Genomic DNA, 57,671 nt, shown 5'->3' with positions numbered 1-57,671 from the left:
ATAAGCTGAAAAAGCCGTAGTTTTCTACATCAATGTAGAGAACTACGGCTTTTTGTTACCCATATATCCCTAAACCTAAACTCATCCGTTCATGGATTTAAGCGTTCGGCAAACTACCCAGCGCTATCCGTTGGTCTACCTGGTTGTTTGAGCTGCCCACTACCGATTTATTGTCCCGTACTCCGGTACTGCTCTGCCTTCTCACGCATCCCGGCGACGACGGCCTCCTCGGCATTCAGCCCCTTGTCAGCTGCATAAGCGCGAATGTCCTGCGTGATACGCATACTGCAAAATTTAGGACCACACATCGAGCAAAAGTGGGCTTCCTTAGCCCCCTCTGCCGGTAGCGTTTCATCATGGTAGGACAAGGCCCGCTCAGGGTCAAGCGAAAGATTGAACTGATCGCGCCAGCGAAATTCAAAACGCGCCTTGGACAAAGCATCGTCACGCTGCTGCGCCCGTGGATGACCCTTCGCCAAATCAGCAGCATGTGCGGCAATTTTGTAGGTAATGACTCCCTCGCGGACATCATCCTTGTTCGGCAGGCCTAAATGTTCCTTCGGCGTCACATAGCACAGCATGGACGTCCCGAACCAACCGATCATGGCCGCCCCGATAGCTGAGGTAATATGATCATATCCTGGTGCGATATCCGTCGTTAGCGGCCCTAAAGTATAAAAAGGGGCTTCCTTACAAATCTCCATTTGCAAATCCACATTTTCCTTGATTTTGTGCATAGGGACATGTCCCGGCCCTTCAATCATAACTTGGACATCATGTTTCCATGCGATCTGCGTTAGCTCGCCCAACGTTTCCAGCTCTGCAAACTGTGCTTCATCATTTGCATCATAGATACTCCCCGGACGCAGACCATCCCCGAGAGAAAAGGCCACATCATAGGTTTTCATAATTTCACAGATTTCTTCAAAATGCGTATACAAAAAGTTCTCCTGATGGTGTGCAAGGCACCAGGCTGCCATAATCGATCCACCTCGGGATACAATTCCGGTCATTCTATTCGCCGTCATCGGTATATATCGCAGCAATACACCCGCATGGATTGTAAAATAGTCGACTCCCTGCTCCGCCTGCTCAATCAGCGTGTCTCGATACAGTTCCCACGTCAGCTTCTCAGCTTCGCCGTTCACCTTTTCAAGTGCCTGATATAGCGGTACCGTTCCAATCGGTACGGGAGAATTCCTGATGATCCATTCGCGTGTCGTATGGATATTACGGCCTGTAGACAGGTCCATGACGGTGTCTGAGCCCCAACGAACAGCCCAGGTCATCTTTTCCACTTCCTCCTCGATGGAGGACGTAACCGCAGAATTCCCGATGTTCGCATTGATCTTTACGTGAAAATGGCGCCCAATGACCATGGGCTCACTTTCCGGGTGATTGATATTGGATGGCAAAATGGCGCGTCCAGCCGCCAACTCCTGCCGTACAAACTCGGGCTCCACCCCTTCGCGGATCGCTGCAAATTCCATTTCGGGCGTAATGATCCCTTGCCGTGCATAATGCATTTGCGTCACGGTGCGCCCTTGTGAAGCCCGCAGCGGACGGTTGGTCACGCCAGGAAATTCCACTGTCTCCCGTTTGGAACCGGGTTTCAGCCCATTATCCTCCGGCTTGACGGCGCGGCCCTCGTACGCCTCCACATCCCCCCGTTCCAGCGTCCAAGCTCGCCGTAATGGGGGTAAGCCCTGACGGATATCCACCTGATAGGCTTCGTCAGTCATCGGACCACTGGTATCATACACACGCAGTGGCTCATGATACTCCGTGCCCTGCGGCGTGTGTGTGGGATGCAGCGCGATTTCACGCTCCGGCACAGCAATATCTGGCCGAGAACCCTGAATATACACCTTGCGGCTCCCCGGGAAAGACTTAACGCTACTGGATTGCTCCACCCTTGTCTTCTCTACTCCTGCTGATTTCACTCCTGTTTCCTTCGTTCCTTCTGTTTCCATCGGTTTCATGGTCCATTCCTCCCATTTCGTTGAAATGACACACCGATCCGGAACCATTCCCAGGGTGGCGCTGATCTATGCAAAAAAGCCGGTTCCCCAGGGAACCGGCTAATTAAACGAGCCTGCTATCCAGACAGTACGCACATGGAATAAAACCTAATGCGTCATCGTAGACAGCAGCTGCGTATACATTTCAATGGCCGATTACTTCCCTACGCTGGTATGATCCAGATCAGGTGCAAAGGGTCCGGAATCTTGCCCGATTCCATCTCAGCCCGCATTACAGGCTCCCCCAGTAACTGTGATACTTTTTTATTCACATGTATTGGCGGCTATAACAGACAACCCGCCATCTCTATCAGACTACTTTAAATTTATATCTTTGGCAACCCTTGTATGCTGTCTATGGTATTCACTACTACCGTTACGGAAGCATAAGCCCCATTTCCTTGGCCGCTTCAATCAATATCGGAGCAAAATCATGCAACGTCTCGGGCGCAAGTCGACTGACCGGGCCCGAGACGGATAAGGCCGCCGCGACCTGTCCCTTTCGGTTCACAATAGGTGCGGCGACAGCTGCTGCCCCTGGCTCACGTTCTTCATAGCTGGTCGCATAGCCCTTCTCACGGATATCCTGCAATTGAGCTTTATAAGCCTCTGGATCTACCGAAGGCGGCCATTCTTCCCCGCCTAGCAGTACCTCCAACTCCTGTGGCGGCATAAAGGCCGCCAGCACCTTGCTGGAGGCTCCCACAGCCAGCGGCATACGCGCTCCTACAGGCGCAACCCTGCGGATCGCCTGGTTGCTCTGTACGGCTTGTATGCGAATACGCATGCTGCCATCCCGCAAATACAAGCTGACCGTTTCTCCTAAACGATCACGCAGTGCTTCCATTGCAGGTTGTAACAACACCGCCGGCTCATCGCTTTGGGACAGGTGCGTGGACAGCTCCCATATACGAAAGCCGAGCCTATATTTTTCCGTTTCGGCATTTCGAACGACAAATCCTCGATCCTCCAGCGTAGTCAAAAGACGATGAACGGTGCTTTTATGTAGACCAATTTGGGAGGCAATCTCCGTTAGACCAAGATCAGAATTTGCGGTAAAACACAGCAATATATCAAGTGCACGCTCTACAGCGCGGACGGTTAATTTACGGTCTTCCATCGTGAACCGCTCCTCTTGTATCCATATTCGTTTCACACTATGAAACATGGTTACATAAATTATATAGAATAGTCGCGGCTACTGTAAACCGATGTTTTTGTGACAACCATATTACAGAACAAGAACAAACATCGACAATTCTTTGCATCATTTTTACTTTTCCAGTGGAGGCGTTGACTTTGGATAATCCCCAGCATACGATAATAGGTATCTATACGGACATACCTTACTGATTTCAAGTGAGTTTATACCTATATTCCTGATTCGAAAATCAATTTTATATAAGGAGGCTCTTATATGATTTCGACATCCCAGCGCAACGCTCAGCTACAGACCGCTGTTCAGGAGCCATCCACCCCACTCTTTAATCCCCGTCTGCTGCGGTTCAAGCACGTTGTGATTGCTCTGCTGCTGTCGGTCGTATTTTTTCTGTTGTTTTGTTTTATTGCCTTGCACGCTTACATTGCTTGGGTGCTTACGAATCCCACGGTCGCACCGTTGTACTCTAATCCGATGCAGGCCAAAGGTATGCCTTATGAGGAAGTCAGCTTTCCGGCCAAGGACGGCAGCCGCATGGTGCAAGGCTGGTATATTCCAGCCAATCAATCGCGGAAAACCATTATTTTCAGTCATGGTTATGGGGCTAACCGTGAAGAAAGCTGGATTCCCATGTATGATCTGGCACATTATGCCCACCGTTTGAACTTTAATGTGGTCATGTTCGATTACGGATTCGCGTCACAAAACAGCAAGGCTGTCGCAACCGGTGGTAAAGCGGAATCCCAACAGCTTCTTGGGGCCATCCAGCTTGCGAAACAACGCGGCTCATCGGAAATTATCGTATGGGGCTTCTCTATGGGGGCAGGAACCGCTCTTCAGGCGGGCTTGCAAACCAAGGATGTGGACGCAATGATTTTGGACAGCACCTTCCTGCTGGAACCAGATACGCTATATCACAACATTCACAATCAAATTAATCTGCCGAGACATCCGTCTTTGGAAATACTGGAATTGCTGTTTCCCATCTTGAACGGCACCAGCTTGCATCAGATTCCATATCAGGAGGTTAAAAAGGAGGACTATCCGTTTCCAATCATGTTTGTGCATGGTACACAGGATGAAAAGGCTCCTTACCCCATTGCGGAAAAGCTCGCTGCCAATCAGACCAACCCGCTTTCCAGTGTATGGATTGTCAAAAACGGGATACATGAGCTTATTTTCAGAGAGCACCCTCGTGAATATTTACGGCGGGTATCGACATTTTTAAGCAATGTGCAGGAGTTGGAGGACAAAAAAACAGCTAAAGTTTCACAAGGGGGTCCACGAACATTTTAACGAAAAAACACGCCAAGGACATGGCGTGTTTTTTCGTTAAAGTGAACAGTGTGATCGTCTAGTAGGGGTGGTCCCATCGATGCTGACACCAAGTATAAGAAATTAAATGTAACAGTTTATAATTTGATCCGAATCAAGCGACCAGACTGATCAAATTGCCATTAGGGTCCTTTATGATTGCATAACGCTCGCCCCAAGGCGTATCGTTCGGCTCAAGATGCCCTGTATATCCCCGTTCTTTCAGTCGGCCATATGATTCATCCAGTGCTTCCTTGCTGTCAAACTGGAAAGCAAGCTCCATCCGATAACCGGCAGGCTCCTGCTGGTTGCCTAGAATAATCCCCGCCGTTTCCCACGTATCAAAAGCAAGGATAACATCATTGTATGCTACTTCGACATGTGGTTCTTCATTTGCGCTTTCCGGTATTTCCAAGCCCAAAATCCGATAGAAATCTAAGGACTTCTCCATTTCTTTTACGAAAATCGCTATTCTTTTTAACTTAACTGCCATACTTCACAGCTCCCATCAATGAATTGATTTTACACCTCCATTGTATCGATCATAAAGACTGTTCAAATAGGAAAAAACGGACTCTTTTATCTCTTTCTTATCAAGGCTTTAAAAGACTTTCCATAATAATGCCTAAAAGTATTGGTAAAATGCGACTCATCATAATAGCCATATTTGAGCGAAAGATCTACCAAACTGGAATAACCACCCTGATGAAACTCTTGTAGTGTGCTTTGAAACCGGACAATTCCCAGCATCTCCTTTGGACTTAAGCCGAGCTCCTGATTGAATACCCTTCTAAGCTGGCGTTCACTACAGTGAACTTGATTGGCCAAATTCGTTACAGATAGATTCCCTTTGCGGTCATAAATAATCTGCATGCTTTGATACACTAGTGGGGGAATTGCTATATCGCTATCTGCCAGCATCTGAACCAAATGATGCTCGGCAACCGTAAGAATGTCAGAGATCGTTTTGGCAGCTAAGATTTCTTCGACCCAATACATTCCTTTAAGGCCCAAGACATCTTCCAAATAGATACGTTCTCCCTTTAACGCCGAAGGGGGGATCTTTAGAATCGAACGAGCTGATTCCGAATATATCCGAATGCCAAATAATGAACGGGCTTCCGAGAACTGCAGTACTTCTGATTGAGTTGTAAGCCCCACCACATAGGCGGCCTTCCGACTGTAGGGAGAAAGAAGATTCACGACAATATCGACACAGCCATCCGGGATAACCCGATGCCCAAGTTTGTCCGGAACAGGACGGAAACCCATTGTCCAAAAAGAAGCCACATGCGATTCCAAGCGAGGACTAGGCGAATATTCCCGGCAGTTATACCATGGCTGTAGCAGTTCTGGCTCCAATTTGGGAGAATGAACGGGATGGAACGAATGAGTCATTCTCAATCCCTCCTTGACCAAGTTAAATTTGTTATATAATCCGTATTATACTGGCATTAAAACGTACTTGTCGAAAAACCACCGGGCGACGCAGTTTTTTCAACTAGTTTAGACATTATATTTAGAGCATATTAGCGGGAGCTTTTAAGGAAGTTCATAGACATATTCCCGATGAGACAGCGAATATACTGGGTACATATGCGTCTAGGACAGATTTGCTAGATCTGCCGGATAACCATAGCCGGATACGGGAGGTAAAAAACGATGCTGAGTACTTATGGGTCTTTCCTGCCCTTACGTGTACTGGAGGAAATTCGTCATTGGAAGCAGCAGGAAAGTTGGCATGTAGAAGTGATTAAGTCCGCTACTGAAGGGCTAGAACCTGCCTATGTGCGGCTGCTGGATGATTGGCGTACCGTATTTGAACAAACGGAACGGGCCGCCATAGAGCTGCTTGAAGAGCAACGGAGCGCGCTTGACCCGGTAGAACAAGCATGGCAACATCAGGGGAAAAAAGTGTCGTCTGCTCCCCAAGCTCATACACACCAGCTAGCTAAACCATCAGCACATTCAAGGAGATCAGACACATCAGCAGCTGGAGAGAAGCCGTCGTCCGAATTACCCCTGAATTCACAGCCTGCCTCACAGGAACTAAATCGTCGCCTGGACGATTTGCTGCAAACTGCCAACCGTCAGTCACAAGAATATGTACGGCAGCTAGGTCTGCTGACCGAGCACAGTCAAGCATTGCGTCACCAGCCCAAATCCACTGGGGTTGTAATACACGCAGCACATGAAAGTCAATATTTCCTGATCTCGACAACCCCCTTTCAGGAACCCGGCTCGATTGCCCGAGCCGCTGGTTTGTATCATGTAGCAGCAGAGGGTGAGAATTACCCGGAGGAAGCGTTTCGAGAACGGCAGGCGGGCTTGAGAGGAGAAGGCTCAGAACCGGCTACTAAAGGCGTACAGTCCAGCCAGGCGCAACCTTCGGCAGCGGACAAATCCTTAACCAGTCGCCCGGTTCCTATTGGGGGACATCGACTTCCGCCGCTTCCTTACCCCTATAATGCGCTTGAACCCTACATTGATGAAAAAACGATGCGTATTCACCATGATAAGCATCATTTGAGCTATGTGAATGATCTGAATAAAGCGGAAAAGAAGCTGGAAGAAGCCCGAAAAACAGGTGATTTTGACCTTGTAAAGCATTGGGAGCGTGAACTGGCGTTTAACGGTGCAGGTCATTATCTGCATACTCTTTTTTGGACGATCATGAGTCCTCAAGGCGGTGGAAAACCAAGTGGACCGCTGGCTGAACAAATTAAAAAGGATTTTGGCAGCTACGATGCCTTCAAAAAGCATTTTAGTTCGGCAGCCGAAAAGGTCGAGGGCGGCGGCTGGGCCATTCTGGTGTGGAGTCCGCGCGCTGGACGGCTTGAAATTTTACAGGCCGAAAAGCACCAGAACCTGACTCAATGGGAGTCTATTCCGCTGCTGGCGATCGATGTGTGGGAACACGCATATTACTTAAAGCATCAGAACGAACGCAATAAATACATCGAAGATTGGTGGCATGTCGTCAACTGGCCTGAGGTGGAAGCGCGCTACGCGCAAGCCTCCAAGCTGAGATGGCAACCATTCTAAGCAAAAAACAAACTACACCTGCAAATCGTATCGCTCTCTGAGCGCTGCCATTTGTTTAGCCAATTCTTCCGGTTGCACCAGCAAACTGTCGGCAGGCAAAATGGCAGCCTGGCTCTCGACTACACGGCGCAGTGATGCTGTGTACGCCTCGACAGATGGCACACCAGCCAGCTCGGCCAGGCTGCCCATCGTTGCCGGATTCACCTGGGGATAATCCGGCTGCTGCGAGCCTGCCGGCGTATCCCCGGCTGCCTCCCTATAAAATTGCTGCACCGCCTGCGCGCGCTCTGCTCCATGGCCCTCAATCATCACGAAAGCTGTGATGATATACGCCTTGGCTTGACGCCGCTGCGCAATGCCGCAAAACTTGCGTCCCCCGACGCTTACATCGTAGTCTCCGGGACAGAAGGACCCGACGATTTCTCCGGTTTGCGCCTCGTCAGACCACGGGGCCAGCGCATCGGCAACTAGCCCCGCCATGAGCCGAAAATCCTCATGCAGGCTGATGGCCCGCTGCGGATTAGGCAGGATCAAGGACAGGTTCAGTACCCCCCTGTCCAGCATGACGGCCGCTCCGCCTGAAGGACGCACGCATACCGACATTCCTGAATTGCGCGCCCGCTCCATCGCCTGTGGAGCGTTGAGAAGCCTGCGGTCCCGGTGACCAATCACAAGCGCCGCCGGATGCCGCCATACATGCAAAATGGGCGCAGCTCCTTTCCCTACTTGCCGACAAGCCAGCTCCTCCCAAGCCAGCGGAAACAATACATCTTCCTGAGCATTCGCCAATGGCGCTTCCAACCATTGCAACTCAGGCAATGCTGTTGCAATATCTGCTGAGCTATATATATGGTCCATACGTTATCTCCTATCCAACTTTTTCATTTCATTCTTCACACCAGCGAGCCGTTTTCTCTATTTCTGATGTTAACAAAAAAAGGCGGCTACGCCTATGCGTAGACCACCTTTTTTCATCATATCACACCGTGTACTTCATTCCTTGATCAGGGATAAGAACTCTGCACGTTGTGCTGCATCACCACGGAATGTACCGCGCACAGCGGACGTTACCGTTTTGCTGCCAGGCTTTTTGACACCTCTGGCACACATGCACAAATGCTCGCCTTCCACAACGACCATAACCCCATGAGGGGAGACCGCCTCATTTAGAATATCAGCGATCTGTGATGTAATACGCTCCTGTACCTGCAATCGGCGGGTCACTGCCTCAACCAGACGGGCAAGCTTGCTTAGTCCTACAATTTTGCCGCTGGGTACATAGCCGATATGCACTTTTCCGAAGAAAGGAGCCATATGGTGCTCACACTGACTGTAATAGACAATATCCTTCACGATCACAAGCTCCTCGTGATTCTCGTCAAATGTCACACCCAGCGCATCACGGGGATCAACCTCATAACCCGCGAATATTTCCTCATACATGCGTGCCACGCGTGCCGGTGTTTCCAGCAAACCCTCACGCTTGGGGTCCTCACCGATCAGTTTTAAAATCTGCTCCACATGGTACTCGATTTTATCCCGGTTATCCGCAGCTTTGCGGTTAATATAATCTTTTACGCCAGCCACAGTAATCCTCCTCTATGCAGCAACCTCATGCGGCATCCGTGCTCACGTTGCTCATTATTTCCGACGGCCCTGATTTTTACGCGCACCAGGCTGATTTTTGGAGAACTGTTGGTTCTTCATCATCTGCTGTGCTCTTTGCATCTGTTTCCCATTCAGATTGTAACCCATCTGTTTGGCCATTTTTTGCAGCGTTTCAGGGTCGTTTTGCATTTTTTCAAGCTGTTTACGAAGATAATAAGCACCGATGAAAAATCCCCCAACCAAGCCAACAATCAGGGTAATAATCGGAATGACAATATTCCACACCACGAAGTCGTCACCTCTGTATATTTATATGAAACATCTTGAATTACACGAACTTATCATAGCAAAACATGGGACAGCTAGCAAATTACTTTTTGCAAACATATGTCCTTATTCCTTCTCCAATTCCAGCAGCTTCATCTTGACTGGCAAGCCTCCGGCATAGCCGACCAAGCTTCCATTTGCACCTGATACCCGATGACACGGAAACAGGATAGGTAATGGATTTTTGTTGTTGGCTCCGCCGACGGCACGTACCGCCTTGGCTCGTCCGATCGATTCCGCAATATCTTGGTAGGACACGCTTTGCCCGTACGGAATTTTTTGCAGCGCACGCCATACTTGCTCTTGAAAAGGAGTGCCTCTCAAATCATAAGCTATACTGAATTCCCGTCGTTCTCCCGCAAAATATTCACGTAGTTGTTCTGCAACTTCGCGCAGCTTTTCCGGCTCCTGCACATAGACATACTCCCCAACCCATGTCCGGGCCCATTGCTGAAGCAATGCTTCCTTCGCATAAAAAGAGCCATAGTCAATTCGGCATAGCCCACGATCCGTAGCACATAGTGTCAACGTGCCCACAGGCGTCTCCATTTCATCATAATAAATCGTAGTTGGGCCCTGTGAATCCTCCGTCTTTAATTCAGAAGATGCTTGCAGTTCTGCTTGCTCTTGTTCCTCTAGTTTGGAATGCGCTTGTGCGATCATTTCGCGTACTTGCTCATGTTGTTCCTTCTCTGATGCTTGCTTGATCGCTGTCATAGCGTTCTCCCCTCCTATTCGACTCAAAGCCCACGCCGCCGTGCCTCGCAGCTCGGGACGCGGATCATCCAATAAAATCTCCGTCAATTTGGGCACCGCGCTAACATCCTTGAAATTGCCAAGGCCGATGACGGCATTGCGTTGAATCGGCTTCTTCCCCCGCCAAGCCGCCGCACTTTGACCAAAACGGTCTTTAAATTCACGATTGCTCAAATCCAGTAATGGCAGCAGCAACGGCTTTACAATCTCAGGATCGGGTGTAAGCTCAGGATGATGATCCCAGTTAAGGCCTCGATTTTTGGGACATACGATTTGACACGTGTCACATCCATACAGCCGATTCCCTATTTTCAGCATAAATTCCTCGTCCAAAAAGCCCTTGGTCTGCGTCAAAAAGGACACACACCGCTGGGCGTTCAGCTGTCCTGGACCTACAAGCGCACCCGTAGGACATGCGTCCAAACATTTGGTGCACTCTCCGCAGCCATCCGTTATCGGTTCATCGGGTTGGAAAGGAATGTTCGTCAACAGCTCCCCCAGATAAATCCATGATCCCAACTTCGGTGATATCATCATCGTATTTTTGCCGCTAAAGCCGATTCCTGCCCGCTCTGCAACAGCCCGATCCGACAATTCTCCGGTATCCACCATGCTTTTCAACATGGCATCAGGGACTCGCTCACTTATAAAAGCCTCCAGCTTTTCCATCGCTTCGCGCAGTACCAGATGATAATCCTTACCCCAGGCTGAACGTGCCAAAATACCACGGTATTTGCCCTTGTCCGACTTCGGTGGGTCCTTCATTTTGGAAGGATACGCCACCGCAATGGCAATCAGTGACGCAGGCTGCGAGCCATACAGCTCTGGATAAATCCGCTTATCGATATCAGGCTCCTCAAAACCGGATTCATAACCTTTAGCACGGTGCTCTTCCAATATAGCTTTTAGAGACAGAAAGGGGTCGGCGGATGCGAACCCGATGGAGTCAATCCCCAGCCCTGGAGCTGCCTCAATAATTTCCTGCTTGAGCGAAGCCCAAGTCGAAGCCGTTCCGGTCGCCGTCCGAGTTAGTTCGCGTTGCATCCGATACTCACCTCTCTTTCACAATTCTTTCACTACAGATATGAGAACGTTGTATCATTCTCATATATTCAAATTTCAACAGAAAATAGCAGCAGATGCTACCGTAAATTTTTAACAGCACTTGTCGCCAGAAAGTCACAGCGATTATTCAGTTCGTTATCACTGTGACCTTTCACCTTCACATATTCAACCTCATGCTTACCCATCAGTTCCCACAATTCTTCCCACAGTTCCTTGTTCTCCACGGGTTGGTTTTTACTGTTGCGCCAGCCATTACGGAGCCAGTTCTTAATCCAGCCTTGTTTGAAACAATTGACGACATAGGCAGAGTCACTGTGTACTTTTACACGGCACGGCTCCTTGAGTAGCTTCAGCGCTTCAATCACCGACTTGATCTCCATACGGTTGTTTGTCGTCATCTTTTCGCCACCCGACAGCTCCTTACGGTGCTCTCCATACAACAAAATGACCCCCCAGCCCCCTGGGCCCGGGTTACCCGAACAAGCACCGTCGGTATATACCATCACTTCTTTCATCGTTCTCTTCCTTTCCTTATCGGGAGCCGCTGATCCGTTATAACCCTGATCGGTCCGCGCGGTTCCTCATTGATTTCAGACTATAGCTGCTCTATAGCCACTTCCACTCAGAGATCGGCCAAAATATAAACTCTGCACGTCCCAGTAAATCCTCGGACTTAACGCTGCCAAAATACCGGCTATCCTTGCTTGCAGCCGTATGGCGATTATCTCCCATGACAAAAAAGTGCTCCGGCTCCACCGTAAAAGGACCGTAATCACCATCCTCCACATCCGAGTTGGTGTACGGCTCATTTAGCAGTTCACCGTTCACATACAAATGATTATGCTCAATCCGAATGACATCTCCGGGAATACCTATGACTCTTTTCACTAAAAATCTTGGGCTGGACGATTGGGAATCGGGATCTCTTAAAATCACAATGTCCCCTCTCCCCGGGTCATGAAAATTATAAACCAGCTTGTTAACGAACAAATGCTGGCTTTCCATTAACGTCGGCTGCATTGAATGTCCTCTAACCGTGGACAAGTTAAATACAAACAGGTTCAGAAGCAGCAAGACGACCATTGCGATCAGCAGGGTGACTAACCAATCGCGTATGTAAGCAGAGCGACCTGCCTGTTTGGACGTTTCCGGTGAAGGAAGCAGGTCTGACGAAGGAGTCAAAGCGTCCATAATTAACCTCCTCAACCCTGTTATAAATAGAAAAGCATATCCCGTACCCGATTGCAACGGTTACTCAGATATGCTCTAAATGTAAATATTATACTGTGCTTCTGTATATCGATAACCGATTAATGAGGTGCCAAAATACTTAGCTTCTGAAACGCCTGTAAAATCTGGCTTGCTCCGTAGCCCATAGCTTCGTACAACGGCATAGCCGCACTGTTATGCTTGTCCCCAGCTACCCAAATACGACTCACCTTGCGTTGCTGAAAACGCTGCTCCATGAGCTCCACAAGCGATTTCCCGATTCCCATCCGACGATGATCCGGATGAATAGCAATACGATAATAACAGCCATGATTCTGATCAATCGTGCCAATCAGGGCACCAACGATCTCTCCCTCTTCTTCGGCAACGACGATCAAACCGGAATCCCACGAAAGCTGACGGGCAAAAGCACCCACCGTCTCTTTGTAGCACTCCTCCGACAAGGCAATTTGCATGAGCTCCGTTACTGAATTCACATCACTTAATTGAAAGGAACGAACGTGCATAGTAATATCTCCCTTTTCGTAAGCATAATAAATAAATTGAGGACAGCACCGTCATTTTTACATAAATCCATAAAGCGCTTATCATGGTGTTAATCACAAGGCATTATGATAAAAATGCATACGATCTGCTATATATGAAATGAAGAACAGGAAAAGGGTGTACGCCCTCAAGTTCGTCGTGTCATAGACATGACAGTTTATAGCAGACGACAAAAAAGCCCAAAATTCTGCTTCCTTGACCATTAAACCATACTTTTTGACGGAATACATCCCTTTTTCTCATGTAAGCGCTGTATATAAAGCGTTTACATTTTAATGTTCACAATTTACCTCTTATTACCTATGTATGATGTATTCCAATCGTGTTTTTGGACATGCTAGCTACCAGGCCCTATTGCCCAGTTTGGTATTTTACAAACAAAAATGTTGAAAAAATAGGCTGAATGCGGTTTAATATAACTATCGAGGGTATTATTACATAGGAACACTTACCCAACCATATAACCAGGAGGGATTTTATTATGGCATTTCAATTACCAGAACTTCCTTATGCAAAAGACGCACTGGAACCACACTTTGATGCACTGACAATGGAAATCCACCATGATCGTCACCATAACACATATGTTACAAACTTAAATGCAGCTCTGGAGAGCGCTCCTGAACTGCAAAGTAAAAGCCTGGAGGATCTGATCTCCAATCTGGACAGCGTTCCTGAAAGCATCCGCACTGCGGTTCGCAATAACGGTGGTGGACACCACAACCACAGTCTGTTCTGGGAAGTTATCGGCCCTAACGGCGGCGGACAGCCTACGGGTGCAATTGCTGAAGCAATCAACAACGAACTGGGCGGCTATGACAAATTTAAAGAAGACTTCACTAAAGCAGCTACAACTCGTTTTGGTAGCGGCTGGGCTTGGCTGGTTGTCGGCAAAGACGGCAAATTGGCAATCACTAGCACTCCAAACCAAGATAGCCCGCTGTTTGAAGGTCTGACTCCAGTACTTGGATTGGACGTTTGGGAGCATGCTTACTATCTGAAATATCAAAACAAACGCCCAGACTACATTGCAGCTTTCTACAATGTAATCAACTGGGATGAAGTCAACAAACGTTACGAGGCTGCTAAGAAATAAGCCAGTAACAACATCCTTATCCTAGCTCATGAAGGGCTGTCTCAAAAGTAGATTTTCTACGAATGAGACAGCCCTTTTGGCATTCTGTGGTAAACTGGTGGAAATCATTCCTTATTACAGTCCCAGGAGGGTAATGGATGCAAACTTTTTTTCGTTATAACTGGATGGTTCGAGAACAATGGTACCGCTGGTGTGAAGAGGTGCCGCAGGAGGAACTGCTGAAAGAACGTATCGGCGGGGCTGGTAGCATTCTTAAAACGCTCTTTCATATCGTTGATGTAGAATGGAGCTGGATTCAAATCATTCAAGGCAAACCTGATTTCCAGGAGGACTTCTCTCAGCATAATACGCTGGATAAAGTTCGCGAGCTGGACGCGAAGTTTCGACTCGACGTGGAGCCCTTCGTCCTCGCCTGGCATGAAGGTCTGGAACGAAAAAGGTTTGAAGATCACCGCCCGGACGGCAAAATTGCGATTGATGCCTGGGGCGAGGTGATGCGCCATGTCATTGCCCACCAAATTCATCATATCGGACAGTTGTCCGTGTGGTCGCGTGAGCTCGGCAAGACCCCGGTTTCAGCCAATGTAATTGGCAAAGGGCTGATTGAGAGCGATCCATCCATATAGGTCATTTCTTAAGATATTGCTTTTGACCTCTTGTTCTTGATCACACCGTAAGCCAATGTGAATAATGCTCCACATAACAGGGCAATCAGATGAGCGATAAGATAATTCATATGACCATGATTCTCTGACGCTGCAATTGCAAAGCCGGGAAGAGCCGTAGTTCCGAATCCAATGGCTGTCAGCTTGCTTAAATATACATAGGCTCCGGCAACCATTCCTCCGAGACATCCAGCAACCAGAGGGAACTTATACTTCAAAGTGACCCCGAAGATTGCGGGTTCCGAGATTCCAAAAAGTACGGACCCGAATGCAGAGTACCCTAGTTCTTTGACCTTGGTGTCTTTGCGATTCAAAAAGACATATCCCAAAACAGCGCCCCCTTGCGCCATCAAAGCCACCGATGCCAACGGGTTGATAAAATTTCTGCCTGTATCAGTTAACAGCTGCGCTTCTACCGCACCCATAACATGATGCAACCCCGTAATAACGATAATTTGCTGAATGCCTGCAAAAAACATAAAGCCGAATATTCCCAGGTTTTGCGTCATCCAAAGCAATGAAACCGTGACCAGACTGGCTAGCTCTCGCCCCAGAGGACCAATAATCGTAAACAATAGTAGAGAAGATACAAAGACCGTCAGCAAAGGAGCCAAAAACAATTTAATCATGTCTGGAACCTTTTTGTTAAAAAACTGATCCAATTTGGCCACCACATACCCCATCATCAGAGCAATAATGATACCGCCCTGAAATCCAACCAACTGAACGGGAAGACCAAAAAGACTGATCGATTCCGGGCTTTGGCTCCCTTTCGCTACCTCAAAGGCGTCCGCCAAGGCCGGATGAAGCATAATTGCACCCAGTACAAGCCCCAGAATCGGACGACCGCCATATCTCTTGGTGGCTGAATAAACAACAAGCAGCGGCAGGATGGTGAAAATACCTGTGGAAACGATTTGAACAAAGCGATTGATCCCTTGGAAAATTGGGTACATCTCCACAATCGACTTGGGACCAAATAGCCCTTTCTGACCTAGCAGCCCGGTGATCCCCATTAACAATGCAGCAGCAAGAATTCCCGGCATGATCTCAATAAAGACATCTGACAGCGATTTAATCGCTTTTTGAAAAGGATTTTGCTTTTGTGCGGACTTCGATTTGACATCACTTAATGACATATCTTCTGTTCCGGTCAGTTTAGAGAACACGGCATAGATATTATTGACCAGCCCTGCTCCAAAAATGATCTGTAGTTGATCCCCTGCTATGAAGACGCCTTTAACCAGATCAACTTCTTCAATCTTTTTTAATTCCGCTTTTTCATTGTCTTCAAGTACAATTCTTAATCTTGTGGCACAATGGGCCACACCAATAATGTTCTCTTCGCCACCGATATATTTTAAAATTTCTTGAGAAATTTGCTTATACTGCTTTTCTTTTGCTTCCATCTAGTAAACCTCCTCTAGCTGCATCAGATGATGTCTTCTTTAACAAATCTCCAGAACAGGCCTAAAAAGTCCTGCTTCACCCTGGTTAGCGTTATGCCTACATGCATTAATTCATCACCGCCGAACAGCTCACCAGTTTCTATATTTCTGTATACGTAGTCTGGATTCAGACCTTTGAATTTTAACGTTTTAATCGCGGCAGCGGGTTGGGATAAAACCTTGAAATAGCTGGCCGCCATTTCTGTTTGATCCTCTGACACAAAGCACCATGCAGCTTCATTTTCATCAAACGGATTAATGATTCGGTAGAAGTTCCCAAACTGAATGAGCGATCTCATTTCCTTATATAGAGCTATTTGCTTTTTCACCACTTCTTTTTCTTCAACAGTTAGTGTCGTCAAATCCAGCTCATATCCTAAATTCCCGGCCATCGCGACATAACCTCTAGTCTCCAATGGCGTTATTCTACCCACTTGATGGTTGGGCACGGTGGAGACGTGTGCGCCCATCGTAATCGGAGGATAGACAAGACTTGTCCCCCACTGAATTTTCAATCGGCAAATGGCATCCGTATTGTCACTTGTCCAGGTCTGGGGCATGTAATAGAGCATACCGGCATCAAAACGGCCCCCTCCACTAGAGCAACTTTCGAATAAGACATGGGGAAACTTCGATGTAAGCTCTTCCATAATACTGTAGAGCCCCAGGATATAACGATGCGCCGTCTCCCTTTGTCTCTCAGGTGGCAAGGCGGCCGAACCCACATCTGTCATGTGACGATTCATGTCCCATTTTACATAAGTAATTGGAACATCCGATAAAATATCGGAAACCGACTTAACGATGTACTCACATACTTCCTTCCTCGATAAATCCAACATAAGCTGATTTCTTCCCAGCGTATACGGACGATCAGGGACATGGATACACCAATCGGGATGCTTTCTGTATAAATCGCTGTCTATGGATACCATCTCAGGTTCAAACCACAAACCAAATTCCATACCCAGATTTCGAATACGATTGGCAAGGTCCGGCAACCCATCTGGAAGTTTGCGACGATCCACCACCCAATCGCCTAATGAAGTATTGTCATCATCCCGTTTCCCAAACCATCCATCATCCAATACAAACAGCTCCACTCCTACACTTTGAGCTTCCTTCGCCAACTGCTCAATCTTGTCGGCATCAAAGTCAAAGTAGGTGGCTTCCCAGTTATTAATCAGGATCGGTCGTTCCTTGTCACGAAATGGTCCACGACATAATCTGTTTCTGTATAAATCATGATAAATTCTGGACATGCCGCCCAAGCCATTTTCGGTGTATACCATAACCACTTCTGGCGTTTGGAACGACTCCTCCGGTTCAAGCTGCCATGTAAAATCAAAAGGATTAATCCCCATCGTGACCCGTGTGTTCCGATAGGAATCTACCTGCGTCTGAGCCGTAAAGTTCCCGCTGTACACCAGATTAAAGGCGTATACTTCGCCCTGATCTTCATCTGTCCCTTCTCTTACAAGCGCCATAAAGGGTGCCTGATGAGGGCTGCTGGCGCCACGGCAGCTGTCTACCATTTGAATTCCGGGTAAAATTTTTCGCCTTGCTATATTTTTTTCATTATTATGCGCACCGTACAAGGTAATGAGTTCATATTCATCATCTCGAAAATCCACACTAGCACTTAACGCTCTAAGCAGTTTTAGCTGCTGCTGGCCTTCATTATCAAAACGGACTGAACGGGTAATGACATCCCACTTTTGATACAGGCTATAGGATAGTACAACCTTTACCTCAATTAATGGGTCTTCAAGGATGATTTCCAGTGTTTCTACTTCGCCATCATCCTCCGCATACGTAGAAGGAAGCCCTTTCAATTTTGGTTTGCCTTGGTAAACCCGATGTTCTTTATACCGAAAATCTGTCACCGTAGAGCCATTCTCCAATTGAAGCTGATACGCAGGAATCCTGAAATCACTATTTCCAAATGACGGATATTCTTGGGGGATGGTATCCAGTGAAAAGGCTCGATCCGCCCCAGCCGGATTGGGTGAAAATCCCCTATCCATAAAGATGATTTTATTGCTTCCCCGATAGTTCTGAATTTTCTTTCCCCAATACAGATGGGCTAAATAACCATCTCGTATAACCTGCATGACATAACTTGTATTGCTCCCTTGTAAATGGAATAATAACTTCTCTTTATCGATGATTATAGCCATAGTGACCCCCTTGTAGCGCCAATAGTAATATTTTCAAAAAGTATAAATAATGTTGTTTTCTTATTTCTTACACCCTAATCATAATGGAATAGTTTTAATAATTATATGGAATAATGTAGACTCTATATGAAACGGTGTGATAATATGCAGAGATAAATTAAGAGGTGAAAATAAATGAGTGCGCACTTTTCCAATCATTCTTACAACAATCTGGATCTCAATTTATACACCTGTGGCAAAGAAAGCTGTACCAGCAAACACGCTTATGGTCCAGCTATTCGAAGCGGATATATGGTGCATTTTATTTTAAAAGGAAAAGGAATCTTTAAAGTCAACGATAAAATCTATCATTTGGAGAAAAACGATGCTTTCTTTATTGAGCCAAAGGTTCTAATTTACTACGAAGCCGATGAAGTCGACCCATGGGAATATGCCTGGATTGGTTTTAATGGAATGCAAGCAAAAGAATATCTAAGCCGGACCTGTATCAATAGGGACAATCCCATTTTCCGGTTTGAAGCGGAGGGCAGCCTGGCCCGCTGTATGGAAAGTATCGTCGTATCTGCTACTCTGAAATCCAACAAAGACCTGTTGCTCGCTTCCAAGTTGTATGAATTTCTGTATCTGATGTTTGAACTTTATCCTAATCAGGAAGTCAACAATGAGGTAAGACAGCAGCGGTATATCAAAGAGGCGCTTCTCTTCATTCAACAGAACTATTCGCACTTCATTACCGTAAGTGACATTGCCAAGTACATTTCAATTGACCGTTCGTATTTGCATCGTTTATTCAAACAGCAACTCAATAAGTCACCGCAGGAATATTTATTGCATTTGAGGATTGAAAAATCATGCTCCCTCTTAAAAAATACTTCGCTTAAAATCGGAGATATTGCTCGATCAGTAGGGTACAAAGATGTATTACTGTTTTCAAAAATGTTCAAAACAGTCAACAAGATGACTCCATCCGAGTACCGAAAAAATCACCAAAAATAACACGTTTTGACGTTCTACCCCGGCTGCCCATAATAAACCTCTTATGAACAAAGAGGTCAACCAGTAAAAACTGGCTGACCTCATCATACGAACGGACAGGATAGCTTGGTTGTTCGAGAAAAATAATAACTCCTTTAATTCCGGACAGCCAGAGCAGCCGCAACGGCAACTGGATCTCCACCGCCCGTCTCAAGCTGATCGATTACGATTTATCATTAGGCCGACCTTATCATACTCATGTAACATCTTCTTTAAAGTGACGACAAAGAAATTTATAAAATTATGCTACTCAAGTCTCAAGACCCATTCACCAAATAATTTTAAAATTGAATAGATTGTTTCACAATCAACATTAATATGCGGCGAAGAGGGATTTTAATCGACCAGAAGAGGTCAGTTGTTCTCTCTCCTATTCAGACATCTTACAAAAGAAAAGCACGTTAAATTACTCAGTCGGAGGAATCACTATTTTGAGAAAGCTATCATTCTTTATTGCCATTTTCATGTTAGGTGCAATGTTATCCGCTTGTTCTGCCATTACATCCACCGTAAATCAAGCGCCTGCAGGCGTTACGTCCAGCGAGAGCAAAGAAATCGAAAAATACAATGCGTATGTGAGGCTGAATAACTTGATGACAGGCAGAATCAATGAGGTTCTGGTTCATTATTTCGAGAAGTTCGGAGCTGATACACAGCCTGTAATCGACAAGAACTTCAGCTTCATCATGCTCGGCGTTGCTGAAACTGAGCGGGAAATTATTGATAAAGCGAACGGCTATACCGCAAGCCAACCTGCTTTTGCGAACGCAGACCCCGTAGTGATCAAACTGACACCAGTCATCAATGATCTGTTGTCCGTCCTGGACGAAATGAAAGCCTACTACGATACAAAAGGCTACGTGGATGATAATTTCGCAAAAGGAAAACAGCTGCATACCAAGCTTGTAAGTGCCAATCTCGCTTACGAGACTGTCGCCAAACAATACTTCACGGCTTTGCAAAAATTGGGTAACGAGCAGCGTCTGGCTGATCTGCAAAAACTCAAGGGCTCAGACCAGCAGATCAGGTATAAAGCCTTGAAGTTCATGATAGATGCCGAGGCTACGGCCATTGCAATGGATGAGCAGGGAATCACCGCCAACAATGTGCTGCAGCTTGATATGACGAAGTTTAAAGCCAAATACGACATTATGACCGCAGATCTGAGTGCGCTCATGACCATCTCAAAAGACAAGAAACGAGTTCAAGAAGAAGGAATTAACAGCTTCAGTATCGAGAGCTATGTTAATTCAGCCACTGAGGCAAAAGCGGCCGCTTCGAAAATCATTGAACGCATCAATAAGAAGGAACCTGTATCTGATTCTGACCTGAACGGCCAGTTCCTGAACACTACAGATGGCACACCTGAGAATTTCAATTATAAGCTAAGCAAGGCAGTCGAACGATATAATGAAATAAATTAAGCGTATCTAACGATAGGGGCTGCGAAAATAAATACGGAATTCCGGTAACGAACAAGCCTTACCCGCGATTTAAACGCGGATAAGGCTGTAGCAACGATTCTAGGGAAAGAGTGATATAACTGAACTAACAGGATACGTTAGTTCAATGGAACAGCGACAGTCTAGGACTTTATTTTCTCGTCCTTGGTTGTCGCTGTTTTAATTTCTAGGCTCAGTCTAATACTTTATTTTTTGCCGACAGTTATTTTATTAACATCCGTTCTCTTTTTGCTTTGCATAATACTCGGTGATCAGATCCAGGAATACCTTGGGGAACGCCATGGTGGACATATCCGCCTCGCTGATCCAGCGGTACCCCGCTGGCAAGGTGCTACTCGCCTGCTCCGCCTGGTCTGCCAGCGCAACCAACGCACCCGGCTTCGCCGCCGTGGTGCTATAGCTGGCCCGCTGCTCGGCAGCCAGCGGCTGTTCGCCCGCCTTTCCGGCAGGGGCGGCGACCTCCTCACACTGGAACACACGCAGGTTCCAGTGAATGTGGCTGAACGTGTGCTCCGCCTCACGTACATACCGCACCGGGCGCGCATGTACGCCCTCTGCCAACAAATGAGCTGCCAGGTGATCCATGGCTGGCTCATCGGGCACCGGACCGTTGTAGCCCTCCGGTCCGGCAAGCTCATGCGGCAGCTCCCACATGCGGGCCAACAGGCCCTTGGCCGGGCGCTGGCGCACAAGTAGGCGGCCTGTGTTGTCGCCGCTGCCCTCGATAAGTGCGACGGAGCGAGGCTCCAGCCGCGGCGGCTTCGCTTTTGTTTTAACTGGCAGCGTCTCTTCGCGGCCTGCCAGCCTGCCCGAGCAATGCTCCATGACCGGGCAGGTCAGACAATGAGGCGATTTAGGAGTACAAACCAGCGCCCCCAGCTCCATCAGTGCCTGATTAAAATCAGAGGCCCTCCCTTCGGGAATCAGCTCCCTGACTAGGCTTTCCATATGCGACCGCGTGCTGCCTTTCATAATATCCTCTTCAATGAGGAAATAACGCGACAGCACACGCATCACATTCCCGTCCACAGCAGGCTCTGGTCGATTAAAGGCAATGCTCATAATGGCCCCCGTCGTGTATGGACCTACACCTTTCAATGCCGCCACAGCCTGCGTATCATCTGGCACCTGTCCGCCGTGAAGCTCAACTACCTGTTTCGCTGCAGCTTGCAAGTTCCGGGCCCGCGAATAATACCCTAGCCCTTCCCACAGCTTGAGCACATCCTCCTCGGGCGCTTCCGCCAGCGCTTCAATCGTCGGAAAACGTGCAATAAAGCGATTGAAATACGGTATGACTGTATCGACACGTGTCTGTTGAAGCATAATTTCCGAAATCCAGATATAAAAAGGATTGCGATGACGGCGCCACGGCAAATCGCGTTTGTTACGTGTATACCAATTTAACAGTTCGAAGCTAAAATAACGCTTTTGTTCCAATGTATTTGTAGTCATCCCATCACGTCTCCTTATATTCGACAATCACAAAAGCAGAGGCAATGTTAGGCTGATGTGTGATACTTAAGTGAATGCTGTAATTCAAGTCACCCATATTCGGTAATTTCAGTCGATCCCATGCAGACGAAGACAAATAAACTACGGGCTTCCCCCCCGGTTCAGGTAAAATATCCATATCGCTGAACCCGATGATTTGTCCAATTCCACAGCCAAAGGCTTTCGTCACCGCTTCCTTCGCGGCAAAGCGCCCTGCTACGAACTCCGCTAGCCTTCCCTTGCGCTCCACTGCAAGCTCGCGTTCTGCCGGGGTCAATACCCGATTTAAAAATGCATCTGCATATTTACCTGCCAAAATATGAGCCATACGGCTTATTTCCAGCACATCATGTCCAATTCCGTAGATCATTTGGGTATTCCCCGTCCTTTTTTACTTACTGGATCTATTGTAACAGTGCATCCACACCCTGGCGAGTCACACAGGCGTAAAAGCGTCACCAATATATGTTAAAATGAAAGAGGCACTCGCTGAATATTTAAATTCGCCGATATGCCAGTTTAAAAACTCCCTGTAGAAAGGAAGGATAGGATGTCAGAAACCATTGTGGTTGAAGCAGGTACCGATGCAGGAACAGATGCGGTGATCCGTGCCTCCTGGTTTCCCGCTAAACATACGGCCAAGAGCCTGCTCATCATCGCTCATGGCTACAAAGGATTTAAGGATTGGGGGATGTTCCCCTTTATAGCAGAAGCATTGAGTATGGATAACCATGTGGTGACCTTCAATTTTTCACATAATGGCATAGGTGAGGATCTGGAGAATTTTACCGAGCTGGAAAAGTTCGCACGCAACACCTATAGCCGAGAACAAGAGGATTTGGATTTATTGCTGTCCAATCTGAGAGCACGCCATGAATTTAGAGATTTGCCGTTGTTTCTATTAGGACATAGCCGAGGTGCGGGAAGCTGCTTTGTATATGCACTAGATCATCCCGGTGAGATTGCGGGCGTCATTTCATGGAATGGCGTAACCAATCTTGATCTGTTTACCTTACCGCAAAAAGAAGAAATGCGTGCCAAGGGGCGCAGCTATGTGCAGAACGCCAGAACCGGACAACAGCTTCCGCTGGATGTCGTCATTTTGGACGATTTGGAAAGCAATCGCGAGCGTTTTGCCATTATAGACAGGCTTGCCAACAGCAAGCTCCCAGCTGTGCTTATCCAGGGAACCGAAGACTCCAAACGTCTACGGGAAGGCTCTGCCCAGCTCACCTCCGTTCGTCCCGACATCGAGTGGGTACAGATTCAAGGCGGCAATCACACCTTTAACACTGTTCACCCATTCCAAGGAGGCAGTCTTCAACTGGATCAGGCGATTACCGAAACCCGCCGCTTCATTGACTGGATCATCAATTAAACGGTAGCCCCTTCAATACAAACGGCGATCCGCCGGACGGATCGCCGCATTTTATTTACTTAATCATTTTACAATTCCCAAATGATAAATACTTATACACCCGGAATGCTTGTCCGCTTATGTGCCGTACGCGTAAAATAGCTTTCCAGCTTTTCGCGAGCCGCCGGGTCAATTTCCTTGCCTTCCAGGTAGTCGCTGTTTGCTTCGTAGGAGATTCCCAGTTCCTTTTCATCCGTCTGGCCTTCCCACAACCCTGCTGTAGGCGCTTTGTCCAAAATAGCCTGTGGAACTCCAAGATAGCTGGCTAGCAAACGCACCTGACGTTTGTTGAGCGTACTGAGCGGTGTAATGTCGACCGCACCATCGCCCCATTTGGTATAAAAGCCCGTAATGGCTTCTGAAGCATGATCTGTACCCACGACGAGCAGGTTCAGTTCATTCGCGAGTGCGTACTGAGCCACCATACGTGTTCTTGCCTTTACATTTCCTCTCACTTGCGGAGTAATGGAACGTTCCAAACCCATATCCTTTAATGTGTGCTCCACTTCCACGGCAATCGTATCCACAGCTTCCTTAATATTCGTTTCCCCGGCATATTTCAGGTTGAACGCTTTGGCGACCGCGTAGCTGTGCTCGATATCCTCCTGTTGACCATAGGGCTGGAATACACCTAGCGTCTTGTATTCTTGCCCTTGCTCCTGTGTCAACTCATCTGTAGCTTGCTTGCACAAGGCTGCTGCTACGGCACTGTCAATCCCGCCACTAATGGCGATCAACAGTCCTTTGCTTCCTGTTTTTGTTACGTACGACTTGAGGAAATCCACACGCTTGCGGACCTCCGCCTCTACGTTGATCGTAGGCTGTACTCCCAATTCAGCAATAATCTGTTCCTGCAAACTCATCAGATAAGCACCTCTTTTTTAGGAATTTCCTTCACAAGCCAACATGCAAAAGCCCCGGCAAGTTTCGCAGGCGAAAAATGCGGGGGCATAGCTTGAGCAGTTTTACCGGCAAAAACGGTCAAATGCACCCGTCAAATCAGCAGCAATCTGATCTGCCGAACGATCTTCGATCTGATGACGCTCGATGAAGTGAACCAGCTCGCCGTCTTTCAACAGCGCGATCGAAGGGGAAGATGGCGGATACGGCGCGAAAAATTCGCGTGCCTTTGCCGTTGCTTCCTTGTCCTGACCGGCAAAAACCGTGTACAGATGGTCCGGCGTAACATCATGCTTCAGCGCTTCAGCTATACCTGGGCGGCATTGGCCTGCGGCACAACCGCATACCGAGTTCACAACCACCAGCACTGTACCTTTAGCATCAGGCAGCTTGGCCTCCACATCTTCAGAAGTACGCAGTTCCTGAATCCCAAGATTCGTCAGTTCATCGCGCATAGGCTGAACTGAATCTCTCATATATTGATCGAAAGACATAGACATATTCTTTCACTCCTTTTCGATAAATCATGTATACTACGTTTCTAATTTCATCCTTTGCCGTAGTAAAGGCATGGACATCTAAAGCTCATTATACAATCTTTTTCACGTAATTTGCAAAAAATCGAGTTACATCTTTGCATAATTATTTCTGTATCGTATTTATGACAGGAGTCTCCGAATGCTCCCGATAAGTCGGAATGGTTCTGCGCAAACGGACTTTAAACTGTGTGCCCATTCCTTCCACTGAATCTACGGCAATCGTACCGTGATGACGCTCCACTATACTTTGACATAAGGCCAGACCCAGACCTGTGCCTTTCGTTTTGGTGGTGTAAAAAGGCTGGAACAGCTTTTCAAGCTGTTTTTGCGGAATTCCTGGACCGGTATCCTTCACTTCCAGTTCGACAAAATCCCCTTCTTCATGAGTAGAGATGGTCAGTACTCCCTTCTCCCCCATGGCTTCCATCGCATTACGCGATAAATTAAGCAGCAATTGCTTGATTTCCTTAGTGTTCAGATGAAGCCTTGTCACATGATCCTCCAGCTTTAACTCAATTGTCTGTCCCCTCAGGTTCGCATCTGCCCACAATAAAGGCGTTAGTTCACGAATGATATCATGCAGATGACACTGCTCCTTCTCGACAATCCGGTTTTGGGCCAGAGAAAGAAAATCATTAATAATTCCGTTCGCCCGATCCAGCTCCTCCATCACGATACGGTAATAATTGCCTAGAGAATCAGGGCTTTTTTCGCGCATAAGCTGTAAAAACCCGCGCACAACCGCCATCGGATTACGTATTTCATGAGTAATGCCCGCGGCCATCTGTCCGACCAGACTAAGCCTCTCGAAATTGCCCAGCTCACTGCGCAGCGTCTCCAGCTCTGTGATGTCCTGCAGGGCGATAATGACACCTGTCGTTTGATTGATATGTTTATCCCGAATAGGAAGAAAACTGGAGAAAAACACTTTGGGAGATACATTGATTAAATCAGCACCTGCTTCTCCTTCCAACGCTTTCGCAACTCGTTCGTTGACTACAGGCGAAGTACTAAAACCGTACAACGAGTTTAAAGGACGGCCTACTACCTCAGGCAGCGTAATATAGGGATCGAATTCCCGGTAAAGTTCCAGCATCGTTTTGTTCATATGTATGACTCGTTCTTCGCTGTCCAAAGTAACCAGAGATAACGGCATCAAATCCATGACTTGACGCAGCTTATCCACTTCGATTAAATATTTGCTCGTAAACTCAGTTACATTTCGCCGTAGCGTCAGTTTCTCAAAGGAATTATGCATCAGACTTACGACTGCAAAACTCGCCAATACACCTACAGCAACATTCCATAACGTTGTAAGTAGATCAGGAATGTAAATTGAAATGTTCTGTTTGCCCCATAATAGCGGTAACAAAGCCTTAAGCAGCATATCAGCCACAACGTATGTGAAAATCAGGAGCCTTTTGTCCAACAATGTCCCTCTTTGAAAAAACTTGACATGCAGTAGCATAAACGGAAAAAGGATAAAAGCAGTACCCACATACATTGGGGACATTTCTATCGACTGCGCTATAATCAGGACACCCGTCAATGCAGAAGCAGCGAGAACGAAGGAAGTGCGACGTGTACCGTACATGACACCCACAGCAAGGGGAATAATACCGAGATTGGAAGGTAGGCCATATGGAGGCTGGGATTGAAAGAGCGAGCATAGCAATATGGCTGGCAAGCAACACAGATAAAGTATTCCTTGATGAGGTCCGGGAAGCAGATGGCCTGCCCAAACCTTTTTCTTGTCCCCATAATCCGTTAATATAGAGAAAAAACCCGCCGATATAACGGCAAGGAGAACTTGGAGCACACTTTCCTTCAACGCAATTAACAAGGACTTCTCCCCCTCATCATCTTTCCTTGACGCCGTTAGTTGAATTAAAGCACAGGCTACAATATATTACAATATATGTGTTAAAATCCCGGTGCAGAACGACAAATTTTGCTAAATACCGGATATAGATAAAAGAATCGTTTTTACGCCATTCTCTTATCCTGAATAATATAGAAGATATACGCAGCTACCGTGCTTAGAGGCTATCTAAAGAGACGGTATTACGATATGATGAAAAATCTGTTACGCTATTCTGAATTTTTTGAAAATTTGTCGACGAAAAGGAAGAGGTTCATGACTTACGACGTTATTGTGATCGGAGGCGGCTCAGCCGGCTTAATGGCAGCGGCTGCTGCCAGCGGCGAGGGCGCCAAGGTGCTTTTAGTGGAAAAGGGAAATAAACTCGGACGAAAGCTGGGAATCTCTGGCGGAGGTCGCTGCAATGTCACGAATGCAAAAGAACTGGACGAACTCATACGTCACATTCCCGGCAATGGCCGTTTTCTCCACAGTGCCCTGGCTGCTTTCAGCAATCGGGATATCATCGCTTTTTTTGAACAATTGGGTATAGCCTTAAAAGAAGAAGACAATGGACGCATGTTTCCAGTAACGGACAAAGCCAAAACGGTAGTCGATGCTTTGATTAATAAAGTGCGCTCCCAAGGAGTCGAGATTCGGACAAGCTGCCCTGTTCAAGAGGTGATTTACAAAGAAGGTCATACGGCTGGCGTGCGGCTGCGTTCCGGTGAAACGCTACGTAGCCGTAACGTCATTGTCGCTGTCGGGGGCAAGTCTGTCCCGCATACAGGTTCGGAAGGTGACGGCTATGCATGGGCAGAGCAAGCAGGACATACCATTACGGAACTGTATCCAACAGAGGTCCCGTTAACGTCAGGCGAGACATTCATCCAGACAAAAGAGCTGCAGGGGCTCTCCTTACGAAACATCAGCCTGACCGTATGGAATGCGAAACAAAAGAAGGTTGTCGTTCATGAAGGAGATATGATTTTCACGCATTTTGGTTTGTCTGGTCCAACTGCTTTGCGTTGCAGTCAGTTTGTCGTCAAGGGAATGAAAAAGGATAAGGTAAACACAGTATTGTTAACTCTCGATTTACAGCCTCACAAACATGCTGATGAAGTCTACCGGGAGACGCTGGAACTGGCATCGGTGGATGCTAAAAAGGCGATCAAAAACGTGCTAAAGCCTTATTTACCGGAACGCATGATTCCGTTGTTGCTTCAGCAAGCTGAACTGCGTGAGGATTTGAACTATGATCATATTCCCAAGCAGCAATGGCAAGAGCTCGCCCATCGAATCAAGGCGTTTCCCATTCGTGTGAATGGTACGCTCTCTCTCAAGGAAGCCTTTGTTACCGGGGGCGGTGTGAATTTGAAGGAAATTAATCCGAAAACGATGGAGTCCAAGCTGATGCCTGGCTTGTTTTTCTGCGGTGAGATTCTGGATATTCACGGCTACACTGGAGGCTATAATATCACGGCGGCGTTTACGACAGGGCATACAGCAGGAACGCATGCGGCTTTAAACGAGATGCTGTAGGAGTGGAAGGCACTACGGGTAGGCTTTGATCTTACGATCGCTGTTGCCACGGGATTCTTTTGATTTTATAAAACATTTAAGCGTAAGAATCCCGTGGCAAAGGCGAGCGCTTCGCTGCATACCACCACTGCATCCTCGTTTTTTGGGGGAGATAGGAAAAGGAAATTAAAAAGACTTAAATCAGTTATATCGCTGATTTAAGTCTTTTTTGATTAATCGCGTATTGAACAATAATCATTTGTTTAACGGTTATCGGCTATTCCTAAACCTCAATAATGATTGGTAAAATCATAGGTCTTCTCTTGGTCTGGCTGTAAATAAACTGGCCCACATTATCTTTTAACATCTGCTTAATCAGGCCCCACTGACTCATTTCGATTGCTGTTAGCTCGTTCACTGTGGCCATAATCGTGTCGCGAATCTGATTCATCAGCTCTTCGGAATCCTTAACATATACAAAGCCTCTGGATATGACTTCTGGCGTTGCAAGCATTTGCTTCTCGTTTTTGCTCAAAGTCATCACTATAATCAGCATTCCGTCTGAGGCAAGTTTTTTACGGTCCCGCAATACAATATTGCCCACATCACCGGTTACCAGCCCATCTACCAGGCTATTGCCGGATGGTACTTGGGGACCCAGAGACGCTCTCCCCTCTACGATTTGAATCGTATCACCGTTTCGGACAATAAATACGTTTTCCATTGGTATCCCGACTGACTCTGCTAACTGGCGATGCTGATGCAGCATTCTGAATTCACCATGTATAGGAATCAAATACTGGGGTTTCATCAGAGTCATCATTAATTTCAACTCTTCTTGGCTGCCATGACCGGATACGTGCATTCCCGTGGCGCTACCTGAACCATAAATAACGTTAGCGCCCAGTACGTACAGGTTATCGATGACCTGGGAAAGATTCCGTTCATTCCCGGGTATAGCCCCTGCTGCGATGATTACAGTATCACCAGGCAGAATTTCGATTTTGGGATGCAAAGAATTGGCTAGTCGGGATAGTGCAGCCATCGGTTCACCCTGACTTCCTGTGCATAAAATTGCAATTTTTTCTGCAGGATAGCGCTCCGTTTCTCCAGCCTCAATCAACAAGTCTTCCGGCATATGCAAGAAACCCAGCTCCTTAGCCACAGTCACCACATTGATCATGCTGCGTCCCAGTAAAACCAGTTTTCTGCCTGTCTCGACAGCCGCGTCAATGACCTGCTGGACACGGTTAACATTGGAAGCAAATGTAGAAATGAATACTTGCTGCTTGGCTCTAGCGAAAGCGTCCAAAATATGCCCGCCAACCAAACGTTCTGAAGGCGTAAATCCTGGTCTTTCGGCATTTGTACTTTCGGAAAGAAGCACTTTAACTCCTTGTTTTCCAATTTCAGCCATGCGATGAAGATCAGGGAAAGGTCCGCTGACAGGAGACATGTCGAATTTAAAATCCCCGGTATGAACCACATTTCCTTCGGGTGTCTGAAAAAAGACGCCCAGGCAATCAGGGATGCTGTGTACAGTGGTGAAAAAGGACGCCTTAATCATGCCTGCCTGAACCGTTGAATCCGCATCTATAAGATGAAGCTTGGCATCACGCAAAAGGTTATGTTCCTTTAGTTTAATCTTGATCAATTCGATAGTGAGCTTTGTGCCGTATACGGGGATATTGATCTGTTTTAGCAAATAAGGAATGCCTCCGATGTGATCCTCATGGCCATGCGTTACAATGAGCGCTCTGACTTTATCCTGATTCTCCAGCAGATAGGTGACATCCGGTACAATGAGGTCAATACCAGGCAAATTCTCATTAGGAAACTTGGAGCCACAATCGATGACAACAATATCCTGATCGTATTGGATCAGATACATATTTTTCCCAATTTCGTTAACGCCGCCTAGCGCAGCAATAAGTAATCTGTTATCAGCAAGCATCGGTCTATTTCCTCCTTAGGAAAATGCTATCCATATTATTCATTTTCCACGTAAACTTATGCATCATATTGGAAAAAGAAGTGCATAGTCTTTCCTAAATAAAAGGGTTCATAGTACACAAAAAGAAACCCTTGTCTCTAACAGACAGGGGCCCTTACTTGATTGTTAGATCCCCACCGCAGCCGATATCGCAGCAAAAATAGCAGCAATCAGCCATAGGATCGGGAATAGTTTGAAGATTACTTTCAGCCACTGCCCAAAGCTAATCCGGGCAATAGCCAATCCTGCCAGCAGCACTCCACCTGTTGGTGAAATGAGATTGGTCAACCCATTACCAAATTGGTACGCTGTGACTACAGCTTCACGATTAATGCCGACAAGATCGCCAAGCGGCGCGAGAACAGGCATGGTTAGTGCAGCTTCTCCCGAAGAAGAAGGGACCAGGAAAGTGATGATATTATGCGCAAGCAACATAATCGTCGTGAATAAATAACTTGGCAATCCTTCCAGGACACTTGCAAGTGCATTCAATACGGTATCAATAATCATCCCCTGTTCTGCGATAATCAGAATTCCGCGGGCGAGGCCTATGATCACCGCAGCGTAGATAAATTCTCCACATCCTTTTACAAAATTTTCAGCTATTTCCTTCTGGCTCATTTTAGTAACAATCCCGACAAAAAGACCAAGGGCAAAGAAAAGAGCACCGATCTCGGTCATATACCAGCCTTTGACCAAAATTCCCCAAACAATCGCTCCAAGCGTTACAATAAATCCACCTATAATTAGTTTGTCTCGTACCGTGAAGACGACGTCCTCGCCTGTGCTTTCCTTTACAAATTGCTCGCGGTTTATAATGTCACTCTGAAACACGATGGATTTCTCCGGATTTCGCTTCACCCGGTGCGCATACCACATCGTAAAAGCAATAGATATCATCGTAAACACAAGCCATTCAATAAATCTCAGCCAAAGCTGAGGATTCCCCTCTACCCCAGCTATTCCTTGGGCAATCAACACGGAAAAGGGATTCACAGTCGAACCAACGTAGCCAATTTGCGTACCCAGAAATAAAATCAAAATAGCTGTCATAGAATCAAAACCCAAGGCAAACATTAACGGAATAAAAATCGCATACAGTGGAATAATTTCTTCACTCATCCCAAAGGTAGAACCTCCGAGACTGAAGATGACCATAGCAATAGGAATAAGCAAAATCCCCTTATTCTTCAACCGCCTGGCCAGAGCTGTCAGCGCACGATCAATAGCCCCCGTCTGCAAAATAATACCGAAGGAGCCGCCTACAATAAGTACAAAAGAGACAACATCGGCGGCATTGATAATCCCCTCGATCGGAGCGCTGAGGATTTGCGGCATTCCCTGTCTTAAGTCACCGTTCTCCCCCGTTTTAGGTACAGAGTGATAAGTTCCTGAGACGATTGCCGTTTTGGTCACACCGTTCACTGTCACTTCATGACGTTCAAATTGACCGCTAGGTACAATCCATGTCAACGCGGCGACTGTAATAATAATCAAAAATATTAAGGTATAACTATGGGGCAAGGATAATTTCCATTTCTTATTCTTGATGTTCATGTTTATCCCTCATTCCAAGAATGGTTATACGTAACCGTTCCTCCCATAATGGTCAATATCACTTGGGCATCCCTGATGACGCCAGCGGATGCATTAAGGAGGTCGCGATCAAAAACGGCGATATCAGCATATTTGCCAGCCTCCAGCGTACCTGTAACCTCTTCCATATAACAATGTTTGGCTCCATTAATGGTCCATGCCTTTAAAACTTCAGATGGCGGCATCCCTTGGTCAGGATACCAACCTCCAGCAGGCGAGCCATCCGGGAATAAGCGGTGAGAGGCTGCATACAGCGAATCAGGGACACTGGTGATAAATAAAGGCAAATCAGTACCTATAGTTATCGGCACGTTAGCTTCCAGCATGGATTTATAATTATAAAAACGGCTTTCATTCTCTTTGCCTGCCACGATAGACATATAAGCCTCTTCGTAAGAGGGGTTCAGCAGCAGAATCTGGGCATAGACCTCGGCAAAAATTTCATTTTCTCCCATTCTGGTCAGGTCTTCGGGATGTGGATATTCCAGATCACTGATCGAATGTCTGATAAGGTGATTGCCTTGCTGCACGCGGCATTTTTCAATCATGGATACTGCTTGACGAATTGCAGCATCGCCTTCTGCAGTGAGGCAGCACTTGATCCCCTGGCTGTCCGCTTCCAGAACTGATGCTTCAATCCTTTCATAATCTACCGTCTTCAAATTCTTGACTCCAGGCATATCTGCGTAAGGCTCCAGCATATCCCCTGTATGATCTGCTACAACGCCGTCAAGCATCAGCTTGTAGCCTTGAAAACGTATAAGGTCTCCATGATAAAGTGCTTTATACTTGATACCAATGCCTATATCAAACGGTTCAACAACAGGTTCCAGCGAGAAATGAAATCGGAGTGGCAATTGACCTGCTACTTTCAATTCTTCTAGAATCGGTAGCAGCTCGCTATGCCGGTCAAAACCGATATCTTTTATAGAAGTAACTCCTCGCGCAGCCAACAGGCGGCAAAACTCCATAAACTCTTGTTGGACAAGGCTGTGGTCCTGCATCATAGCTTGGAGCAGTAAAGCGCGTGCTTCAGCACTGCATTGATCCGGTGAAAATTGATATTTCTCCTCTGCCAATCGGTTCATCCAGCAGTAGCTTTTATTGTGGTTGATAGCGACCACCGCCCGGTCGGGGAATAATCCATCCAACAAGCTTTGCTCGGGCAGCTTCCCCCATCTTTCCTCGCTCCAACCGTAAGCGGTTACATCTCTTTCTGGCGGAAGGTTGCTCGCCTCTTGCAGCAGTAGTTTCACTGCTTCTTCACTTGAAGCTGTATGCGTAAGATCCACGCCCCGATGCATTGACATATATCCAGTGAAAAATACATGGTTGTCATGAATTCCCGGCATAATAAAGGCATCGCCCAGATCATAAACAACCGTTTCCGTTCCTATCCAGGCTTGTGCCTCTTCCGGACGCCCCACTGCTGCAATACGTTCTCCTCGTACTGCAACAAACCCGGGTGAAGCTTCATTGTCCAAGCCATTAAAAATAGCTCTGGAGAGTAAAACTTTGTCTGCTAATGTACCTTTTTCCCCTTGCACAGTATCATCACCTCATGATTGATTGATTCATCTAACACCACATGATGTAATATAACGTTATATCAAAGCTTCTGCTTCTCCTCATATCGGATGGAAGCAGAAGCCACACGTACCTGAACTACCTTGCATAACAGGTAGTGAATTATATGGAAAATTGGTAGCGGTCTCCGATGATGTACTGCTTTCCCACATGAACCGGGCTTCCATGCTGGTCATAAATAATAGTATGCATGTAAAACAGTGCCTGCCCGATCGCCGTCTCCAGCTGCTTGGCCTGATATTCATCTGCCAAAGCAATTTGTAATATCGTCTCTCCCGGCTGGTTAGGATCAATGCCGTATTTTTGCCGCAGCAGTTCGTATACGGACCCCTCCAATTGCTCGTTCATTAGAAAGGCAAACCGCTCATAAGGATAATAATTGTTCTCCAGCATTAGAGGGCGATCATCTGCGTATCTTTTACGCTGGATATATAGCACTTTTTCTCCCTGCGACAACTGCAATTGATGTGCAATTTCCTCATCTGCTGCTATGATTTCACGTTTTGTTATCTCACTGTGTGAAGAGAGTCCATTGGATTTGCATGCCGCCGTAAAGCTGATCACATGCTCAATCTTCCGTCCAATTTTGGGTATATTGACAAAGGTGCCTTTTCCCTGACGTTTGGTCAGATAACCTTCATGAACCAATTCGGCAATTGCTTTCCTTACGGTAATCCGACTAACATTATACATCTCGCTTAGCTCTGTTTCGGTCGGTATACGGCTTCCTTGCGTAAATGTTCCATTATGAATAGCGGTTTTGACCGCTTTTTGTAATTGAATATATAATGGCTCGGCTTGGTCTGAATTCAACATAATGTACCCTCACTTGTCATATAACGTTATATCACTCTCACTTAGAGTATCAAAGGTTACATATTCTTACAAGTGAAGATATTCGAGAAGGATCGTCAATAATGAACGCCGTAACCAAAGGAGCCTTCTACCAGGCAACTCTGGGCGGCAAGCCTTGAGCCTTCTGCCATAGCAGCCTGTATGTTGCCTTTTTCCAAAAAGCTCAGTAAAAAAGCAGTTATATAAGAGTCGCCTGCCCCCATAGTATCCACAGCCTCAACGGAATCAGGCATTTGAAAATAGAACTTCGTACCATCATAGGCGATGGATCGGTCACCGCCACGTGTGGCGACCAGAATTTGACCCTCTTTTATTCGCTTGGAGCGGATATAATTCTGTGTCTCTTCATCCGTCATATGGCTGCAAGAGAAAAAAGCGAAATCGGCATGCTTAATAAATTGTTCTACCTGTGAATCTGTAAAATCATCTGAGAAATCAAAAGAAATTGGGATGCTCAGCGCCTCCAACTCAGGCAGCAAGTGGCCTGTATGACTGTACAAACCTGTATGAATAAGGTCGAATCCGCCAAGATAATCTTTGTCCTCTTCGCTCAGTTCCAATGGATGGAGACGTGTTACTCCCCCCTCATTACTGCCCAGAAATACTCTGTCTCCGTCTTCGAGGGTTACCCGTGCACAGCCGTTCTCACCGCTGTGATATCTGCACCGTGAAATGTCGATGTCGAGCTCACGCAGGGTGTGTTCTACGTGCCGCGCTTCGTGATCGTCCCCGAACACGCCTATAAAGGCTGCATCCACTCCCGCTTTTTTGGCAAACACACTGAAATTAAGTGCATTGCCACCAGGGTACATCAGGCGGAGATGAACATATTTATCTACCACATTATCGCCAATGCCTAAAACCTTCATGATGGTTTCCTCCTGTTGGTAGGTGCGCTTAGTAAGCTACTTTGCCCATATAACGGCGAGTTTCCAATGGGTGATTGCGTACTTTCGCGAGTGCTTCACGATACACACATACAATGCTGTAAAATAAAACCGGGTTAAAAAACTCTACCACTTCGTCTGCAATTGTTCCAATGCCAAGCTCCTTCGCATCAATGACTTCCACTTTCTCGGCATACTGATTCAGGAAAGTCTGTGCCCGCTCATCCAGCGCCCGTGTACGTCCTTCGTTGATCATTAGAATAAACGGAGTTTCCTTATCCGTAACTTCAAACGGTCCATGGAAGAATTCACCGGAATGAATAGAAGCTGCGTGAAGCCATTGCATTTCCATCAGCGAGCAGATAGCAAAGCCATAAGCATGTCCATAAGACGCTCCGCTGGTCAGGATATAAAAGAGTTCTTCATTGCGGTATCTGTCAGCAAATACACGGGCACGCGGTTCAACTTGGACTTTGGCCCGGTTAATAATGCCATTGATTGCCCCCAATCCGTTCTGAAAGGCTGGGTAATGTACATAGCCCTCAGCGATTTGAAGCAATTCAACCGTAAGCTCTAAAATAATGGCCATCGGATTGTTTTTAACATCGCTCTCTTCACCCCACTCGTAAAGGAAGGAATAATCCGAATAGTTGAGCAGATTCGCTTCACTATTGTGGGTTAAGCCGATAGTATAAGCACCTTTCTCTTTGGCAGATTTAGCAGCTGCGACTGATTCTGGAGTATTTCCACCGTGGGAACAAACGATGACCACGGATTGTGCCCCCAATCGCTTGGGCAACGCATGTACAAACTCATTCGCTGTATACATCCCTGCTACCAGCTTCTTTGCTTCACTATCCAGAAAATATTTTGAAGGATACATATCAACTAGTGAGCCCCCGCAGGCTACCAAATAAACCTCAGAAATCTTCCCATTCGCTTGTTCATAGATCGTCTGAATCGTCTGTTGTACATTCATGTGTTTATCTCTCCTTTTATATAACGTTATATAACGTATTGTTTACGAGATAAATATAAGCGCTTTCAATAAAAGTGTCAAGCCCCTTCATTAAAAAAAGCTCTAACCCTTTTGTGTTAAGGATTAAAGCTCCTTTTCGGATTGGTTTCACTTCATTGGGTCAGTACACATTACGCGGCTAAGCCTACCCTATACGCACAAAAAATATGGTCTTACACAGAGGTTTGTCCGAATAAACTATATTAGACAAATACATAACATCCCATAAACAATCAAGGAGGAAAGCACCATTCATACATTTATCGGGTATATTTTTCTGGGTCTGTCACTTTCCGCTCCCATTGGACCCATCAATGCCGCACAGTTGGATCGAGGTATTAAGAATGGATTTTGGCATGCCTGGTTTATTGGGCTAGGTGCAATCACAGCAGACATTATCTATATGATGCTTGTCTATTTGGGAATGATTCACCTTCTTAATTCCCCGTTTGTCAAAGCTTTTTTATGGCTGTTTGGTTTTTTTGTGCTTGTATATACGGGCCTTGAAAGCATCAAAAATGCTGGTGTCATTTCAGAATCCGAATTAAGGGGAAACGGGAATACCCTGACCAACTCCTTTGTAGCAGGCTTCCTGATGTCGTTATTTAATCCTCTCTCCATCCTTTTCTGGCTTGGCATTTATGGGTCCATACTGGCTAATGTCGCTAGTACATATCCAGTACAACAGCTATTGGTCTACAGCGGTGCGATTATATTAGGCGTGCTGGTCTGGGATGTGACGATGGCAGCCGCTTCAAGTGTTTTCCGTAGATTTCTCAAACCCGGATTGCTTAAAACCATCTCTTGGATGTCGGGGTTATCCCTTGTAGGCTTTGGCTTTTATTTTGGTGCACATGCATTTCAATTGCTTTTTTTACGCTAATACTGGACTCCCTGACAAAATTACCGAGACTTCTTGGTCTTCTTTCGGCGGACCCATTGTACAATGAGGTCACATATTGCAATGAGCAAAACCAGCAGTAAGCTAATGTAAACCCCTGGGCGGCTAAGCTTATGAAAAAAGGCCCCGACCACAGCCAAGGCGATCAGCAATAATCCAATCCAGCGTTTAATATTGCTCGATGTGCTTGATTCCAATAACTTACCTGAAGACAGCAAAATAAAGCACCAGTTATACAACAGCATCAAGCCCGCAGCTGTGGTGATATATTCATATACCTTTCCTGGTAATAGCACCGATAATACAATTGCTGAGATTAATCCGACAGAAATCAGGCTGAGTGCATAAAGCGGATATTTGTCCTTCCACTTCCGCGAAAAAAGTGTGGGCGCATCTCCTTTTTGGGCCAGCGTAATCATCATCGAGGTCTCTGCATATAGCGATGCTGTCATCGTGGAGAATCCAGCAATAATAAGGACTCCGTTAAACAAATGAGGCACAAAGGCCAGATGATCGCTGCTGAGCGCAAGTACAAAGGGACTTTCCTTCGGATTAAAGGCACTTAATGGTACCATGGACACAGCCAGCCCAATCGAAAGCACATACACTGCAGCCAGCGTAATCAGCATGACCTTTCCTGCTTTGGGTGCTTCCTCCGGGTTTTGAAGTCGGTTGGACATAATTCCGAGCACTTCAATACCTCCATATGCATAAAAAGCAAAAATAAAAGATGACCATAATCCTATGCCACCGGTTGGAAAAAAGTTTTTGTAGCTCAGGGGGAACTTCGGATTATATTTTCCTCCTTCAATCCAGCCTGCCAAAAGGGCAACCGCTAAGACCAAAAACATCACCAGAGCCGCTATTTTAATGATGGCGAGCACATTTTCCACCCGGTCAAAACCCTTATTGCCAAAAAAAACAATCACAAGTCCTAAGAGCCCGAAGCCTGCCGCAAAAATCCACATGGGTACCTGAGGAAACCAAAAACGTGCAAATATAGACAAGGCGGTTAGCTGGCTCCCATTGATAAGCAATTCCGAAAACCAATACACCCAGCCACTGCCAAAGCCTGCCCAATTGCCAAAGGCTTTTTGGGCGTAGGAACGGAAAGAGCCTTCCTCTGGATGGTCAGCCGTCATGCGTGAAAGGGCATCAAACACTACATACGTTCCGACTGCTGCCAAGAAGTAAGCAATCAGCACGGCTGGACCACCAATGGAAATCGCTAAACTGGACCCCAGGAAATACCCTGTACCGATGGTACCCGCAACTCCTAACAAGCTTAGTTGCCACCATTTTAGTTTTTGATCTTTTTGGTTGCCCGCTGAAGACTTGCCCATGAAGAAAATCACCCTATTCTGAATTTTGAGACCTAATTTCTTGTTGCTTTATGATTGCCTTCTTCTCTATATTTCATGTGAATGTTAATTCAATGTAATAAAAGAAGCACCAGCAAACTGGCATGCTGGTGCTTCTTTTAAGGTATCATTGTAGCTACATCGTTAATTTTGTTCCGTTGACTTTAACGGCTCACTTTTTGGATGAAGAAAGTGCCTTGTCTGCATTTTGAATGTCCATTTGAATTTGCTGATCCGGATCATAGGCGTTGTAATAACCATTGTCCTTCATATAATTAAAAATTTGCTCATGAAGATTAACAGCTTTGCTCAATTGGTCACAAAGGACATTTCGAACTTCCGGGCTAGTGGACTCTGTTAAAGCCGCAGCGTAGTTTTTGATCCCACTTTTAGCTGCAATTAACAGATCGGCAGCAATCACCTGATCAGTCATGGGGTTCGTACTGTTCATATTCTCGGTAAAAGAACTCACGTTAATCCTCCTTAAACTATACAAGCAGATTTTTAAGCTGTTGAATATCTTGTGTACCGCCGCTGACGTCCTGCTGTAAAATATTTTTTAAATTTGAATCTGAGACTAAAGGAAGCATGGCTTGAGTTTTTGTCATACAAGTCGTTTTAAACGTAAGCAGCTCATGCAATTCCAACTTTTCGTGAACTCCGAGTTTTTGCAAGATCATAACCTCCTTTCTGAACTTCTTATGTTATTTCCTAGGAGTATTGCCCTTATGCATGATCCAAGAACCGAAGGTTTTCACAATACCCTTTTCGGCTGTTCCTCATATGCAAAAAGGCCCCTTCAAACCATCAGTCATGGTTTTTGAAGGAACCTTTTATACCAAAGTGAGCAGCCAGGGAAGACAGCATTATTCAGGTATGGACGCTACCCGAAAAACCGTCCACTTCGTCTTCCGGGTGTTGATCAGAGCTGACGTTGTGTTCTTGTGCTGTGTTAGTAAACGTTTGAGAAGAACCGCTTTTATACGCCTCGCTCCAGTCTTCATTGATGATGTGCGCTGGAATAATCCAATCCTCCGGGCTATAGCCTGGATTTGGCACACCATTATTTTGATTACCTGGACGATAAGTAACAACTCCCGTCTCAATGATACTTCCTTCATAAGCTTGGCAGATTTCTAATGCAGACAGCACATCCTGGTTCTCGACGTGAACACTTAGCCCTGTATCACCGTTCGTGCTAGCAGCGTAACCAATCTCCTTTAATGTTTCACAGGCTTGTGCAGCTTGCTGCGGATCACGAAATTGAAAACGGAAAGAACCCGTATCCATGTGCTTCATCTCCTCTGAATTTATCTTACTTTGTTATTTGGGTTCATTAGGTATGTTATTTTTTAATATAACCAACTGGAACGGTATTTTTACATTCAAAACTTATTTTTTGAAAATTTTACCTTAAAGCTTTGAAATTAAATAGTTAAAAACGCAGCTACTGTGACAAATCGCATGTTTTCCCTTCGTAAATCCCTTTATGCTAGTAATAAGGGTATGGTTGCCCGGTCATCCGAACCGAGCGGTCAAAGGATGCCCAAATCCATACATAAAGGCGGAATGAAGATGATAGATTACCGAACATTGGTGACACAGCAATCCATGCATCTGTATAGCGTGTTTGCCAAGTCATTCAAAAGTGTAAACGAACATGCGGTTGCTGGCATCAAAACGGTGGGCTTCAACCCAACGGCCTTTGCCGTAATGGAAGTTTTATATCACAAGGGAGCACAGCCAATTCAACAAATTGGAGCCAAGCTGCTTCTGCAAAGCGGAAATGTTACTTATGTGATCGACAAGCTGGAGAGCCGCGGTTATTTGCACCGTCACCCATGCGACCAAGATCGTCGGATTATATATGCAGAGTTGACGGACGAAGGACAACGCGTCATGGACGAAATTTATCCAGACTATACACGTCAGATTGAACGTGCCTTTAGCGGAATCAGCGAAACCGAAAGAGATCAACTGATTGGCTTGCTCAAAAAATTGGGCCGCAGCGCTGATAATCTGTCACCTTATCACAAATAGAATGAATAGCATTTTAGCAAATTCAATTGTGAATAAAATAACAATCCTATAGCTGTGCTAAACGAAAATTTAGATTTACACAGAAAAGTCCACCCTTATATTTTTATGGGTGGACTTTTTATATACTTGAGTGTAATATGCCTAAGCTTACGAGCAGCATACGTACCTGCTATCGACTAAAATGTTTGACCACTACATTGTTAAAAATAGCTTTACCGCCATCTGCAAAAAGAGTAATTCCCTGATCCTCCAAGCGTGGAAATATTAAGGAGGAATAAGCTACTTCTCCATCATCTACGAAGACTTCAATACTGGTTTTATCGACGAGAATGTTCAAGTGGACATTTTTTTTGTGATTATCAAAAGGCGCCTTACTCTCTACATATGTTCCACTCTGATCCGGCTGTCCGGTGTTCGCTCTATTTACATAAGAATATTGCCCCTCCAGCGAAACACCCACATCGACATGACGCTTGCCATCCGCAGACTCTCGGAGTCTCAAGCCTGCATTTTTGATCGTTGACCAAGATATATCCGCCTCTAACTGATAGGCATCACCAGATATTGAGAGCTTGTGAGTCCCGTCTACTTGGATCTTCCCCAATGATTCCGTTGCGATAGGGAATTGCTCCAAAGCTGGTACAGGCTGTGAAACCAAGTGATAGCCTTCATCAATTGTACGCTTTAATTGAATTTGGCGAACAACTGAATCCATTCCGTTAAAGCCTTCTTTAAGGGTGGGCGTGTTATTGGCATAATCCCAATTGTTCATCCAGGCTAGCGCATAGCGGTGACTGTATTGGTCTTTGTTATTGCCGTCCTCGAACGTAACCGCACCATACCAGTCAAAGCCATAATCCAGCCACTCCGGCTCACTGCGATTAGGCAGAAATCCTTCCCCATTAAAATCTCCGGTCCAGTAGGCATACGTGTTGGGACCGCCGTTTGGTTTGCTATTGGCGCTCGCGCCCAGAATCCAATGATAAGTCCCATCATCCGCACGCATCTGGTAAAGATCAGGACATTCCACAAGCCCAATATTTTCCGTTTGAAAGCCGCTCGTAAACTGCCAATCCTTTAAATTTTTAGACTTGTAAAAACCAATCTTCGTTCCCTCTGCCATGACCATCACCCATTGATTGCGCTGAGTATCCCGGATAATCTTGGGGTCTCTGAAATCCTTTGTGCCAGGGTTGGACATCACGGGCTTGTTGCGGTAAGAAGTAAACGTCTTGCCTTTGTCCGTACTGTACCACAGAAATTGTTCCTGCTTTCCTCCATCTGCGGAAGGCTGTGTGACAATAGCTACTAGCGCGCCTTTGCCAAAGCCTGCGGTGCCATTATTGTCGATCACAACCGAACCCGACCAAGGATCACCGTTGGGGGTGGTGTATTTGGGAATGGCCACTCCTTCATCTTTCCAATGAACCAGGTCGGTAGATGTGGCATGACGCCATTCTGTACCGTTTTTATGAGGGTAATCACGATTATATAAATAGTAGTAATGATATTTTCCATCCATATAAATCGGTCGCTGCGGATCATTTTTCCATTTATCCGGAACGGTGAAATGATAGGCTGCCCGATAGGTCGGTGTTGTTTGCTTATTTTGGTTTGTTTGTTTTTTGGGAGTTGCAGCAGTTTTCGGGGGCTTGCCTGCATCCTGTTGGTACATATTCCATCCCATAGCTATGAATATCGTTAAGCCTGTAATGACTACTACGGATCGTATCCCAATGCTCTTGATAGCTTTTTTTCTCATTATGACGATCCTCCTTACTTCATTGCATCGTTATGTATTGTATTGTCCGAAGGATGACAGATCGGTTTGCTACCAAACTGCCGCCTTCGGACATACTGCTTATACCTACTTATTTCTTGCCATACTCATTTTGGTTGTCTTTTTTGTCATTCGCTGGATCAATCGTGATTTGCCCTTGCGCCAGAATACCGTTTTTCACAACAGAGGTTTTCGAGCCTTTAATATTCAGCAGGAAACTTGGTGCAAAAGTAGATTTGTGATCCGGGAAAAGCCCACGATTGGTCATATAACTCGAAACGACTACGTTATTGCCTTTGCCTTGCGGGATAGCAAAATGGGCATACGTCCAAGTAATATCATCACGATCCAGATCCTGATGAAGAACGAGACCGGTTCCATTCAACGGTTTATAAGGCCCTGTCAAGGAAGTCGAAACATAACCGAGCATGTAAATATCATCATCACCAATCGCATCTACAGTCACCTTGGAACCTCTTGTACTCGTAAATAAATACCACAAACCGTTCATTTTGAACACATTTGCCCGTTCGATTTCATCTGTTACCAGATTGGATGCAATCAAAGGAGGCATCACATTCTTCAACGTAAAGTTATCATTCAATTCAACGATGCCCAGTGCGCCGTTCGCCAGCTCAGCTCCCTTTTTCTTAGGACTTTGCAGCAGGTTTTGCTGTTCTTCTGTGAAGAATTTCTTATTACCGCCATAATAAGCCGGGTTTTGAATCGAGTCTTCGCCTTGATAACCTGTCTCTGTGCCTGTGTTGGCTTCAAAGATAATATATTTGTGGCCTTGATCCTCGACATAGTGAGGGTCCCGAAGGGTATGATTATCCATGTCTATTCCGACGCTTTGTTGTACGTTTTGGTAGGTTTTCCCATCCCCACCGTCATAGATTGATTTCAAATCCTCGACTCCATCTACTTTCAGAGTCTCGCCATCAGGCTGAGAGACATTAATTTGAGCCGTGCTCAAGGTTTGCTTGCCGTATAATTTGTTATTTGGGTCATAAGGCTGTCTACTAGTATAGAACAAACGTACATGCCCATCAGAAGTTAAAGTAGCTGAGCCGGACCATTCTTCTGACTGATTTTTTAGAATCGGATCGTTGGAAAGCAATTTATCATTGTCCTTAAATACTCTACCCGCATTTTTCCAGCCGCTCAGTGAAGTATTACCCGCTTTTTGATAGAACAGATATATAAATGTATCCTCGCCTCTTTTAGGATCGCCTGCCAGTCCAAAAACGATATTGTATCCCTTGTAATTAGCTACTGTGCCGTCGGCATTTTGTAACGGCCAGCTGTCCCAGACATCCAGATCAATCTGCTTGCCTGAGCTATCGTGACCAATAGCAGAAGGAATATTTTTAATTGTAGATGCATCAAAGGACGGAACCTCATATTTCTCTTTGCCTTGCTGTTTGAAAATATTCAGCATGTCACTACGTGTAATTTGAGTAAATGCACTGTCTGCTGTGGAATCAGCCTTGTCATTTCCGTTTGCAAAAGCCTGCACGCCGCCTCCTAACAGTAAGGTAGTTGCTACTGTTGCCGTGGCTGCTTTACTGAACCATTTGTTAAACTTCAAGTACTCCATCTCCCTTAATCTAATTATGCCTTCTAGTTTTGAAGCCCAACTTTTTCGTTGGTAGGGTCATTTTATATGGTATGTCAAACGATTGATATAGACTGAAAATCCCTTTTATTTGAGGTATGAAAGAAGATTTCTCTATGAATTCCATCCTCATATTTTCCTAGTAATTTTCTGAAAAACCCTATTTTTTTCATTCCTATTACATTCAGAAAAATTTGTTACTTGATTTTCTTGCATGTCTTATTTTGCTAGGTTGGTTGCTTCATTCACATGCAAAATCATTCTAAAATAAATCATAAAATGTCCAATTTGTAAGCGAGTTCAAAAAAATGGTTCTATAGTACCCTGCAACTCAATACAGAAATTAATTTTTTGTTACAATTACATAAGACTTTTTTACTATTTTGTTACCTGTATGATATGAATATATCGCAATCTCTGAGGAATTTTTATTGCCTTTTTGTATACTTAAGGATTTATCGGTCCTATACGAGGCGGCTATTTGCTGAAATCAGTAGGAGAAGAGACCTTTACATAAAAGAAACAGCCCGGACCTTTAATGGTTTACCGGACTGTCTCTTTATAATGAAAGAAGTATATTATTTTTTATGCGTGTTCTCTTTGGGGTGTCTTGATACGCTGATCTGCCTCTTCCTCCATGCCTGGTGGACGATTCCGCAAGCCGAGAACGACAAACCAGCTAATCACCGCAATAACGACCATAATCACGAATAGAGAATGCAGACTGTTTTCCAATACAGAACGGAGTAATTCGGCAACCTTGTCACTAAGACTTTGTGAAGCATGCGGGGCCAGCAGACCATTAATATCTTCCTGTGTAACCCCTTGCTGTGTAAGCTGTCCGTCAGCTGTCTGAGCTGCAATGCGATAATTCAGCCATGAACCGAAGGCCGCAACCCCAATCGTTTGTCCCAACGTGCGCAGGAACGTATTCAAGGCTGTAGACGCGCCACGCAGCTGGAATCCGACCGAGGACTGAGCAATAATCGTGAACACGGTTATCGAGAAGCCAAATCCCAGTCCATACAATAACGTAGACAGGAACAGCAGCCAGATTGGAGCTGTTAGGTTCATCAAGGTCATGACGAAGGCTCCCAATACAATCAGAGTCAGGCCAATCAAAGAGGTTCGACGCGAGCCCAGCGTCAGCAAAATGCGTCCTCCGATCATGGAGCCAAACAACCAACCTACCGACATGGGGGCCAGCGCCAGACCAGATGAGGCTGCATCTCCCCCGTGTACGCCTTGAATCCATAGCGGCAGATAGCTAGTCAGCCCGATTAGCAGGGTACTGACGAGCAGTGCAGCGGCACAGGAGAAAGCGATATCCCGTATCCGAAACAGCTTCAGGGGCACCATTGGCTCCTGAGCGCGCTTTTCGATAACCAAGAACAAAATCAGGAATAAAATCGCCACGGCAGCCAGGGTCAGCAATTCAGGAGAAGCCCAACCGATATATTGTCCCCCTAGGGCCAATACGAGCAGGAGTGCCGTCATCCCGATGGTAAAGGTAACTGCCCCCGCCACGTCGATACGTGCGGTACGTTTGCTTACCTGTTCCCGCAGGTAACGGGCGATGAAGAACATAGCCAGCAATCCAAAAGGAACGTTAAAGCCGAAAATCCATTCCCAGCCAAAATACGTGACTACGTAACCGCCCAATAGGGGCCCAACCAGGGAAGAAATCCCCCATACCGAGCTGATCATACCCTGGACTTTACCACGTTCCTCCATTTTGTATATATCACCGATAATGGTAAAGGTAACAGGAATGACACCGCCTGCTCCAATCCCTTGAATGGCCCGGTATAAAATAAGCTGCTCCATACTACCAGCCAGCATGCAAAGCAAAGAGCCAAGCACAAATAACGAACAACCAATTAGAAAAATGGGTTTTCGGCCAAACAAATCGCTAAGTTTGCCGAAAATAGGCGTGGTTACAGCCATCGTCAGCAAATATGCCGTAAAAATCCAGCTGAGCAAATTCACACTGCCCAGTTCACTCACAATTGTCGGTCCCGCTGGACCGATAACCGTTCCTTCAATCGCGGCCAGAAAGGTGGCCAATAGAACACCTGTCAGCACGAGTCCGCGCTTCATAGGTTTATCATTTCCCAAGCAAATCACAAATCCCTTCCTTGTACAAAATGTGTTGTATCTGTGCAGTTTTCCCTCTCAGATGGATGATTACCCACACTGTATAATCGTAAACAGGCGGCCTATATAGGCCGCCTGTTATATACGATGTATATATATTATTGTCTACATATCCTTAATTTTTGTCAACTGTAATCGTATGATAACTCCCGCTATCTTCCGTTCTATAGAGATACCCCTCTTCCATACGAAAAACATGGCCGGCAAAGCGTTCAGCAATCTGCAGATCGTGGGTAATGAGCAAAAAAGCCGCGCCTTCAGCGGACTGTTCTGTGCACATCTGGAGCAGGATGTTCGCTCCTTCGTAATCCGTTCCCGCAGTTGGCTCATCCAAAATGTAAAGCTTTTTGGGTAGGATAAACTGTGCCGCAACGCTCAAAAGCCTTTTTTCGCCTCCACTTAACAGATATGGCGAAGCCTCCAGCCTGTGGTTCAGCCTGGCAGCTGCCAATAAGCGATGCGCCCGTTCCTCATAGGCGGCGGGAACCGGATCTCCGATCCGTAAACCAACCTTGGCGCGCACGCTGTACAAGCACTCTTCCCACACCGTTGCAGCTGCAAACTGATGCTCTGGCTGCTGGAATACATAGCCGATCCCGGCGGCGAGCTGATGAATAGGCAGCTTCGCCATATCCTGCCCCTCCCACCACATGCATCCCCTCGGTGCGGGGAGCAAGCCCATAAGCAGCTTGCCGAGCGTAGTTTTGCCAGAACCGTTCTCGCCCAGCATTACGGCTCGGTCGCCAGGCGCAAGGGCAAGACTCACGCCCTTGAGCGCCGGGCGCTGGCTGCCGGGGTAGGTGAAGGGCAATCCCTTCACCTCCAGCAACGGCTGCCCCGCGCAATTAGCCGCCGAGCCGGAATTCACCCCCGGCTCACGCGGCCTGTCTTCCCTCCCTACGGAAGAGGGGAGCAGCCCCCAGGCTGCCAGCTGCGCACCATGCTCGCGCAGCAGCTTTTCGGGCGGGCCTTGCAGCTGCACGGTCCCGTCCTTTAGCACGATGACGCGCTGCGCTGCGCGCACGCCATCGTCTATGCGACCGGACGCGGTGACCACCGTCCGGCCTGCGCCGTGGAGCCGCCGACATAGCAGGACGAAGTCCCGTACCGCCGGCGGGTCCAACTGTGCCGCTGCGTCGTCGAACACGACCAGCGGCGCTTCCAACGCCAGCACCGCAGCAATGGCGGTGCGTTGGCGCTGGCCTCCCGAGAGGCGGCGCACGAAGGAGCCGCGCTCGGAAGCAAGGCCGACGGCCTCTAGCGCAGCGGCCAGGCGCTGCTCTATTTTTGCCGGAGGCACGCGCAGGTTCTCCGGCCCAAAAGCAATTTCGTCTTCGACGATTCCCTGCACCAGCTGGGCATCCGGGTCCTGAAGCACGACGCCGACAGTAGTGGCGATTGTAGCCAATTCAGTGGTGGCGGGGTCCATTCCGTATACGGTCAGCTCGCCCGTCCGTTCGCCTTCCCCAGAACGGGACAACCCGCCATGAAGCAGCTGGCACAGTGTAGACTTTCCACTTCCGCTAGCTCCGACAATGGCTACATGCTCGCCCACCCCAATGTCCAGTGTCAGACCATGTAACGCTGGCTCCACCTGGTCGTCATAGCGATAGCCAAAATTCCTCAAGGAGACAGCCGTTCTATTTTCTGCATCATGATCACTACGTTCATTCATAACCGAAATACCCTCGATCCCTATTGTCAAGCTATAACCATGTATAACCTTGGTTATGCACGTGAAGCGCGGCCCAGTTCAAAGCGTTTTAATAGACCTGTACGATTCAAGGCATCGCCTAGTATTTTGGTCAGCAGACCACACAGGATGATGCCACTCAGGATACGAACGATCAGTGCCACCGCCAGCACCTTCCATCCCCAATGCATATAGCCAAACATATTGGCTGCCACAATAAACCACAGCGGAACCATGGCCCCGCCCACCAGCATTAATGAAACTGCGCCCCAGCGTCGATACCGTAAAAGAGCAAATACAAGCTCCGCCGCTACCATATAGCAGACAGCCGCCGCAATAATAGATGCAATTCCATAGGCAGAGCCCATAAATGACTGCACTACCGCGCCAAAGGCATAAGCAATTACCGCTGTACCTGGTTTACGAATAACATAATAGGCCAGCAAGCCATATATCATGTACAGCCCCACAATAGCAGAAGTTGCGATCGGCCCTCCCAGACTGTTTAACGTTTTGTTAATCATCGACAAATACACAGTCATGACACCGTTCAACGTGGCCAGCATTGCCATGAACACGATATCCAACGTTGTAAACTTTGCAAAAATACGAGATTCCTTCATATGTATTTCTTGACTCCTCTCCATTATCTGCTCTACAAGGTCATAGTTTTGATCCTTGTACAAGCTGTTACTGTATAAATGTATTCATCCATCGCCCTATTGTCAACCTAAATTTTATTTATCAAGTTGACAATAGGAGCAAAAAAAGAGGCTGCTCTTTATAATACCCACCATAAAACAGCCGTAGCGAATACAGCAATCACAGCACATACACAGCCTAAACGTCCATTCTTCAGTGTACGAAGATACGTCCGTTCTGCATAGGCGCCAAAACCTTTACCCTCCATAGCCAGGGCCGTCTGCTGAACCCGTCTTACAGCATTCACCAACACTGCAGCCGCATACCCGCTCCACCATGATAACCGATTGCTCCATCCTCGTGGTGGCTCCTGTCCGCGAACTCGCCGTGCAGCCATAATTGTACGCCCCTCTTCTTCCAATAGGGGCAGGAACGTCAGCGCTACTGATATACCGAACGCAAATCGATAAGGCACACGCAAGCGAAGATTCAGAGCCTGCACAAAATCCCGGGGATCGGTCGTCGAGAGATAGATATAGGATGCCAAAAACAACACAAAAATCCGCAGCGTTAACGCCCCTGCGATGTCCAGTCCCTCCACTGTAATCACCATAGGTCCCCATGTTGCCACTGCGTGCCCTTCGCGAATCGCTAGAATAGACAGTATAAAATACGGAATACCTAAACCAATCAAAAAAGACATAGCACGAAATTGGCGTGCCAGCGTCAAACGTGCGCCCAAGCCAGCCACGGCGATCAGGACAGCCAAGAGAACCGCTTCCTGCAGCGTCGAATCCCATGCCATCGACAGGAGACTAAAGCAACCCACCCATATAAGCTTACTTAACGGCCCAAGCCTGTGCAGCGTCGACGAGCCACCGTTATACTGAAATAGCATTTCGTTGTACCTCCAGTCTAAGCCATTCTTCATGCAATATTGAATACATCAGCATATCTTTAAAACCTGTAGATGTATGCTGTACCTGCCGTAACAAGCCTTCCTGAGACCAGCCCATTGAGGACAGCAGGGCTTGCGAGCCAATATTACGCGGGTCCACCAGCGCTTCGATCCGATTTAGTCGAATCGTATTATATCCGAATGACAGCACCAAGCGAAGCGCCTCGGTCATATAACCGTGTCGCCAATAAGGCTTGGCCAACTCATAACCAATCTCCGCTTTATAAGCTCCCTCCGTCTGCCAATAATTAAAGCCGCAGCTTCCAATCAGCTTCCCGTTCTCCTTTAGCTCGATCCCCCAGCGCAGCGCATCTTCCGTCTTGGCCAGCTCATTCAACAGCTCAATCATATCCTCTGCATCCTCACGTCCTGACATACCGGAAAGGTTCATATAACGGTGAACCTCCGGGTCAGACCAGCAAGCGAACATCGCAGCCGCATCCCGGCTTTCCATTCTTCGCAGCCGAAGGCGCGAGCTTTCCAGCAGTGGGATATGCCCCTTACATGCATATGCACACATATTCCATCATCCTTCCAGCATAAAATGACACAAATATACGCTACATTTAAGCATACCCCTTCAACAAACACAACCTTCTTTCAAGTGGACAAGCCTGTATACATCAAAATAGCCCTCTCACTTCCTGAAAATAGGAATCAAGAGGGCTACCGTTTATTGTTATAGAATATTTCGTGTCTTCAATCCTTTTAGGAAGAGGCACGGGCCGTGACATGTGCTGGATTTTTCACAACATCCTCGTACAATACGCCCAGCATCGATTGAATTTCCTGTAACTCCTCGATCCCTGCGCCAGTAAGGCTGAACATATCATCATGCGGTGTCAGGAAGTTTTCCTGAGTCAGGTTTTCCAGCTCCTGCTTGACCTCTCGTTCACCTACACGGTACCCGCGTTCTTCGAGCAACGGTTGTACATCACTCACCGTCAAATCGTTCTGTTGTGCGTAAGAAAGCATCTGTATACGGATAAACAAGTTCTGAACATCTGCATGCATCGTTTTAGCTCCTCCCTGGCCTAGGCCAACAATATTACACTGTTTTTACCCTTAGGAGGTCAACTGGAAACAGATACTTGATAACCCCTGCAGAATTGCTCTCTACTATTCCTTAAATTCCAGTTCATAAAATTGGCCTTTCGAATTAAAAGAACCGACTAGAGATGGAGATCCACTTTTCGTAAAATGCACGACAGCCGTCAACTGGGGATCTAGTTTTGCTTTATAGCCCGTCAGTTCAACCTTCAGAAGCTCCTTGGATTGCCGGGCTGCATTTTTCAGCAGTTGAGCCTCGCTGTATGATTTCATTTTTTTGTAGGTTTCTTTGTAATTAGCAGCCGAATCCTGCAATTCATATGCCGCAACCTTGGTTACTTTGTTCGTACCTTTTTCGACATTCACAAACACAGGATGCGCTCCAGTACCAAACATCAGGTTATACACGGTCTTTCCGTTCTCAGTGATCAGCTGGATTGGTTCATTCAACGCTCCTTGTTTTACGCCCTCCAAACCAGCGAAGACGCCGCTTGCCGCCTTTAGTGCATTTTCATCTATCTCTTGCTTGGGAAGCAGCTTTATTTGCGCAGCACTTTACCCTCCCGCAGAATAATAGTGTTATTGTCGATTCTGGTATATAACTCTACTGCACCTTTAGGATACTCCGGGCTTTTATCCACTGAAATGTTTACTTCTTCAGGTGTTTTGCTTGCTTCTGGTTCCTGGAGAACGCTTTTCAATGCGGCTTGAAGTTGCTGTTTGTAGCTATCCTTGAGTTCACCCCAGGATTGATCCACATATATACGTTCTAATTCACCCGTCTTGGTAACCATGACTTGACCGTGTTCCACACCTTTTATACTGAAATCCCAACCGTTCTCGTTACCTAGACTCCATTTTTTTGCCCCACTAAACGTATAGCTTTTGCCTGTTACTGCTTTTAAATACTCTTGCGCCTTTTGTACAATTTTAGCATCCACTTCTTTTAGGGATGAGGCTCCTGTTGCAGCTTGTGCAGGTTGGGTATTTTTCGTTGAAGCTCCATATACCGCCGGTACCGGAACAGCCGTCAGAATCAGACTCGCCACCACCGCTGAGGTGAGTGTGTAATATATCTTTTTCATAATAATCTACCCCTTTTCCCAAAATTATTCTGTACAGAGATTAGATTACGGAGACTAGCAAAAGGTTACAGAGGATTTTCCAGTTGACTAATGTATGCAATCGTTATATCTTAAATTAATTAACCGATGGTAAATGAGATTTGTGGAAAATTAATGTTAGGAGCGTGGACTCTACATGTTTCAAGCAATACCTTACGAAGGTACACGTCAAGAACAATTCGAATCAGTTCTCGGACAACTTCGGGCACTTATTCATGATGAATCCAACATGATTGCCAATTTAGCAAACGCTTCTGCGTTGCTGGGTCATTTCCTCCCAGATATTAACTGGAGCGGTTTCTATCTTTATGATGGCACAGAGCTTGTGCTCGGCCCCTTCCAGGGTTTACCTGCCTGCATACGGATTCCACTGGGACGCGGCGTCTGCGGCACCGCAGCTGCTGAACGGCGTATACTTGTCATAGACGATGTACATGCATTCCCAGGACATATCGCCTGTGATGCTGCTTCCAATAGCGAAATTGTTATCCCACTGGTCAAGAACGATGAGTTGATTGGGGTACTGGACATTGACAGCCCGTTAAAAGGCCGCTTTGATCACGAGGATCGTGTATTCCTAGAGAAATTCACGTCTATTTTGGTGTCCAGTCTGTAGACATAAAATTGTGCATATATATGTTCTTCCTTCGCCACAATATATGAGGGTCCTAAAACCTAAACTATCCGGCGAAGGAGATTGATGATCAATGTTCAACAACATGGCTCCACAACAACAAATTCATCAATGTGAACAAATTATTCAGCAATTGGTCCAACAAACACAGCAAGGAACCGCTATGTATCAGCAGTTGCTGCAACAAGAGCAACAAAATGCATCCAGCCTTGAAAGCCTGATGCAACGTGAGCGTAATGCGGCTCAAATGATCCAAACTGCAATCCAGGACCACCAAAAAGCTATGCAGCAATATCAACAAGTTATTCAACTGTGTAGTCAGTTGGAAAACACCATCCGCTCTAGCAGCCAAATGACTCAGCCTGGATTTGGCGATAACTATGCTTCCCGCAGTATGCAACCCTCCACCTTTGGTGCAGGAAGCCACATGAATCACAGTTATCCGCAACATATGGGAACAACTGGACAGCATTTCGCAGGCAGCAGTAACATGCATCAGTTCGGAAGCAGTAGTCAGCAAGGCATGAGAACAGCACCAAGCGGCATGTAAGCTGCTTTACACAAAAAAAGGGGAACAGCAGGCCATTGAATTGGCTTGTTGTTCACCTTTTTTTATATTATTTATAGCCCTTTTTATCACTTGATGCTAATTTAACTCCCGTTCGGCCAGCACCTTCATGCCGTCTCGCAAATACTCCGCCAGCCCGGGGTGATAGCCTTCATACATTTTATTGAAATCCTCATGTTCTACATACAAGTCTCCTAACCCACTATAAATTTCTGCCGTTGGGGTATAAAAACGGCTTACCCATTGAAGATGACGACGGATCAGCGCCTGTACTTCTGCACTGTTATGCTTCAAGCCTTTATTCATGGCTTCTGCCAGCTCCCGATGAATCTGATCTGCCTCTACCTGCGAATCCAAGTAATCCTCTTTGCTCCAGTTCGTCGTAGCGGTCTTGCTCTCCTGGATCTTCCCTGCGACCTGTGAACCATAACGTTCTGTCAGCTCACGTTCATACGTTTCCTGTTTTTCCGGGTTAAACCCTTGATACATTTGCCCTGGTTCCATTATTTGTTCTCCTTTCAAATGGGCCACCGTTTGGTCGATGGTCTGAAGGAGAGTATGCAAGCGGAAGACCTTGGCCTCAATCTTGGCTCGATGTACCTGCAAAATCTCGGCCTTTTCTTCCTTGGTTTGCTCCAGTACGTTGCCAATTTCAGATAAAGGCAAATCCAGTTCCCTGTACACCATGATTTGCTGAAGCCTCAACAATTGTTCCTGTTCGTAATAGCGATATCCATTGTTTCCGATATGATGCGGCTTCAGCAATCCAATTTCATCATAATAATGCAGAGTTCGAACACTGATTCCCGACAGATTAGACACTTCCTTTACCGTATAAGCCATTCCGCTTCACCTCCCTTACCTTCACAGTCTACAGCCTTACGTAGCGTGAGAGTCAACGCCCCCACTCCCCACCTTGGCACTACATTTTTACCCTATAAGCACGTTGTGAACCGCCCAATGGCAACGATTTTCCATACTTGCGACCTACGACAAGTATCTTTAGATATCTATGCAAAAAAAGCCCTCCAGCGTATTTCAGATAAGCTGGGGGCGTCATTTATTTCTTTAGATGTGGCCACTAAGAGAAGCTTTTTCCCATGACCACATGATCGTAAAAAGCGATCTTTTGAATAATTTTCTCCAAATTGTGCTGCGTTTGCGCCATATGCTCCTCCACTTTCTTTTTGTGGGCAACAAGGAAATCTCTTCTCTCTTGAATGGTGGCTTCTCCTTTTAGATTCAACTCCAGGTATGCCTTAATTTCTTCAATGGTCATTCCGGTATCTTTCATAGCCATAAGGAACCTGATCCAATCGATTTGTTTCTCAGTATATACCCTTCTCCCACCCTCATCTCGACCGACATCAGGTAGAATGCCCTCTTTTTCATAATAACGAAGGGTAGATGCGGGCAATCCGCTCCTGCTTTCAACTTCTTTAATGGAGTACATGGTTGATCCACTCCTGTTCTTTTATTTTCGCTTCAAGTCGGCTTTAACAACAATCCCCTATTCACTAAGTGAACAGCTAGCTCTCTTCCTGTTCTTCCGCCCGCAATTTTCTAATACAACTCCTAACCTTCTCCTCCGGATGACTTACTTCCCATTGGTCCAACAGCCGATTGACCTCCTCATCCTGAGGATTCAATTGGTAATAAAATATTGCCGCTCTTAATTGGTGGTGCTCTTCGACAGGTTCATCATCAGGCCAATGGTATTCTTGCTTATCGTTCTCATCGGTAGTTCCTATCGCTCCATCCAGCAACGGAGAGCGTCCTTCTAGGCCTTCCCCACGTGCAACTGCTTTGAGAAAATCGGCATGTCCCATGGCAACATCAGGCGAGCAACGGTACAAATGCTCAAAAATATCAAAGGCATCAATCGGATCATATTCCAGATTCTCAAGGAAGTGTCTTTGCAGCAGCGAGGCAACTTTCTTATTCCCCGTCAGTCCGGACAGAAAATAGAAGGTGGGCATCTGTGCCTCATAACGAAAATCGTCGACATGGCTGATAATATCGTCCACAATCTGGTCGGTCTGAAGACCTTCACGTGCTAACCGAGTTAGTATCCGGACTGCCTTATACTGCGTCCAATCGTAAACCCCAAATGCTACCTCATACAGCATGGGAATCGCCTTTTCCCTGTAATAGTAGATAATCTCAAAAATCGCATCCTGTTGAATATGCAGCCAGTCACCCAAATCTTCATACTTTCCAGCCAAACTCTCCGGCTTCTGCAACTCAGTCCCAAAAAAATAACGTGGGAATAAAGGCAATGCCTCTTCTCCCAGCATAGCTGCAGAATTTTTCGCCTCGATGGTAAATTGCTCTCGCTGATCTACTAATCCGCCAACCTTTATAATGGCTGCAGGAATTGCAGTATCCAAATCGATCGCCTTCCTAGCTTTTTTATTCTTCTTCCAAAACTGAAATATTCTCATATGTAATTCACAGCTCCTTGACCTATATTACTAAAAATGCCCTTTACCAACCAAAATACATTTTTTTGAATATATATCAGTAATAACCTGAATTCACCCAACATCTTTCTGTCAAAAGTAAAACATATTTTGGGAATTACTTGTATACTTTTCAACAGCTTACTTAATATATGCGATTGCTCCTCTAAGCCTATTCTTTTTTATCATAATTATTTAGTATTATAAGGATATAAAAAAAGGAGGTTTTACTTTGAAAAGTACAGGTATGACACGTCCCCTAGATGCGTTAGGCCGTATCGTCATTCCCAAAGAAATGCGAATTTCCATGGATTTTAATGTAGGTGATCCCGTTGAGATTTTCGCAGATGAGGAAACTGGTATTCTCGCCTTTCGAAAATATACCGGGGTGACGTGTAAAATGTGTGGTTCAGCAGAACAATTGACTTATTTTAGAGACAGTTTTATTTGTAAAGAATGTATTGAAAGTTTAAAGAAGGGGGTAAATTTTAGCCCTATTCAGAGACCGGCTAAATCAGCTTTAGCCAATGGACAACGGCCGCTCAAAGAGTCCAAACGTCTACGGCGATCGACAAAGCAGATGATTGAAAGTCTAAAAGAATTAATGCAAAAGCAACCCAATGCAGCACAACACGAATATGCCAAAATACTTGAGGTTTCCCAAGCCCGTATATCCCAGCTCAAAAAAATGCTATAACTACAGCTTGCTACCCTACATAGGTATACATCAGAGATTTCATCATGTACAGCTAATTTTGAACCGTGATACGCAGCATCATAGCTAACCGACAAAAAACAGGAAACACATATACGAAAATCCCACACTAGGTACAGAGAACTACTGGATGATTTGCAAGCGATTTATGTCTTATTCAAGAAGACAATGCCAATTAATAGTAATACGTAAATTAAAGGGAACGACCTTTTCTATTTAGAGAAGGTCATTTCGTTTATTTATTCATTTTTCTGTAATAAACCACCCTTGTCCAAAAATAAACGGCACACCCTATGAGTAAAATGGGCATTTGCCATCCGGAATCATCCTCGGTAAAAAAATCATATAATGACCAACTCAGCAGTGCAACCGTATAAAAAACAAATCCAAATTTAGCAGATTGGTCGCTTTGGTACTTTTCCATTTCGTCAGCTTTTCGTAATTTCATTCCATGTCCTCCTCATAGAAAAATAATTTATCAATTTGTGTATTCAGATGTATCGATAACTTGAATGCCAACGCTAAGGTAGGATCATATTTATTATTTTCGATGGCGTTTATGGTTTGTCTTGTAACGCCACATTTGTTGGCAAGCCCTTCTTGTGAGAGTTTCATACTCTTTCGCACATTTCTAATGTTATTTTTCAATGGCTCCACCTTAACCCCAATAATGTAAAAAACATTTTACGTTATTAATTATAATTTATCATTTCAAAATGTCAAATTGTTTTTACATAAAGTTGTTAATCAATTGATTCCTCCTATAAAATGAATGTCATCTCTACCTTAACTCCGTGGACATCGCCGCCTATTTTGTTGACAGCATAAAGCTTCGTGGTGATAGTTCCAGAAAGAATATCATCCTAAAGGAACATTTGCCCATTCCAACGAGTACGTTTGCACATATGATGTCACAAAATTCAATCTAAAGGAGAGATACACACCTTGTCTAAACGTTCTTCTAGTCGTTCGGTTGGATCGCCACAACAACATTTCGCAACTACGAATGAAGTGAGCAATTTTGTTAATTTATGGGGAATTTTCACTGTTAACGGCCAACAGATTGTGGCTTTTGTAAAAAGCGTAGATCCCGCTAATAAATCAATGTTAGTGCTATATCCTAACGGCACACAGTCTTATATTGATGTAACTCAAATCAGTCAGGCTCAAGGTCCTTATCCAAGTATGCCTTCTATTGGAGGTCAAAGTGGTGGTCAGGGCGGTAGCTCGCATTGGCATCCTCATGGCCAAGGCGGCGGGCAGGGCGGTGGCTCTCAGTGGTATCCTCATGGACAAAGCGGCGGGCAGGGCGGTGGCTCCCAGTGGTATCCTCATGGACAAAGCG

General features: G+C 46.2%; 57 protein-coding genes and 1 riboswitch (1 of these 58 cut by a window edge). Of the genes, 14 read left to right on the top strand and 43 right to left on the bottom strand.

The genetic code is table 11. The annotated features are described in order from the left end of the window. Positions 1 to 167: 167 nt before the first annotated feature. Both thiC and FKV70_RS17880 read right to left on the bottom strand, forming a co-directional pair. Positions 168 to 1,982 carry a phosphomethylpyrimidine synthase ThiC gene (gene thiC / locus FKV70_RS17885; protein ID WP_142613702.1) on the bottom strand — a complete coding sequence of 605 codons (1,815 nt, stop codon included), beginning with the start codon at positions 1,980 to 1,982 and terminating at the stop codon, positions 168 to 170. A 183-nt stretch (positions 1,983 to 2,165) separates the two neighbouring features. Next, positions 2,166 to 2,277: riboswitch (TPP riboswitch) on the bottom strand. A gap of 120 nt (positions 2,278 to 2,397) precedes the next feature. Further along, complete coding sequence (locus tag FKV70_RS17880; protein WP_063211563.1) at positions 2,398 to 3,141, bottom strand: IclR family transcriptional regulator; 744 nt, start codon at positions 3,139 to 3,141, stop codon at positions 2,398 to 2,400. 297 nt (positions 3,142 to 3,438) lie between these two features. Between FKV70_RS17880 and FKV70_RS17875 the strand changes: the two genes are divergently transcribed. Then, entirely contained in the window at positions 3,439 to 4,476 is a 1,038-nt protein-coding gene (locus tag FKV70_RS17875; protein ID WP_142613701.1) for an alpha/beta hydrolase, read from the top strand. Between the two features lie 133 nt (positions 4,477 to 4,609). Here FKV70_RS17875 and FKV70_RS17870 read toward each other — a convergent pair whose 3' ends face one another. Both FKV70_RS17870 and FKV70_RS17865 read right to left on the bottom strand, forming a co-directional pair. After that, positions 4,610 to 4,987, bottom strand: coding sequence for a VOC family protein (locus tag FKV70_RS17870; RefSeq protein WP_142613700.1), 378 nt, complete (start codon positions 4,985 to 4,987; stop codon positions 4,610 to 4,612). Positions 4,988 to 5,073: 86 nt separating this feature from the next. After that, positions 5,074 to 5,892, bottom strand: coding sequence for a helix-turn-helix transcriptional regulator (locus FKV70_RS17865; protein WP_142613699.1), 819 nt, complete (start codon positions 5,890 to 5,892; stop codon positions 5,074 to 5,076). Positions 5,893 to 6,156: 264 nt separating this feature from the next. On the opposite strand from FKV70_RS17865, the gene FKV70_RS17860 reads away from it, so the two are divergent. After that, complete coding sequence (locus FKV70_RS17860; RefSeq protein WP_142613698.1) at positions 6,157 to 7,539, top strand: Fe-Mn family superoxide dismutase; 1,383 nt, start codon at positions 6,157 to 6,159, stop codon at positions 7,537 to 7,539. Positions 7,540 to 7,551: 12 nt separating this feature from the next. Here the strand turns inward: FKV70_RS17860 and FKV70_RS17855 are convergent, their stop codons facing one another. The 7 genes from FKV70_RS17855 to FKV70_RS17825 form a co-directional block, all read right to left on the bottom strand. Beyond that, positions 7,552 to 8,397, bottom strand: coding sequence for a lipoate--protein ligase family protein (locus FKV70_RS17855; protein ID WP_142613697.1), 846 nt, complete (start codon positions 8,395 to 8,397; stop codon positions 7,552 to 7,554). A gap of 135 nt (positions 8,398 to 8,532) precedes the next feature. Further along, positions 8,533 to 9,126 (bottom strand): GTP cyclohydrolase I FolE, encoded by a 594-nt coding sequence (folE, locus tag FKV70_RS17850; protein WP_063211552.1) that lies wholly within the window; start codon positions 9,124 to 9,126, stop codon positions 8,533 to 8,535. 54 nt (positions 9,127 to 9,180) lie between these two features. After that, positions 9,181 to 9,435: a YneF family protein gene (locus tag FKV70_RS17845; protein WP_007428770.1), complete on the bottom strand. Its 255-nt coding sequence runs from the start codon at positions 9,433 to 9,435 to the stop codon at positions 9,181 to 9,183. Between the two features lie 105 nt (positions 9,436 to 9,540). Continuing rightward, positions 9,541 to 11,274 (bottom strand): tRNA epoxyqueuosine(34) reductase QueG, encoded by a 1,734-nt coding sequence (gene queG / locus FKV70_RS17840; protein WP_142613696.1) that lies wholly within the window; start codon positions 11,272 to 11,274, stop codon positions 9,541 to 9,543. A gap of 98 nt (positions 11,275 to 11,372) precedes the next feature. Continuing rightward, complete coding sequence (gene rnhA, locus FKV70_RS17835; protein WP_142613695.1) at positions 11,373 to 11,810, bottom strand: ribonuclease HI; 438 nt, start codon at positions 11,808 to 11,810, stop codon at positions 11,373 to 11,375. Positions 11,811 to 11,901: 91 nt separating this feature from the next. Further along, a complete protein-coding gene (gene lepB, locus FKV70_RS17830; RefSeq protein ID WP_142613694.1) occupies positions 11,902 to 12,486 on the bottom strand; it encodes a signal peptidase I in 585 nt (194 codons plus the stop codon). Positions 12,487 to 12,605: 119 nt separating this feature from the next. Beyond that, complete coding sequence (locus FKV70_RS17825) at positions 12,606 to 13,031, bottom strand: GNAT family N-acetyltransferase (protein ID WP_014599477.1); 426 nt, start codon at positions 13,029 to 13,031, stop codon at positions 12,606 to 12,608. A gap of 521 nt (positions 13,032 to 13,552) precedes the next feature. Here FKV70_RS17825 and FKV70_RS17820 point away from each other — a divergent pair. Then, on the top strand, positions 13,553 to 14,167 hold the full coding sequence (locus FKV70_RS17820) for a superoxide dismutase (RefSeq protein ID WP_063211544.1): 615 nt from the start codon (positions 13,553 to 13,555) through the stop codon (positions 14,165 to 14,167). Positions 14,168 to 14,304: 137 nt separating this feature from the next. Further along, a complete protein-coding gene (locus FKV70_RS17815) occupies positions 14,305 to 14,793 on the top strand; it encodes a DinB family protein (RefSeq protein WP_142613693.1) in 489 nt (162 codons plus the stop codon). Positions 14,794 to 14,801: 8 nt separating this feature from the next. Here the strand turns inward: FKV70_RS17815 and FKV70_RS17810 are convergent, their stop codons facing one another. Together FKV70_RS17810 and FKV70_RS17805 are read right to left on the bottom strand one after the other, a co-directional pair. Further along, positions 14,802 to 16,241 carry a PTS transporter subunit EIIC gene (locus tag FKV70_RS17810; protein WP_142613692.1) on the bottom strand — a complete coding sequence of 480 codons (1,440 nt, stop codon included), beginning with the start codon at positions 16,239 to 16,241 and terminating at the stop codon, positions 14,802 to 14,804. Positions 16,242 to 16,264: 23 nt separating this feature from the next. Further along, a complete protein-coding gene (locus tag FKV70_RS17805; protein ID WP_142613691.1) occupies positions 16,265 to 18,460 on the bottom strand; it encodes an alpha-galactosidase in 2,196 nt (731 codons plus the stop codon). Between the two features lie 174 nt (positions 18,461 to 18,634). Here FKV70_RS17805 and FKV70_RS17800 point away from each other — a divergent pair, with 174 nt between their 5' ends. Beyond that, complete coding sequence (locus FKV70_RS17800) at positions 18,635 to 19,456, top strand: AraC family transcriptional regulator (RefSeq protein WP_142613690.1); 822 nt, start codon at positions 18,635 to 18,637, stop codon at positions 19,454 to 19,456. A gap of 470 nt (positions 19,457 to 19,926) precedes the next feature. Next, a complete protein-coding gene (locus FKV70_RS17795; RefSeq protein ID WP_142613689.1) occupies positions 19,927 to 20,919 on the top strand; it encodes a YiiG family protein in 993 nt (330 codons plus the stop codon). Between the two features lie 249 nt (positions 20,920 to 21,168). Here FKV70_RS17795 and mutY read toward each other — a convergent pair whose 3' ends face one another. Together mutY and acpS are read right to left on the bottom strand one after the other, a co-directional pair. After that, complete coding sequence (mutY, locus tag FKV70_RS17790) at positions 21,169 to 22,410, bottom strand: A/G-specific adenine glycosylase (RefSeq protein WP_142613732.1); 1,242 nt, start codon at positions 22,408 to 22,410, stop codon at positions 21,169 to 21,171. A gap of 4 nt (positions 22,411 to 22,414) precedes the next feature. Then, positions 22,415 to 22,819 (bottom strand): holo-ACP synthase, encoded by a 405-nt coding sequence (gene acpS, locus FKV70_RS17785; RefSeq protein ID WP_142613688.1) that lies wholly within the window; start codon positions 22,817 to 22,819, stop codon positions 22,415 to 22,417. 180 nt (positions 22,820 to 22,999) lie between these two features. Between acpS and FKV70_RS17780 the strand changes: the two genes are divergently transcribed. Continuing rightward, positions 23,000 to 23,827 carry an alpha/beta hydrolase family protein gene (locus FKV70_RS17780; RefSeq protein WP_142613687.1) on the top strand — a complete coding sequence of 276 codons (828 nt, stop codon included), beginning with the start codon at positions 23,000 to 23,002 and terminating at the stop codon, positions 23,825 to 23,827. Between the two features lie 92 nt (positions 23,828 to 23,919). On the opposite strand, the gene nadE is transcribed toward FKV70_RS17780, so the two are convergent. From nadE to FKV70_RS17765, 3 genes are all read right to left on the bottom strand, one after another. Further along, positions 23,920 to 24,729 carry an ammonia-dependent NAD(+) synthetase gene (nadE, locus tag FKV70_RS17775; RefSeq protein ID WP_142613686.1) on the bottom strand — a complete coding sequence of 270 codons (810 nt, stop codon included), beginning with the start codon at positions 24,727 to 24,729 and terminating at the stop codon, positions 23,920 to 23,922. Positions 24,730 to 24,831: 102 nt separating this feature from the next. Then, positions 24,832 to 25,266: a BrxA/BrxB family bacilliredoxin gene (locus tag FKV70_RS17770; RefSeq protein ID WP_142613685.1), complete on the bottom strand. Its 435-nt coding sequence runs from the start codon at positions 25,264 to 25,266 to the stop codon at positions 24,832 to 24,834. 142 nt (positions 25,267 to 25,408) lie between these two features. Further along, entirely contained in the window at positions 25,409 to 27,148 is a 1,740-nt protein-coding gene (locus FKV70_RS17765; RefSeq protein WP_142613684.1) for a two-component system sensor histidine kinase NtrB, read from the bottom strand. Between the two features lie 294 nt (positions 27,149 to 27,442). Between FKV70_RS17765 and FKV70_RS17760 the strand changes: the two genes are divergently transcribed. Beyond that, the gene (locus FKV70_RS17760; protein ID WP_142613683.1) at positions 27,443 to 28,708 is read left to right on the top strand and encodes a BaiN/RdsA family NAD(P)/FAD-dependent oxidoreductase; all 1,266 of its coding nucleotides are present in this window, start codon (positions 27,443 to 27,445) and stop codon (positions 28,706 to 28,708) included. A 262-nt stretch (positions 28,709 to 28,970) separates the two neighbouring features. On the opposite strand, the gene FKV70_RS17755 is transcribed toward FKV70_RS17760, so the two are convergent. From FKV70_RS17755 to FKV70_RS17730, 6 genes are all read right to left on the bottom strand, one after another. Further along, positions 28,971 to 30,641 (bottom strand): ribonuclease J, encoded by a 1,671-nt coding sequence (locus FKV70_RS17755; protein ID WP_064796581.1) that lies wholly within the window; start codon positions 30,639 to 30,641, stop codon positions 28,971 to 28,973. Positions 30,642 to 30,806: 165 nt separating this feature from the next. Then, the gene (locus FKV70_RS17750; RefSeq protein WP_142613682.1) at positions 30,807 to 32,237 is read right to left on the bottom strand and encodes a YfcC family protein; all 1,431 of its coding nucleotides are present in this window, start codon (positions 32,235 to 32,237) and stop codon (positions 30,807 to 30,809) included. 2 nt (positions 32,238 to 32,239) lie between these two features. Further along, the gene (locus FKV70_RS17745) at positions 32,240 to 33,823 is read right to left on the bottom strand and encodes an amidohydrolase (RefSeq protein ID WP_142613681.1); all 1,584 of its coding nucleotides are present in this window, start codon (positions 33,821 to 33,823) and stop codon (positions 32,240 to 32,242) included. A 142-nt stretch (positions 33,824 to 33,965) separates the two neighbouring features. Further along, on the bottom strand, positions 33,966 to 34,679 hold the full coding sequence (locus FKV70_RS17740) for a GntR family transcriptional regulator (protein WP_142613680.1): 714 nt from the start codon (positions 34,677 to 34,679) through the stop codon (positions 33,966 to 33,968). Between the two features lie 95 nt (positions 34,680 to 34,774). Next, positions 34,775 to 35,587 (bottom strand): fructoselysine 6-kinase, encoded by an 813-nt coding sequence (locus FKV70_RS17735; RefSeq protein WP_142613679.1) that lies wholly within the window; start codon positions 35,585 to 35,587, stop codon positions 34,775 to 34,777. A 28-nt stretch (positions 35,588 to 35,615) separates the two neighbouring features. After that, on the bottom strand, positions 35,616 to 36,584 hold the full coding sequence (locus FKV70_RS17730; RefSeq protein WP_142613678.1) for an SIS domain-containing protein: 969 nt from the start codon (positions 36,582 to 36,584) through the stop codon (positions 35,616 to 35,618). 289 nt (positions 36,585 to 36,873) lie between these two features. On the opposite strand from FKV70_RS17730, the gene FKV70_RS17725 reads away from it, so the two are divergent. Beyond that, positions 36,874 to 37,506: a LysE family transporter gene (locus tag FKV70_RS17725; protein WP_142613677.1), complete on the top strand. Its 633-nt coding sequence runs from the start codon at positions 36,874 to 36,876 to the stop codon at positions 37,504 to 37,506. A gap of 20 nt (positions 37,507 to 37,526) precedes the next feature. Here FKV70_RS17725 and FKV70_RS17720 read toward each other — a convergent pair whose 3' ends face one another. The 4 genes from FKV70_RS17720 to FKV70_RS17705 form a co-directional block, all read right to left on the bottom strand. Further along, on the bottom strand, positions 37,527 to 38,867 hold the full coding sequence (locus FKV70_RS17720) for an amino acid permease (RefSeq protein WP_142613676.1): 1,341 nt from the start codon (positions 38,865 to 38,867) through the stop codon (positions 37,527 to 37,529). Positions 38,868 to 39,057: 190 nt separating this feature from the next. Beyond that, complete coding sequence (locus FKV70_RS17715; RefSeq protein ID WP_063211505.1) at positions 39,058 to 39,357, bottom strand: spore coat protein; 300 nt, start codon at positions 39,355 to 39,357, stop codon at positions 39,058 to 39,060. 16 nt (positions 39,358 to 39,373) lie between these two features. Continuing rightward, positions 39,374 to 39,559 carry a hypothetical protein gene (locus FKV70_RS17710; protein WP_081276786.1) on the bottom strand — a complete coding sequence of 62 codons (186 nt, stop codon included), beginning with the start codon at positions 39,557 to 39,559 and terminating at the stop codon, positions 39,374 to 39,376. 196 nt (positions 39,560 to 39,755) lie between these two features. Further along, positions 39,756 to 40,175 carry a hypothetical protein gene (locus FKV70_RS17705; protein WP_142613675.1) on the bottom strand — a complete coding sequence of 140 codons (420 nt, stop codon included), beginning with the start codon at positions 40,173 to 40,175 and terminating at the stop codon, positions 39,756 to 39,758. A gap of 285 nt (positions 40,176 to 40,460) precedes the next feature. Here FKV70_RS17705 and FKV70_RS17700 point away from each other — a divergent pair, with 285 nt between their 5' ends. Continuing rightward, positions 40,461 to 40,925 carry a MarR family winged helix-turn-helix transcriptional regulator gene (locus FKV70_RS17700; protein WP_013369372.1) on the top strand — a complete coding sequence of 155 codons (465 nt, stop codon included), beginning with the start codon at positions 40,461 to 40,463 and terminating at the stop codon, positions 40,923 to 40,925. 169 nt (positions 40,926 to 41,094) lie between these two features. On the opposite strand, the gene FKV70_RS17695 is transcribed toward FKV70_RS17700, so the two are convergent. The 10 genes from FKV70_RS17695 to FKV70_RS17645 form a co-directional block, all read right to left on the bottom strand. Beyond that, on the bottom strand, positions 41,095 to 42,687 hold the full coding sequence (locus FKV70_RS17695; protein WP_142613674.1) for a glycoside hydrolase family 32 protein: 1,593 nt from the start codon (positions 42,685 to 42,687) through the stop codon (positions 41,095 to 41,097). Positions 42,688 to 42,796: 109 nt separating this feature from the next. Next, on the bottom strand, positions 42,797 to 44,296 hold the full coding sequence (locus FKV70_RS17690; RefSeq protein WP_063211497.1) for a glycoside hydrolase family 68 protein: 1,500 nt from the start codon (positions 44,294 to 44,296) through the stop codon (positions 42,797 to 42,799). 612 nt (positions 44,297 to 44,908) lie between these two features. Then, entirely contained in the window at positions 44,909 to 46,423 is a 1,515-nt protein-coding gene (locus FKV70_RS17680; RefSeq protein ID WP_064796778.1) for an MDR family MFS transporter, read from the bottom strand. 172 nt (positions 46,424 to 46,595) lie between these two features. Next, entirely contained in the window at positions 46,596 to 48,155 is a 1,560-nt protein-coding gene (locus tag FKV70_RS17675; protein ID WP_142613673.1) for an ABC transporter ATP-binding protein, read from the bottom strand. 53 nt (positions 48,156 to 48,208) lie between these two features. Further along, a complete protein-coding gene (locus FKV70_RS17670) occupies positions 48,209 to 48,796 on the bottom strand; it encodes an ECF transporter S component (RefSeq protein WP_064796590.1) in 588 nt (195 codons plus the stop codon). Between the two features lie 158 nt (positions 48,797 to 48,954). Beyond that, positions 48,955 to 49,713, bottom strand: coding sequence for an energy-coupling factor transporter transmembrane component T family protein (locus FKV70_RS17665; protein ID WP_142613672.1), 759 nt, complete (start codon positions 49,711 to 49,713; stop codon positions 48,955 to 48,957). Then, positions 49,697 to 50,293, bottom strand: coding sequence for a GNAT family N-acetyltransferase (locus FKV70_RS17660; RefSeq protein WP_063211490.1), 597 nt, complete (start codon positions 50,291 to 50,293; stop codon positions 49,697 to 49,699). The genes FKV70_RS17665 and FKV70_RS17660 overlap by 17 nt, the downstream gene beginning before the upstream one ends. 188 nt (positions 50,294 to 50,481) lie before the next feature. Beyond that, the gene (locus FKV70_RS17655) at positions 50,482 to 50,787 is read right to left on the bottom strand and encodes a hypothetical protein (RefSeq protein WP_142613671.1); all 306 of its coding nucleotides are present in this window, start codon (positions 50,785 to 50,787) and stop codon (positions 50,482 to 50,484) included. Between the two features lie 105 nt (positions 50,788 to 50,892). Beyond that, positions 50,893 to 51,273 carry a hypothetical protein gene (locus FKV70_RS17650; RefSeq protein WP_142613670.1) on the bottom strand — a complete coding sequence of 127 codons (381 nt, stop codon included), beginning with the start codon at positions 51,271 to 51,273 and terminating at the stop codon, positions 50,893 to 50,895. Between the two features lie 89 nt (positions 51,274 to 51,362). Further along, positions 51,363 to 51,908, bottom strand: a complete 546-nt coding sequence (locus FKV70_RS17645; protein ID WP_142613669.1) for a hypothetical protein — start codon at positions 51,906 to 51,908, stop codon at positions 51,363 to 51,365. Positions 51,909 to 52,083: 175 nt separating this feature from the next. Here FKV70_RS17645 and FKV70_RS17640 point away from each other — a divergent pair, with 175 nt between their 5' ends. Both FKV70_RS17640 and FKV70_RS17635 read left to right on the top strand, forming a co-directional pair. Next, positions 52,084 to 52,563 carry a GAF domain-containing protein gene (locus FKV70_RS17640; protein ID WP_142613668.1) on the top strand — a complete coding sequence of 160 codons (480 nt, stop codon included), beginning with the start codon at positions 52,084 to 52,086 and terminating at the stop codon, positions 52,561 to 52,563. 91 nt (positions 52,564 to 52,654) lie between these two features. Continuing rightward, positions 52,655 to 53,131 carry a hypothetical protein gene (locus FKV70_RS17635; protein ID WP_064796595.1) on the top strand — a complete coding sequence of 159 codons (477 nt, stop codon included), beginning with the start codon at positions 52,655 to 52,657 and terminating at the stop codon, positions 53,129 to 53,131. Between the two features lie 96 nt (positions 53,132 to 53,227). Here FKV70_RS17635 and FKV70_RS17630 read toward each other — a convergent pair whose 3' ends face one another. The 3 genes from FKV70_RS17630 to FKV70_RS17620 form a co-directional block, all read right to left on the bottom strand. Then, a complete protein-coding gene (locus tag FKV70_RS17630; RefSeq protein ID WP_063211480.1) occupies positions 53,228 to 53,992 on the bottom strand; it encodes a MerR family transcriptional regulator in 765 nt (254 codons plus the stop codon). Between the two features lie 238 nt (positions 53,993 to 54,230). Continuing rightward, a complete protein-coding gene (locus FKV70_RS17625; RefSeq protein ID WP_063211478.1) occupies positions 54,231 to 54,602 on the bottom strand; it encodes a MerR family transcriptional regulator in 372 nt (123 codons plus the stop codon). A 76-nt stretch (positions 54,603 to 54,678) separates the two neighbouring features. Next, positions 54,679 to 55,593 (bottom strand): transcriptional regulator, encoded by a 915-nt coding sequence (locus tag FKV70_RS17620; RefSeq protein ID WP_142613667.1) that lies wholly within the window; start codon positions 55,591 to 55,593, stop codon positions 54,679 to 54,681. Positions 55,594 to 55,843: 250 nt separating this feature from the next. On the opposite strand from FKV70_RS17620, the gene FKV70_RS17615 reads away from it, so the two are divergent. Beyond that, the gene (locus FKV70_RS17615; RefSeq protein WP_063211474.1) at positions 55,844 to 56,308 is read left to right on the top strand and encodes an AbrB/MazE/SpoVT family DNA-binding domain-containing protein; all 465 of its coding nucleotides are present in this window, start codon (positions 55,844 to 55,846) and stop codon (positions 56,306 to 56,308) included. A 253-nt stretch (positions 56,309 to 56,561) separates the two neighbouring features. Here FKV70_RS17615 and FKV70_RS17610 read toward each other — a convergent pair whose 3' ends face one another. After that, positions 56,562 to 56,774 carry a hypothetical protein gene (locus FKV70_RS17610; RefSeq protein ID WP_063211472.1) on the bottom strand — a complete coding sequence of 71 codons (213 nt, stop codon included), beginning with the start codon at positions 56,772 to 56,774 and terminating at the stop codon, positions 56,562 to 56,564. Next, positions 56,771 to 56,974 (bottom strand): helix-turn-helix transcriptional regulator, encoded by a 204-nt coding sequence (locus FKV70_RS17605; RefSeq protein WP_082825251.1) that lies wholly within the window; start codon positions 56,972 to 56,974, stop codon positions 56,771 to 56,773. The genes FKV70_RS17610 and FKV70_RS17605 overlap by 4 nt, the downstream gene beginning before the upstream one ends. A 562-nt stretch (positions 56,975 to 57,536) precedes the next feature. On the opposite strand from FKV70_RS17605, the gene FKV70_RS17600 reads away from it, so the two are divergent. Continuing rightward, positions 57,537 to 57,671, top strand: the 5' end (the start) of a protein-coding gene (locus tag FKV70_RS17600; protein WP_142613666.1) for a hypothetical protein. The gene runs 351 nt beyond the window's last position; 135 of the gene's 486 nt are visible here — the first part of the coding sequence; it begins with the start codon at positions 57,537 to 57,539; the stop codon falls past the right edge of the window.

This window comes from Paenibacillus ottowii, from assembly GCF_006874425.1.
In the GTDB taxonomy this organism is placed as follows: Bacteria; Bacillota; Bacilli; order Paenibacillales; family Paenibacillaceae; genus Paenibacillus; species Paenibacillus ottowii.
The sequence above is the reverse complement of the archived record's forward strand: the minus strand, read 5'-3'. Positions and strand labels throughout refer to the sequence as shown.

What these genes read in the sequence shown, in the direction of transcription:
- thiC (WP_142613702.1), bottom strand. Translation starts at nt 1,982, where the DNA reads ATGAAACCGATGGAAACAGAAGGAACGAAGGAAACAGGAGTGAAATCA.
- FKV70_RS17880 (WP_063211563.1), bottom strand. Translation starts at nt 3,141, where the DNA reads ATGGAAGACCGTAAATTAACCGTCCGCGCTGTAGAGCGTGCACTTGAT.
- FKV70_RS17875 (WP_142613701.1), top strand. Translation starts at nt 3,439, where the DNA reads ATGATTTCGACATCCCAGCGCAACGCTCAGCTACAGACCGCTGTTCAG.
- FKV70_RS17870 (WP_142613700.1), bottom strand. Translation starts at nt 4,987, where the DNA reads ATGGCAGTTAAGTTAAAAAGAATAGCGATTTTCGTAAAAGAAATGGAG.
- FKV70_RS17865 (WP_142613699.1), bottom strand. Translation starts at nt 5,892, where the DNA reads ATGACTCATTCGTTCCATCCCGTTCATTCTCCCAAATTGGAGCCAGAA.
- FKV70_RS17860 (WP_142613698.1), top strand. Translation starts at nt 6,157, where the DNA reads ATGCTGAGTACTTATGGGTCTTTCCTGCCCTTACGTGTACTGGAGGAA.
- FKV70_RS17855 (WP_142613697.1), bottom strand. Translation starts at nt 8,397, where the DNA reads ATGGACCATATATATAGCTCAGCAGATATTGCAACAGCATTGCCTGAG.
- queG (WP_142613696.1), bottom strand. Translation starts at nt 11,274, where the DNA reads ATGCAACGCGAACTAACTCGGACGGCGACCGGAACGGCTTCGACTTGG.
- rnhA (WP_142613695.1), bottom strand. Translation starts at nt 11,810, where the DNA reads ATGAAAGAAGTGATGGTATATACCGACGGTGCTTGTTCGGGTAACCCG.
- lepB (WP_142613694.1), bottom strand. Translation starts at nt 12,486, where the DNA reads ATGGACGCTTTGACTCCTTCGTCAGACCTGCTTCCTTCACCGGAAACG.
- FKV70_RS17825 (WP_014599477.1), bottom strand. Translation starts at nt 13,031, where the DNA reads ATGCACGTTCGTTCCTTTCAATTAAGTGATGTGAATTCAGTAACGGAG.
- FKV70_RS17820 (WP_063211544.1), top strand. Translation starts at nt 13,553, where the DNA reads ATGGCATTTCAATTACCAGAACTTCCTTATGCAAAAGACGCACTGGAA.
- FKV70_RS17815 (WP_142613693.1), top strand. Translation starts at nt 14,305, where the DNA reads ATGCAAACTTTTTTTCGTTATAACTGGATGGTTCGAGAACAATGGTAC.
- FKV70_RS17810 (WP_142613692.1), bottom strand. Translation starts at nt 16,241, where the DNA reads ATGGAAGCAAAAGAAAAGCAGTATAAGCAAATTTCTCAAGAAATTTTA.
- FKV70_RS17805 (WP_142613691.1), bottom strand. Translation starts at nt 18,460, where the DNA reads ATGGCTATAATCATCGATAAAGAGAAGTTATTATTCCATTTACAAGGG.
- FKV70_RS17800 (WP_142613690.1), top strand. Translation starts at nt 18,635, where the DNA reads ATGAGTGCGCACTTTTCCAATCATTCTTACAACAATCTGGATCTCAAT.
- mutY (WP_142613732.1), bottom strand. Translation starts at nt 22,410, where the DNA reads ATGACTACAAATACATTGGAACAAAAGCGTTATTTTAGCTTCGAACTG.
- acpS (WP_142613688.1), bottom strand. Translation starts at nt 22,819, where the DNA reads ATGATCTACGGAATTGGACATGATGTGCTGGAAATAAGCCGTATGGCT.
- FKV70_RS17780 (WP_142613687.1), top strand. Translation starts at nt 23,000, where the DNA reads ATGTCAGAAACCATTGTGGTTGAAGCAGGTACCGATGCAGGAACAGAT.
- nadE (WP_142613686.1), bottom strand. Translation starts at nt 24,729, where the DNA reads ATGAGTTTGCAGGAACAGATTATTGCTGAATTGGGAGTACAGCCTACG.
- FKV70_RS17770 (WP_142613685.1), bottom strand. Translation starts at nt 25,266, where the DNA reads ATGTCTATGTCTTTCGATCAATATATGAGAGATTCAGTTCAGCCTATG.
- FKV70_RS17760 (WP_142613683.1), top strand. Translation starts at nt 27,443, where the DNA reads ATGACTTACGACGTTATTGTGATCGGAGGCGGCTCAGCCGGCTTAATG.
- FKV70_RS17755 (WP_064796581.1), bottom strand. Translation starts at nt 30,641, where the DNA reads ATGCTTGCTGATAACAGATTACTTATTGCTGCGCTAGGCGGCGTTAAC.
- FKV70_RS17750 (WP_142613682.1), bottom strand. Translation starts at nt 32,237, where the DNA reads ATGAACATCAAGAATAAGAAATGGAAATTATCCTTGCCCCATAGTTAT.
- FKV70_RS17740 (WP_142613680.1), bottom strand. Translation starts at nt 34,679, where the DNA reads ATGTTGAATTCAGACCAAGCCGAGCCATTATATATTCAATTACAAAAA.
- FKV70_RS17735 (WP_142613679.1), bottom strand. Translation starts at nt 35,587, where the DNA reads ATGAAGGTTTTAGGCATTGGCGATAATGTGGTAGATAAATATGTTCAT.
- FKV70_RS17730 (WP_142613678.1), bottom strand. Translation starts at nt 36,584, where the DNA reads ATGAATGTACAACAGACGATTCAGACGATCTATGAACAAGCGAATGGG.
- FKV70_RS17720 (WP_142613676.1), bottom strand. Translation starts at nt 38,867, where the DNA reads ATGGGCAAGTCTTCAGCGGGCAACCAAAAAGATCAAAAACTAAAATGG.
- FKV70_RS17705 (WP_142613675.1), bottom strand. Translation starts at nt 40,175, where the DNA reads ATGGATACGGGTTCTTTCCGTTTTCAATTTCGTGATCCGCAGCAAGCT.
- FKV70_RS17700 (WP_013369372.1), top strand. Translation starts at nt 40,461, where the DNA reads ATGATAGATTACCGAACATTGGTGACACAGCAATCCATGCATCTGTAT.
- FKV70_RS17695 (WP_142613674.1), bottom strand. Translation starts at nt 42,687, where the DNA reads ATGAGAAAAAAAGCTATCAAGAGCATTGGGATACGATCCGTAGTAGTC.
- FKV70_RS17680 (WP_064796778.1), bottom strand. Translation starts at nt 46,423, where the DNA reads ATGAAGCGCGGACTCGTGCTGACAGGTGTTCTATTGGCCACCTTTCTG.
- FKV70_RS17675 (WP_142613673.1), bottom strand. Translation starts at nt 48,155, where the DNA reads ATGAATGAACGTAGTGATCATGATGCAGAAAATAGAACGGCTGTCTCC.
- FKV70_RS17670 (WP_064796590.1), bottom strand. Translation starts at nt 48,796, where the DNA reads ATGAAGGAATCTCGTATTTTTGCAAAGTTTACAACGTTGGATATCGTG.
- FKV70_RS17665 (WP_142613672.1), bottom strand. Translation starts at nt 49,713, where the DNA reads ATGCTATTTCAGTATAACGGTGGCTCGTCGACGCTGCACAGGCTTGGG.
- FKV70_RS17660 (WP_063211490.1), bottom strand. Translation starts at nt 50,293, where the DNA reads ATGTGTGCATATGCATGTAAGGGGCATATCCCACTGCTGGAAAGCTCG.
- FKV70_RS17655 (WP_142613671.1), bottom strand. Translation starts at nt 50,787, where the DNA reads ATGCATGCAGATGTTCAGAACTTGTTTATCCGTATACAGATGCTTTCT.
- FKV70_RS17645 (WP_142613669.1), bottom strand. Translation starts at nt 51,908, where the DNA reads ATGAAAAAGATATATTACACACTCACCTCAGCGGTGGTGGCGAGTCTG.
- FKV70_RS17640 (WP_142613668.1), top strand. Translation starts at nt 52,084, where the DNA reads ATGTTTCAAGCAATACCTTACGAAGGTACACGTCAAGAACAATTCGAA.
- FKV70_RS17635 (WP_064796595.1), top strand. Translation starts at nt 52,655, where the DNA reads ATGTTCAACAACATGGCTCCACAACAACAAATTCATCAATGTGAACAA.
- FKV70_RS17630 (WP_063211480.1), bottom strand. Translation starts at nt 53,992, where the DNA reads ATGGCTTATACGGTAAAGGAAGTGTCTAATCTGTCGGGAATCAGTGTT.
- FKV70_RS17625 (WP_063211478.1), bottom strand. Translation starts at nt 54,602, where the DNA reads ATGTACTCCATTAAAGAAGTTGAAAGCAGGAGCGGATTGCCCGCATCT.
- FKV70_RS17620 (WP_142613667.1), bottom strand. Translation starts at nt 55,593, where the DNA reads ATGAGAATATTTCAGTTTTGGAAGAAGAATAAAAAAGCTAGGAAGGCG.
- FKV70_RS17610 (WP_063211472.1), bottom strand. Translation starts at nt 56,774, where the DNA reads ATGAAATTACGAAAAGCTGACGAAATGGAAAAGTACCAAAGCGACCAA.